This is a genomic window from Pseudomonas sp. JDS28PS106 (genome assembly GCF_036706555.1).
Taxonomy (GTDB): Bacteria; Pseudomonadota; Gammaproteobacteria; order Pseudomonadales; family Pseudomonadaceae; genus Aquipseudomonas.
On the sequence record NZ_JBAJGT010000006.1, the window covers coordinates 170,188 to 225,412 of the forward strand.

Here is a 55,225-nt window from a genome sequence, read left to right on the forward strand (position 1 = left end):
AGCATGCCCTTGAAGTCGTCGCTGGCGATCTCCAGCAGCACGCCCGGCTCGCCGGAGCCGACCAGCAGCAACGGCTCCTGCAACAGACGGTCGTCGTACAGGCAGGGTGAGCTGGTCAGCGCCGGCAGGCCCGGCAACTGTTGCAATTTGTGCTTGGCAAGCATGCGTACCAGACGGTCTTGGGGCACGGCCGCCAACTGCCGGCCAGTCAGTTCGGTGATTCGCTTCAGATCCAGCAACTGGTTCTGGGGAAAGAGAATCAGCAGCGCGCCGACGGCATCCTCGACCAGTACCGTCTGGACTTTGCGCCCAGCTGGCAGAGAGGGACTGTCCACGACTTCTCGGTAGCTGATGGACAATTTCTCAAGCAACTGTCGAATGACGGATGGCGCTTGATGCGAATCACTGACGTGAGCTACTTCTGTCATGGCTTTTGTCCAAATCCTACAATCGTGGAAGTATAACCAGCTTACTCATTTCCGTTCCTGCACGCTGTTCAAAGCGTAGCCTGCATCACACCTGTCCGTATTGCTGGCCGTGCCGCAGCCAGCGCTCCAGAAGCGGGCTGACGTGCTGCGGCCAGCGCTCCAGCAACGCCTGCGCAGCGTCGCGCACCGCCGGCAGCAGATCGGCGTCACGCATCAGGTCGGCGACCTTGAACTGCAACAGGCCGGTCTGGCGGGTGCCCAGCATCTCGCCCGGTCCACGCAGCTCCAGATCCTTCTCGGCAATCACGAAACCGTCGTTGGTTTCGCGCATGATTCCCAGCCGTTGACGACCGATTTGCGACAAGGGCGGATGGTAGAGCATCACGCAGTGGCTGACGGCACTGCCGCGCCCGACCCGGCCGCGCAGCTGGTGAAGCTGGGCTAGGCCCAGCCGCTCGGGGTTTTCGATGATCATCAGGCTGGCGTTCGGAACGTCAACGCCGACTTCGATCACGGTCGTCGCTACCAGCAATTGCAGCGCACCCTGCTTGAATTCGGCCATGATCGCGGCTTTCTCGACCGGTTTCATGCGCCCATGGATCAGCCCGACCCGCAGTTCACCCAGGGCGCTGCTGAGTTCTTCGAACGAGGTTTCGGCGGCCTTGCAGGTCAGTTCTTCCGACTCTTCGATCAGCGTACAGACCCAGTACGCCTGACGCCCCTCGGCGCACGCCGCGCGAACACGCTCGATAACTTCGATGCGGCGGCTGTCGGCCACGAGCACGGTATTGACCGGCGTCCGGCCCGGCGGCAGTTCGTCGAGAATCGAGGTATCCAGATCGGCGTAAGCGCTCATCGCCAGCGTCCGCGGGATCGGCGTGGCGGTCATGATCAGCTGATGCGGACACAGCATGCCGCCAACGCCTTTTTTACGCAGGGCCAGGCGCTGCTGAACGCCGAATCGATGCTGTTCGTCGATGATGACCAGCGCCAGGTTATGGAAGCGCACTTCTTCCTGGAACAGTGCATGGGTGCCGACGACCATGGGCGTGCCGCCGGCGATCTGTTCCAGAGAAGCGGTGCGCGCCTTGCCCTTGAGCTTGCCGGCCAGCCAGGCGACCTCGATACCCAGCGGTTCGAGCCAGCGGCGGAAGTTGATGTAGTGCTGCTCGGCAAGGATCTCGGTGGGCGCCATCAAGGCGACCTGATAACCGGCTTCAAGCGCCTGCAATGCCGCAAGGGCCGCGACGACGGTCTTGCCCGCGCCCACGTCGCCCTGAATGAGCCGCAGCATGGGTTCGGGCTGGCTGAGGTCATAGGCGACTTCATTGCCGACCCGCTGCTGAGCGCCGGTAGGTGGGAAACCGAGGTTGGCGAGAAACTGTTTAGGCAGCTTTTTGGCCAGTGGCAGCGCCGGCGCGTGCTGTGCGCGCAGGCTTTCACGCAAACGCTGTTGCGAAAGCTGGTGAGTCAGCAGCTCCTCGAACGCCAGACGATGCTGGGCCCAGTGGTGACCGAGCGCCAGTTCCTCGACGTCCGCATCGGCCGGCGGGTGATGTAGGTAACGTATTGCGTCGTCCAGCGGAGCCAGCTGGTAATCGCGCGCCAGCTCTTCCGGCAGCCAGTCGGGCAGACTTTTCGGCCCCAGCATGCCCAGCGCCTGCTGGCACAGTTGACGCAGGCGCTGCTGGGTCAGGCCTTCTGTGGTGGGATAAATCGGCGTGAGCGTCTGTTCGACCGGCGCGGGCTCGTCGCCGGTCAGCGCTTTGTACTCGGGATGGTAGATCTCCAGCCCCGATGCGCCCGGACGCGCTTCACCGAAGCAACGCAGCTGGGTGCCGCGCTTCATGCTGTCTTTCTGGGCATTGCTGAAATGGTAGAAACGCAGGCTGACCACGCCCGAGCCGTCGCCAAGACGGACCAACAGGCTGCGCCTTTTGCCCATCACCACGTCCGCGCCGCTCACCACGCCTTCGATCACTGCGTCCTGGCCGGGGCGCAATGCGCCTATGGGCACCACTCGCGTGCGGTCCTGGTAGCGCAGCGGCAGGTGAAACAGCACATCCTGCAGGTTTTCCAGACCGACCTTCGCCAGTTTTTCCGCCATGGCTTCGCCGACGCCCTTGAGCGCCGTGACCGAGACTTTGGAAAGCTCGCTCATTGTTTTCCTGCCTAGCTCGCTTCTGTTTTGGGACGAGCCACTGAACACAAACGCACGGAGTCAGCGAGGATCTCGATCGCCTTGGGCCTCGGAAAGCTGGCGCGCCAGGCGATGGCAACGGTGCGGAACGGGACCGGCGCGGTCAGCGGACGAACTTCGATCACCCCTGGAGCATAGTGGTGACTGTCGACGGCGGACAACGGCAGGATCGAAACGCCCAGTCCGGACGCCACCATGTGACGAATGGTTTCCAGTGAGCTGGATTCCACCGTGGTGTGCTTGGCACCTTCGCCGCCCTTGGTCAGGGTGGGGCAGGCTTCCAGTACCTGGTCACGGAAGCAGTGTCCTTCGCCAAGCAGCAACAGGCTCTTGTCGTTGAGCGCCGAGGCGTCGATGGTCTTTTTCTGTGTCCACGGATGGTCGGCCGGCATGAGCACCGAAAACGGCTCGTCGTACAGCGGCATGGTCAGTACATCGGCTTCGTTGAATGGCAAGGCGACGATGACCGCGTCCAGTTCACCATTGCGCAGCTTGTCGCGCAGTACATGAGTGAAGTTTTCCTCAATGTACAACGGCATTTGCGGCGCGACACGATGCAACTGCGGGATCAGGTGCGGAAACAGATACGGGCCGACCGTGTAGATGGCGCCGACTTTGAGCGGGGCGGTGAGCTGATTCTTGCCAGCCTGGGCCAGTTCGCGGATACCTTGTGCCTGCTCGAGCACTTTTTGAGCTTGGGCAACGATGCCTTCACCGACTGGCGTCAGGCGGACCGCGCTCTTGCTGCGCTCGAAAATCAGGACACCCAGTTCGTCCTCAAGCTTTTTCACACCAACGGACAAAGTCGGCTGGCTCACGTGGCAGCGCTCGGCTGCGTGGCCAAAGTGCTGCTCCTGGGCAAGCGTAACGATGTAGCGCAATTCTGTGAGAGTCATAACGTGCGTCCATTAAGTTGCGGACCAGCATAGCGGGTGCAATCGATAGACGCACGTTATCAGAAGCACTCTTGAGTAACAAAAATGCGACTCAGCGTTTATCCAGCGAATAAACGAACGGTGCAAGGATTTCGATAGTGCCGTTGTTGAGCGTCTCCGCCGGCGGTTTAGGCAATGGTTGAGCACGACGGATCATTTCCGTGGTGGCTCGGTCCAGCGCCGGGCTGCCGGAGCTGCTGGCAATCGAATAGGACAGGACATTGCCTTGCGCGTCGACCACGAAGCGCAAACGGGCTACGCCTTGCATTCCCCGACGACGAGCGTCTTCCGGATATTTCTTGTACTTGCTCAAGTGCCGTAGCAGATCACTCTGCCAGTTGGGCAGTGCGTTGCTGGGCGGTGCCGGTGGCGCGGACGGGGCCGGCTGGGCGGCAGGCTCTGTCTTGGCCGTGGTCGGCGGGGTGTCCACCGGTTTCTCGGCGGCAGGTTCCTCGCGCGGCGGCTCAGGCTTCTTCACAGGCTTGGGTGGCTGTGGTTTCGGCTTGGGCTTCGGCTTCTCGACCTTCTTGGGTACCACGATCTCCGGCTTGGGCGCTTCGGCCACTTCCGGAACCGGGACGACCTCTTCTTCCACCGGTGGCGGTGGCGGCTGTACGACCTGAGGCGGCGGTGGCGGAGCAGGCTCCGGCATCGGCGGCAGCTCGATCATCATCGCGGCGGGTGGCAGCTCGATAGCCTGGGAGGCCGGCCAGCGAAGCGCGACCACGATCGCGATGGCGTGCACGGCCAGCACCAACAACAGACTACCGCTATAGCGCGTCAGTTTTTGGCGCGTAGTGATCATTTTTTACCAGCCGTCTCAAGACCCACGAGACCGACCTTCAGGTAGCCGGAGCCGCGCAGCGTATTCATGACTTCCATGAGATCACCGTAATCCACGCCCTTGTCGGCCTGGAAAAAGATGGTCGTGTCCTTTTTGCCATTGGTCTTGCCGTCCAGCACCTGGCCGATCTGCTCGCGCGCAACCGGTTCTTCGCCCAGGTACAGGCTCTTGTCGGCTTTCACGCTGAGAAAGATCGGCTTTTCGGGTCTGGGCTGCGGCGTCGCGGTGGACGCCGGCAGGTCGACCTTGATGTCGACGGTTGCCAGGGGAGCGGCCACCATGAAAATGATCAGAAGTACCAACATGACGTCGATGAACGGCGTCACGTTGATTTCGTGGTTCTCGGCGAGATCGTCGCCACCCTCGTTAAGATGCAGGCCCACGTCTTAGCCCACCTTGACCATGTGCGGTTGCTGTTGGTTACGCTCGGTCGGCTCCGGGAGGTGGTCCAGGTCACGGCTGACCAGCAGCAGCACCTGCGCCGAGGCGTCGGAAACCTGCGCTTTGTAGCCGGCAATGGAGCGGGCGAAAACGTTGTAGATCACGACTGCGGGGATCGCCGCAACCAGACCCAGCGCGGTTGCCAGCAGGGCTTCGGCAATACCGGGCGCCACGACGGCCAGGTTGGTGGTCTGGGTTTTGGCGATGCCGATGAAGCTGTTCATGATGCCCCAAACGGTACCGAACAGACCCACGAACGGCGCGGTGGAACCGATGGTCGCCAGGACGCCGGTGCCGGTGCTCATGTTACGGCCACAGGCGGCGACCAGACGCTCCAGACGGAAGCTGACGCGCTCCTTGATGCCTTCACGCTCGCGGCTGTTGGCCGACAGACGCATTTCTTCCAGCGCATCGTGAACCAGCAGATGGGCCAGGGTGCCTTCCTTGTTGGCGCTCTGGCTGGCGTCGGACAGCGAGCGGGCCTTTTTCAGGTCGGCGATTTCGCTGCGCAGGCGACGCTTGGCGCCCATCAGTTCGAAGCCCTTGGCGATCCAGATGGTCCAGGTGATGATCGAGGCGATTGCCAGACCGATCATGACCGCTTTGACCACCACGTCGGCGTTCTGATACATGCCCCACGGCGACAGGTCGTGAGACATGCCCAGGCTGTTGTCCTCGACCACGGGCTCCGCGGCCGCGCCAGGCGCTTCGGCCAGCGGCTGGGCGGTGGCGCCGGCATCGGCCGCGACAGGTGTCGCCGGCGTGCTCACCGCGGGCTGAGCCGCAGGTGCCGCGCCGGGCGCTGCCTGATCGGCAACGGCCATGGGGGCGAACATCAGGCTCAGAACGAGGGCAGCGATACCGCGCCATGCGCGAGGCAGGCTGGATAGCTTGGTTGGCGAAGCGAGTGATTGAATACGTGTCATGCTGGCCGGACCTGGAAGAAAAAGAATTGAGCGTGGCGTCTATTGCGCGAGGCTATCAACGCGTTAAGAAAAACTGATCGACTGGCATTATTGCAAATCGTTCTTGTTAACAAAAGATATACTGTATCTTTTTTTAAAAATACTTGGACAGAATGAGTTTTAATGGCTTTTTTGGCTGATCCTGCCGTTGTCCGGAGACTTCCGATGCCCGCTCCCTCTCTTCTTATCGCCGGTTGTGGCGACATAGGCTCCAGGCTCGCCCGGCAAATGCTCGGCGAGTCATGGACCGTTCACGGTTTGCGTCGGGATGTTTCCCAACTGCCTGAAGGGGTACAGGACGTGGCGGGCGATCTGTTCGACTCGAGCCTCCCTGAGCAATGGCCGCGAGCCTGCATCGATTACCTGGTTTATTGCGCTACGCCCTCACAGCGCGACGAAACCGGCTATCGGCAGGCTTATGTCGAAGGACTGCGCCATGTGCTGGGCTGGCTGAAGGAGTGCGCCCAGCGCCCCAAGCGTATTTTCTTCGTGTCGAGCAGTGGCGTTTATGGGCAAACCGAGGGCGAGTGGGTAGACGAAACGTCCGAAACGCAGCCCCCCACCTTCACCGGGCGCATCATGCTGGACGCCGAGCGGACTGCACTCGACAGCGGGCTGCCTGCGACGGTCGTGCGCTTGACCGGCATCTATGGCCCTGGTCGCAATGACCTGTCGAACCGCGTACGGCAAGGGCACAGCGTGCGCATCGATCCCCCGGTGTATGCCAATCGAATTCATGCCGACGATGCGGCCGGGTTGCTGGCGCATTTGCTGCTGGCCGATGCCCGGGGCGTTGCGCTGGAGACGTGTTATCTGGGCGTCGACAACGATCCCGCGCCGCTTGCCGATGTGGTGAACTGGATTCGCGAGTATCTGGGCGTTACCCAATGGTCGGCCGAGGCCAGCGTTCAGCGCGCCGGCAGCAAGCGTTGCAGCAATGCGCGAGCGCGGGCGCTGGGCTGGGAGCCGAAGTATCCGGATTACCGGGCGGGATATGCGGCGTTGCTGGAGCGGATTGACGCTGGCCCTCACGAACGCCAGTGAACCCAATGTGGGAGGGAGCTTGCTCGCGACCGGGCGTTCCGCGATTTTCCTGATATATCGCGTCGCTTTCATCGCCAGCAAGCTGGCTCCTACAGGTACCTCATTAAACTGTAGGAGCCAGCTTGCTGGCGATGAGCTGGGTTACTGCTTTTCCAGCAACCAGCGGCGCGGGCCGGGACGAAGTTCGGGCATTTGATCGGCGCCAGCGTTATTCAAGGCCTGGAAGATTTCCAGCTGCTTGCCGTTGCGGGCAAAGATCCACGGCGCGCCTTGCTCGGCCTTTTCCAGCCACATGCTGTCGTACTCGCCGCTCATGGCCGCGCAATCGCCTGCCAGGCACAGCGCGTAGCGATCATTCTCCGCAAGGCCCTGAACGCTGCCGTCCGGCATGAACTGCACGGTGTTGCCTTGGCCGTCGCCGCTGACGATGGTCCACTTACCGCCCATGTAAGCGTCGTAAAGCGCCTTCTCGAAGCTGCTGCCTGCTGGCGCGCCTTCGGGCGCAGCGATTTCAGGCTTCTCGAAGTGCTGTTCCGGACCCGATTCGCTTGCCGCCTGGACTAGCTCGTCACCCTTTAAGCTCAAGTCTTCAAAGAAGTTGCCATAGAAATCGATGTGCAATTTTCCGTCGCCGGCGCTGGCGATCTTGCCCTCACCGACTTCGAAACCATTCGAATACACGACCTGATTGGTTTTCGTGTCGATCTGCCATTCCAGGTTGGGGCCGTTGGCGAGCAGCGCCTGGCGCAGGTTGCCACCTTCGACCGCGGCATCAATGGCGGTCTGATTGATCCAGGTCCCGTCGGGGTTCAGGTCGGCATGGCTGGCACAGCCGACCAGAGTTGCGGCCAACAGCGAAATGGCGAGCGCGGAACGCATAACAGATTCCTTCCTTTACAACAGAGAGCGGAGCCTGAGCGCTCCGCCCAAGGGATTTAGTCGATGACCAGAATGGCGTCCATCTCGACCTGCGCGCCTTTCGGCAGAGCCGCGACGCCAATGGCAGCGCGTGCCGGATAGGGCTGCTCGAAGTACTTGCCCATGATCTCGTTGACCTTGGCGAAATGGCCCAGGTCAGTCAGAAAAATATTCAGTTTGACGATGTCCTTGAACGTACCGCCTGCAGCTTCGGCAACCGACTTGAGGTTTTCGAAGACTTGCACGACCTGGGCTTCGAAGCCTTCGACCAGTTCCATGGTCTTGGGGTCGAGGGGGATCTGACCTGACATGTAGACGGTATTGCCAGCCTTGATCGCTTGGGAGTAAGTGCCGATGGCCGCAGGTGCCTTGTCGCTGGTGATGACAGTCTTGGACATGAAAAACTCCTGATAGTGGTGGCTACGCGCGCATGCGGGTGATGCGAGTGACCCCGGTCAAGGCACGCAGTTTTTTGATCACGCGGGCAAGGTGCACGCGGTCATGCACGCTGACGACCAGCTGGACCACGCTGATGCGACCGTCGCGCTCGTCCATGCCGATTTTCTCGATGTTGCCGTCGGCGGCGTTGACGCTGCTGGCCAGCAAGGCGATCAAGCCGCGCTGGTGCTCAAGCTCGACGCGCAGCTCGACGTTGAATTCGCCGGTGACATCCTTGGCCCAGGAGAGCTGGATGCATTTTTCCGGGTTGTGGCGGATCTCGGTGATGTTGCGACAGTTGTCCAGGTGCACGACCATGCCTTTGCCGGCAGACAGATGGCCGACGATCGGATCCCCCGGAATCGGCGTACAGCATTTGGCGTAACTGAGCACCAGGCCTTCGGTCCCGCGAATCGCCAGCGGACCTTCCGGGCTTGGCAACTGGTCGCCTTCGCCCAGCAGGCGTCGGGCCACGACATAGGCCATGCGATTGCCCAGGCCGATGTCTTCGAGCAGGTCTTCCAGCACTTCGACGCGGTATTCGGACAGCGCCTGCTGGATACGCTCGGGGGCGATCTTCTCCAGGCTCGACTCGAAACCGTTGAGCACCTTGTTCAGCAGGCGCTCGCCCAGGCTGATGGACTCGGAGCGGCGTTGAAGCTTCAGGGCGTGGCGAATATGCGTGCGTGCCTTGCCGGTCACCACGAAATTGAGCCAGGCCGGGTTGGGTCGGGCGCCGGGCGCGCTGACGATTTCCACGGTCGAGCCGCTTTGCAAAGGTTCGGAAAGCGGTGCGAGACGTCGATTGATCCGGCAAGCGATGCAGCTGTTGCCCACGTCTGTATGGACTGCGTACGCGAAATCCACTGCCGTGGAGCCTTTCGGCAGCTCCATGATGCGGCCCTTGGGCGTAAAGACGTAGACCTCGTCCGGGAACAGGTCGATCTTGACGCTTTCAATGAACTCCAGGGAGTTGCCGGCGCGTTGCTGCATTTCCAGCACGCCTTTGACCCACTGGCGGGCGCGGGCATGGGTGCCCTTGGGCTGTTCGTCGCCACTGGATTTGTACAGCCAGTGCGCCGCGATCCCGTTGTTCGCCATCTCTTCCATTTCGCGGGTACGAATCTGGATTTCGATGGGAACGCCATGCATGCCGAACAGCGTGGTATGCAGCGACTGATAGCCGTTGGCCTTGGGAATGGCGATGTAATCCTTGAAGCGGCCGGGCAGCGGCTTGTACAGATTGTGCACAGCGCCGAGCACGCGATAGCAGGTGTCTACCTTGTCGACCACGATACGGAATGCATAGACATCCATGATCTCGTTGAAGGCCCGGCGCTTGCCGCGCATCTTCTTGTAGATGCCATAGAGATGCTTCTGCCTGCCGCTGACGTCGCCTTCGATCTCGTCCACCGCCAGACAGTGACTGAGCGATTCCTCGATCTTGTTGACCAGTTCCTTGCGATTGCCCCGGGCACGCTTGACGGCCTGGTGGATTCGCGCCGAACGCATCGGGTACATGGCCTTGAAGCCCAGATCCTCGAACTCGATACGCACGTTGTGCATGCCCAGCCGGTTGGCGATGGGGGCGTAGATTTCGAGGGTTTCCTTGGCGATCCGGCGGCGTTTTTCACCGGACAGGACTTCCAGCGTGCGCATGTTGTGCAGGCGGTCGGCCAGCTTGACCAGGATCACGCGAATATCGCGGGCCATGGCCATTGCCATCTTCTGGAAGTTCTCGGCCTGGGCCTCGGCCTTGGTTTCGAAGTTCATCTGGGTCAGTTTGCTGACCCCGTCGACCAGTTCGGCGACGGTTTCGCCGAACTGCGCACACAACGCTTCCTTGGCGATACCGGTATCTTCGATGACATCGTGCAGCATGGCGGCCATCAGGCTCTGATGGTCCATGTGCATGTCGGCCAGGATGTTCGCAACCGCCAGCGGGTGCGTTACATAGGCTTCGCCGCTACGGCGGCGCTGGCCGTCGTGGGCTTGTTCGGCGTAGAAATACGCTCGGCGGACCAGATTGACCTGGTCCTGACCAAGGTAGGCCGACAGACGGTCGGCGAGGGCATCTATGCTCGGCAAGGCGCTACCCCCTGCCAATGGCTTGAACCCTGCGCCGTACTACGTCGACCCGGCATAGGCTTAGACGGCCTCGTTGGACTCGTCCTCGAAAGCTGCGAACAATGGTTCATCTTCAACGATTTCGGCTTCTGCGATGACTGCATAATCCATCAGGCCGGCCGCGATTTCACGCAGGGCAACGACGGTAGGCTTGTCGTTTTCCCACGCCAGCTTGGGTTCTTTGCCGCCAGTGGCGAGTTGACGCGAACGCTTGGTTGCGAGCATGACCAGCTCGAAGCGGTTATCGACGTGTTCTAGGCAGTCTTCAACGGTCACGCGGGCCATGGGTATTCCTCGTAGCAAATGCGTATGCGCGGTGCCCGGATGGGCGAGCGGACTCGGTAGTTTACAAGCGGACAGCCGGAACCTTCAAGGGTCAGCCCGTCGCACAGGCGCGTTCGGGCTCCAGTCTGCCGCTTGTAAAAGCCGCGATCAAGCCAAAAGTTGCTCGAAAAGCTGGCTGTACTGTTGCTGCTGAAGCGTCTGGGACAGGCGATTGGCGCGGAATATCGCCTTGAGGTCATCCAGCGCGGTGGCAAAATCGTCGTTGACCACGACATAGTCGTATTCGACGTAATGACTCATCTCGCTCACCGCCTCGCGCATGCGCGCTTCGATGATGTCGTCGCTGTCCTGACCGCGGTTGGTCAGGCGCTGGCGCAAGGCCTGCTGGGTGGGCGGCAGAATGAAAATGGAGCGAGCCGCCGGCATCAGTTGGCGAACCTGTTGAGCGCCTTGCCAGTCGATCTCGAGAATCAGGTCATGACCTTCGTCCAGCGTCTGCTGCAGATGGCTCTGGGAAGTGCCGTACAGGTTGCCGAATACTTCCGCCTGTTCCAGGAAGTCTCCGTGCTCGATCATGCGCACGAACTCGGCACGGTCGACGAAGTGGTAATTCACACCGTCCGTTTCGCCAGGGCGCATGGCGCGCGTGGTGTGCGAGACGGAAACCCGAATCTCCGGCCGGGCATCCATCAGGGCCTTCACCAGGCTGGTCTTGCCCGCGCCGGACGGGGCGGAAATGATGTACAGGGTTCCGGTACTGTGGGTCATGTCAGGTTCAGCCTTACTCAATATTCTGCACTTGTTCACGCATCTGCTCGATCAACACTTTGAGGTTGACGGCAGTCTGCGTACTGCGCGGGTCAAAGGCCTTGGAGCCCAGTGTGTTCGCTTCGCGATTCAGTTCCTGCATCAGGAAATCCAGGCGCCGGCCTGCCTGACCGCCGGCCTTGAGTACCCGACGCACTTCGGTGACGTGGGTGCTAAGGCGGTCCAGTTCTTCGGCGACGTCGCTCTTCTGCGCCAGCAGGACCATTTCCTGTTCGAGCCGCTGGGGATCCAGCTCGGCTTTCATGTCGGCAAACCGGTCCAGGACTTTCTGTCGTTGAGCGGCAAGCATCTGCGGCACCAGCGTGCGCAACGTGGCGACTTCCTGGGTGATGGAAGTCAACCGTTCGTCGAGAAGTGCCGCCAGATCCGCACCTTCCCGGCCGCGACCGCTTTTCAGCTCGGCCAGTGCTTCGTTGAACAGGCTCAGCGCCTCGCTGTTCAGCGCCTGCGGATCGCTGGCATCGGCCACCAGCACGCCGGGCCAGGCCAATACTTCGAGCGGATTCAGGGCAGCAGGCTGTTTGATCAGGCTGGCAACGGTTTCGGCAGCGGTCACCAGCTGACTGGCGCGCTCGCGGTCGACCTGCAGCGGTTTGCCGGCGGTTTCCTCGACGAAGCGCAGCGTGCACTCCACCTTGCCGCGCGAAAGACCCTGACGCAGAGCCTCACGAATCGCGCCTTCCAGGTCACGGAAGGATTCGGGCAGGCGCAGGTGCGGCTCCAGGTAACGATGGTTGACCGAACGCAGTTCCCAGCTCAGCGTGCCTTGGGCGCTGGCCCGCTCGACACGGGCGAAGGCAGTCATGCTATGCACCATGGGGTGATACCTCTTGGGTCGTTCCGGGAGCGCGATCGGACAAGGCGGTCCTGGATTCGTGATAGCCGACAGGCTGCAAAGGCGCAGGATTGTAGCGCAGTGCGGCGCTTGCTCCCAATCCGGCGTTTCGGCGCTTGTGACTTTAAAGATGCCCTGGCAAGGCTGTGACCTTTATACTGCTTGGCAGTTTTCCGTCCCAGTACAGGTATTCCCAGATGAAACGTCCAAGTGGTCGCGCCGCCGATCAGCTTCGCTCGATCCGCATCACCCGCAACTACACCAAACACGCCGAGGGGTCTGTGCTGGTCGAGTTCGGCGATACCAAGGTGATCTGCACCGTCAGCGTCGAGAACGGCGTTCCTCGCTTCCTCAAGGGGCAGGGACAAGGCTGGCTGACCGCCGAGTACGGCATGCTGCCGCGCGCCACCGGTGAGCGGAACCAGCGCGAAGCCAGCCGTGGCAAGCAGGGCGGCCGCACCCTGGAAATTCAGCGTCTGATCGGCCGCTCGCTGCGAGCCGCGCTGGACATGTCCAAGCTGGGTGACGTGACTCTGTACATCGATTGCGATGTCATCCAGGCTGACGGCGGCACGCGCACTGCGTCCATCACTGGCGCGATGGTCGCGCTGGTCGATGCCTTGAAAGTGATCAAGAAGCGTGGCGGCCTGAAAGGTGGCGACCCGCTCAAGCAGATGATCGCGGCAGTGTCGGTCGGCATGTATCAGGGCGAGCCGGTGCTCGATCTGGACTATCTGGAAGATTCGGCCGCCGAGACCGACCTCAATGTGGTCATGACCAGTCAGGGCGGTTTCATCGAAGTCCAGGGCACGGCGGAAGGCGCGCCGTTCCAGCCTGAAGAACTGAACGCGATGCTGGCGTTGGCTCAGAAGGGCATGAACGAATTGTTCGTATTGCAGCAGGCCGCATTGGCAGACTGATCAAATCAGGGAGTAGGACGATGAGTGACAGCCAGCAACCCTTGAACAAACCGGCCCAGAGTGCCCGTCAATGGGCGATGTTCTGTCACTTGTCGGCGTTTCTGGGCGTGGTCTTCCCGTTTGGCAACCTGCTCGGACCGCTGATCCTGTGGCAGCTCAAGCGTGAAAGCGACCCGTTCATCGACGCGCAAGGCAAGGAAGCGCTGAATTTTCAGATCACGGTGGCTATCGCGGCCGTGATCAGCTTCTTCCTGATGGTTGTCGTCATCGGCTTTCCGCTGTTGCTGCTGGTAGGCATAGGCGCGCTGGTGCTGACGATCATCGCCGGCATCAAGGCCAACGAAGGCCGGGATTACCGGTATCCGTTTACCTGGCGGGTGTTGAAGTAACGACCCATCGCCAGCAAGACGGATCGCCGCCCGCTGGCTCCTACAGCGACCCGTAGGAGCCAGCTTGCTGGCGATCTGCATCAGATCGTCAGCGTCCAGTCGTAATCCACGATCAGCGGCGCGTGCTGCGAGAAACGCGGCTGGCGTGGCAGGCGTGCGCTACGCACGAAGCGGCGCAGACCCGGCGTCAGGATCTGATAGTCGAAGCGCCAGCCCAGATTCAGCATTTCGGCCTGTTCGCTGTCCGGCCACCAGCTGTACTGGTCGCCTTCGCGGCTGACTTCACGCAGCGCGTCGACATAACCCATGGTGCCGACCAGCTCATCCATCCAGGCGCGTTCCGGCGCCAGGAAGCCAGGCGACTGCTGGCTGTCGCGCCAGTTCTTGATATCGAGCTTCTGCTGCGCGACGTAGAGCGATCCGCAGTAGATGTATTCGCGGCGCTTGCGGCGCTGCTTGTCCATGTACCGGCCGAAATCGTCCATGAGCTTGAATTTCTGATTCAAGTCTTCGTCCCCGTTCATCCCGGACGGGAATAGCAGGGTAGCAATACTGACTTTGTCGAAATCTGCTTGCAGGTAACGCCCGTAGCGGTCGGCTGTCTCGAAGCCGAGGCCGCTGATTACCGCCTTCGGTTGCAACCGCGAATATAGCGCCACGCCACCCTGGGCTGGCACTTCTGCTTCGCAGGCATAGAGGAAATAGCCATCCAGTTGGAAGGCTGGATCATCCAGTTCAAAGGTGGAGGCGCGGGTGTCCTGTAGGCAGATGACGTCGGCATTCTGAGCTTGCAGCCAGCTGAGCAACCCTCGCTCGACCGCAGCCTGAATGCCATTCACGTTCACACTGATGATCCGCATAAATGGCCCCAAAAATCACGTGCGTGTATGATACCCGAGCTCCACTCAATTAGCTAAAGCCGTGGTATTCGGGACTTTTTTTCATGCAGGCGTATCAACGCGATTTCATTCGTTTCGCCATCGATCGCGGTGTATTGCGCTTCGGTGAGTTCACCCTCAAGTCCGGGCGTACCAGCCCGTATTTCTTCAACGCCGGCCTGTTCAACAGCGGATCGGCCCTGGCACAGCTGGGTCGTTTCTACGCGGCGGCCGTGGTTGAAAGCGGCATTTCCTTCGACGTTCTGTTCGGCCCCGCCTATAAAGGTATTCCCCTGGCAGCCGCGACAGCCGTGGCGCTGGCCGAGCATCACGACCGCGATCTGCCATGGTGCTTCAACCGCAAGGAAGCCAAGGCGCATGGCGAAGGCGGCAGCCTGGTCGGCGCACCGCTGGCCGGTAACGTGCTGATCATCGATGACGTGATCACCGCCGGCACCGCGATCCGTGAGGTGATGCAGATCATTCAGGCCCAGAACGCGACCGCGGCCGGCGTCCTGATCGCGCTGAACCGACAGGAGCGTGGCAACGGCGAGCTTTCCGCGATTCAGGAAGTCGAGCGTGATTTCGGCATTCCGGTGGTCAGCATCGTTTCCTTGAATCAGGTTCTGGAGTTTCTCGCCGACGACCCGCAGCTCAAGCAGCATTTGCCCGCTGTCGAGGCGTACAGGGCGCAATACGGGATCTAGGGAGAGCGATGGCTTTGGGGACAGGTAGCGGACGCGCAAGGATCCGGACGTCGGTATCGGCGGTCGCCGGTTTTTGCCTGTCCCTGAGCGCATTGACATCCACCGTGATCCAGGCCGCCGACTCGCCGGGCGTGCAGTTCTATCGCTACGTCGATAGCCGTGGCGTCACCGTGCTTGACCGGCAGGGCGTGCCGCCCGAGTACGCCGGCAAAGGCTATGAGGTGCTCAACGGCCAGGGACGGGTGATAAAGACCGTTCCCCCTGCGCCGACAGCCGAGCAAGCGCGGCAGGCCCGGGTCGATCAGGCCCAGGCCGACGCGGATTCGCAGCTGCTGAACCTGTACAGCAGCCCGGAAGACGTGGATCGGGCTCTGGCGCGCAAGCTGGCCGAGGTGGACGCATTGATCGGTATGGCCCAGGGAAACGTTCAGAGCCTTGCCGTGCAACAACGCAACCTCCAGGGTCAGGCTGCCGATCATGAGAGGGCTGGTCATCCAGTGCCCCAGGCTCTCCTCGATCAGCTCGATGATTTGCGCAGTCAACAGCAGGGTTTGAGCCTTCAGGTCCAGCGCTATCAGGAGGCTCGCCGCCATGCCGAAGCCGACTTCGCTCAGGACCGGGCTCGACTGGTCAAGTTGCTCAAGTGATCTGTTCCCGGTCAGAGTGCGCTTATCGAGGTTCCGAAGTTTGTAACAGGGTGGCTGGGGCAGCTTGAGGAAGCGGAAAGAAAAAGGCCCCGTCGCAACCGACAGGGCCTCTGGAACCGCCGCAGCGATCAGTGACGCTTGCGGTTGGTGATCTGCGTGCCGACGCCGCTGTCGGTGAAAATCTCCAGCAGTACGGCGTTGGGCACGCGACCGTCGATGATGTGCGAGCTGTGCACGCCGCCTTGAACCGCTTCGAGCGCGCAACGGATCTTCGGCAGCATGCCGCCGTAGATGGTGCCGTCGGCGATCAGGCCGTCGACCTGTTCGGTCGTTAGTCCGGTCAGCACTTCGCCCTGTTTGTTCATCAGGCCGGCGATGTTGGTCAGCAGGATCAGCTTCTCGGCCTTGAGGGCCTCGGCCACCTTGCCTGCCACCAGATCGGCGTTGATGTTGTAGGACTCGCCATCCGGGCCGACGCCGATAGGCGCGATGACCGGAATGAAATCACCCTTCACCAGCATGTTCAGCAGGTCGGTGTTGACGCCAACCACCTCGCCGACCTGGCCGATGTCGATGATTTCAGGTTTGGTCATCTCCGGCGTCTGGCGGGTGACAGTGAGCTTCTTCGCACGAATCAGCTCGGCGTCCTTGCCGGTCAGGCCGATGGCGCTGCCGCCATGACGGTTGATCAGGTTGACGATGTCCTTGTTGACCTGCCCGCCCAACACCATCTCCACCACGTCCATGGTCTGCGCATCGGTAACGCGCATGCCATCGATGAAGCGGCTTTCGATGGAAAGGCGGGTCAGCAGATCACCGATCTGAGGCCCTCCGCCATGGACCACCACCGGGTTGATGCCTACAGCCTTCATCAACACTATGTCGCGAGCGAAGCCGGTTTTCAGCTCTTCGCTCTCCATGGCGTTACCGCCGTACTTGATTACCAGCGTCTTGCCGACGAATCGGCGAATGTAAGGCAGCGCTTCGGACAAGACCTTGGCTACATTAGAGGCGGCATCACGTTCGAGGGTCATTCAGGGCTCCAGTCAAAAGGAAAAATCAAAACGGCAGGTCGAGATCCGGCGCAACTTTCTTGAGCTCGGCGTGGAACACGTCCTGGATGCGCTTCAGCTCGGCTTCGGTTTCAGCTTCGAAGCGTAATACCAGTACCGGCGTGGTATTGGAAGCGCGCACCAGGCCCCAGCCCTTCGGATAGTCTACGCGCACACCGTCGATGCTGGTCAGTTTGGCGTCGCCCCACTGCGCGTCTTTTTCAAGAGCCTCGATGATGCTGAACTTGGTGACGTCCGTCACCTTGATGTTGATTTCCGGCGTAGAGATGTCGTTCGGGAAAGTCTCGAACAACTCTTCGGCGGAGGCCGACTCCTGGCTGAGGATCTCCAGCAGGCGCGCCGCGCTGTAGATGCCGTCGTCGAAACCGAACCAGCGCTCCTTGAAGAAGATGTGGCCGCTCATCTCGCCGGCCAGCAGCGCGCCGCTCTTTTTCATTTCCTTCTTGATCAGCGAGTGGCCGGTTTTCCACATGACCGGGCGGCCACCGTGCTGGCTGATCAGCGGCGTCAAGCGGCGGGTGCATTTCACGTCGAACAGGATGTCGGCGCCCGGATTGCGCTTGAGCACGTCCAGAGCGAACAGCATGAGCAGGCGGTCTGGATAGACTACGTTGCCCTTGTCAGTCACGACGCCGACGCGGTCGCCATCGCCGTCGAACGCCAGGCCCAGATCGGCACCGGTTTCCTTGACCTTAGCGATCAAGTCCTGAAGGTTTTCCAGTTTGCCCGGATCCGGGTGGTGGTTGGGGAAGTTGCCGTCCACTTCGGCGTACAGCGAAATCACTTCACAACCCAGCGCTTCGATCAGCTGAGGCGCGATCACTCCGGCAGCGCCGTTGCCACAGTCGACCACGACCTTGAGCTTGCGGGCCAGGGCGATGTCGTCCTTGATCTGCTTGAAATAGCGATCGAGGATGTTGACCTGGGTGATGCTGCCTTTCTGCCAGGTCAGGTCGTTATTGCGAATGCGCTCGTGCAGCGCCTGGATCTGCTCGTTGGCGAGGGTATCGCCGGCGATCACGATCTTGAAGCCGTTGTAGTCCTTGGGGTTATGGCTGCCGGTGAGCATCACGCCGGTCTTGCCGGCCAGGACGTTGGCGGCGTAGTACAGTGCTGGAGTAGGGACCAGGCCGACGTCGCTGACATGGCAGCCGCTGTCGTGGAGGCCTTGAATCAGTTGTTGCACCAGCTCCGGGCCGGACAGGCGACCATCCCGGCCAACGCTGACGTTGGGTTCGTTCTGGGCCAGGCTTTCCGAGCCGATGGCACGACCGATCCAGTAAGCGGTTTCAGCGCTGAGGGTATCCCCGACCACGCCCCGGATGTCGTAGGCGCGGAAAATGGTTTCGGGAAGTTTGGGTGCCACTGATGCTTGGCTGTTCATAACGATGGGATGCTCCGATCTCAGGAAGTCCTGGTTTTCGTCGAGAAGTTCGATAATGGGGATATCGGTATCTTGAAACAGCGGATCTTTCCAATCGGCGCCCAATGCGGCGGATGAAGGCCGAACGCCGGTTTTCGTGATGCTGGGTGTTGCACCGGGCTGCGGGTTCGCTGCCGGAGTCGATACATCCGGGCCGCGAAGCGAAACTCGGGCGAGCGCCTGGGCCAGACCGTTGAGGGGGCCAAGGCTCAAACCGAAGGCTTTGACGGTTTTTCCGGCCGAGAGTTCTTGAAGCAACTGACTCAATTGTCGTGCATCGTCCTCAATACGCCGCTCAAGCGCGCGGTGATTGAGGTATAGCCCAAGAATTACGCCAGCCAGCGCAATGAGGCCGGCCAGTGCCAAAAAGGTCAGTGGAGGCGACGCCTGCAGCGCATGCCCCGGTGTGAACTCGATCTTCCATCCGGCAAATCCGGTGTCGAAGCTCACGGCTTTGCCGGTCGCCTGTCCGCGTTCAAGAAAGATCTGCACCGGTCCGTTGCGGAACTGTTGGCTGAGAACGACTTTGCCAGCGTTTTCCGGCAGAGGAGGCAAGGCATCGAGTACGCGCTGCATGTCGAACGCCAGCAGCAGCGTTGCGCCGATGGGCTGGTCAGCGCCCGCGCGTACTGGCGTGGCGGTGAGAATCACCCAGCGATCGCCGAGCTTGCGCGCTTCCGGGGGCACTTGCTGGCCTTGCCCGGCCTTGTTGAGCATGTCCAGCGTGGCGTAGCTCACCGGCAAGGGGCCTTGCGGGTCGACGTCCGCCATTCCGGCAGGGTTCAGTCGAGCGCCCAGCAGACCGTCGCGGTTACCCAGCGCGTCCCGCGTCGCGCCGGGGTCAGAGAGTTGCAATGTGCTGAGCAGCCGTTCGCTGGACGCCGCCGCACGGGTATCGGCGTTCAGTTGCTTGAGCGCCAGATTGACGGCCGAAGCCTGGTTGCCGCCCCATGCCTGGACGAGCCGGGTCTCCTGCTGCGGGTCGCTCAGCGAGGCGAACCCGATCAGGACCGCTGCGATCAGCAAACCGATCAGGGCCGGGATCAGACCCGGGGAAAGTGTTTTCAGCTTCGCTACGAGCGGGCCGGCAGCGTGGACTGTTTGCGACGCGGAACGCTGATTGCCTTTCACCCGTCCTCTCCCTGAGTTGGTCCTGAAACCGGATTATCTTCTGCTGCGGATCAGTGGCTTCCGGAATGACCGAAACCGCCAGCGCCGCGCTGGCTCTCGTCGAACGTCTCGACCAGTTCGAAGCGGGCTTGAACAACCGGCACCAGCACCAGTTGGGCGATGCGTTCACCGATCGAGATCGTGAACGGGGTCTGGCCACGGTTCCAGCAGGACACCATCAGCTCGCCCTGGTAGTCCGAGTCGATCAGACCCACGAGGTTGCCCAGCACGATGCCGTGTTTGTGACCCAGCCCGGAACGCGGCAGGATCATGGCGGCGAGGCCGGGATCGCCGATGTAGATCGAAAGACCCGTGGGGATCAGCAGCGTCTGTCCCGGTTCGAGAACGGTGTCTTCCTTGAGCATGGCGCGCAGGTCCAGCCCCGCGGAGCCGGTCGTGGCGTAGGCAGGCAGGGGAAATTGCTCGCCGATGCGAGGGTCGAGGATCTTGGCTTGTAGAGCGTGCATTCGTAGTTAAACCTGATTCATGCGTTCAGCGATAAAAGTGATCAGCTGGCGGGCGATCTTGCCCTTGCTGGTCTGGGCGAAAAGCGTTGCGTGCAACGCTCGGTCGATCACGCTGCATGCATTCTCTTCGCTGTTGAAACCAATGCTGGGGTTGGCCACGTCATTGGCGACGATCAGGTCGAGATTCTTGTCCTTGAGCTTGCGGGCGGCGTAATCGAGCAGGTGTTCGGTTTCGGCGGCGAAGCCTACGCTGAACGGGCGATCCGGACGGGTTGCGATGGTCGCGAGAATGTCCGGGTTGCGGACCATCTGCAGCAGAAGACCGTCGCCGCTCGTAGGATCTTTCTTCAATTTATGGGGTGCGATGACCTCGGGCCGGTAATCCGCCACCGCAGCCGAGGCGATGAACAGGTCGCACGGGATGGCGGCTTCGCAGGCCGCGAGCATGTCGCGAGCGCTCACCACATCAATGCGGGTCACCCGGTCCGGCGTCTGCAGGTTGACCGGGCCGGTGATCAGGGTCACCCGGGCGCCGGCTTCGACGGCTGCTTCGGCGAGGGCGAACCCCATCTTGCCGGAGCTGTGGTTGGTGATGTAACGGACCGGGTCGATGTTTTCCTGGGTCGGGCCGGCGGTGATCAGCACATGCTTGCCGGTCAGGGTCAGGCGCTGGAAACAATCGGCGGCGCATTGCGCAAGCTCGCCCGGCTCCAGCATCCGGCCAAAACCCACGTCGCCGCAGGCCTGGCTGCCGGACGCCGGGCCGAACACGCGAAAGCCGCGGTCTTCCAGCGCCCGGGTGTTGGCCTGTACGGAAGGATCTCGCCACATCGCCTGATTCATTGCCGGGGCAATGGCGACGGTCGCGTCAGTCGCCAGCACAACGGTGGTCAGCAGGTCGTTGGCGATGCCCTGCGTGAGACGAGCGATCAGGTCGGCGGTGGCCGGGGCGATCAGGATCAGATCGGCCCACTTCGCCAGTTCGATATGGCCCATCGCGGCTTCGGCGGCCGGGTCCAGCAGGTCCAGGTGCACCGGATGGCCGGAAAGAGCCTGCATGGTCAGAGGCGTAATGAATTCGGCGCCGCCGCGGGTCATGACGACGCGCACCTCTGCACCCTGGTCGCGCAGCCGGCGAACCAGCTCGGCGCTCTTGTAGGCCGCGATACCGCCGCCGACGCCCAGAACGATGCGTTTTCGATAAAGCCGCTGCATAGGCCTGCCTTTTTGTCGAGTGAATGCGCGACGGCGATGACGCTTCCCCAGGCCGGATCGCCGCGCAAAATGATGGGCTAAGATAGCACAGCGACCGCACTGGAACAGCGGCGTACCCACACATGGAGGTGCTATGAGTATTCGCAACTGGCCTGCGTCAGAACGCCCGCGTGAACGTTTGCTGGAACTGGGTGCCGAGACCCTTTCCGATGCGGAATTGCTGGCGATCTTCCTGCGCACTGGCGTGTCCGGCAAAAGCGCCGTCGACCTGGCACGTCATCTGTTGAATCAATTCGGCGGGATCAGACCGTTACTGGATGCGGATCTGTCGCTGTTCAGTTCACAACAGGGACTGGGGCCGGCCAAATTCGCGCAATTGCAGGCGGTGATGGAAATGGCCCGCAGGCACATGGCCGAAACCCTGCAACGCGGCTCGGCGCTGGAGAGCCCCAGGCAGGTCAGGCTTTACCTCAAGGCGCTGCTGCGCCATGAGCCGCATGAAGTGTTCGGCTGCCTGTTTCTCGACAACAAGCACCGGGTGCTGATCTTCGAAATCCTGTTTCACGGCACGATCAACTCGGCCTACGTGCACCCTCGGCAAGTGGTCAAGCGCGCGATGAGCCACAACGCCGCCAGCGTGATCCTGTGCCACAACCATCCTTCCGGCGTTACCGAGCCGAGCCAGTCCGACATCGACCTGACCGAGCGCCTGAAACAGGCGCTGGCGCTGATCGATGTGCAGGTGCTGGATCATGTGATCGTCGGCGACGGCGAGCCGCTGTCCATGGTGGAGCGGGGGTTGATGTAGCGCGATTTCGTTGCAGGCTCCTGCAAAATTGGCCGTAGGAGCCAGCTTGCTGGCGATGCAGGCAACGCGGTATGTCAGGCAGACCGCGTCAGGGTTTATCGCCAGCAAGCTGGCTCCTACGGTGCGGGGCGGCGTTACTTCCCGGTCACCTTGAAGAAGTCCTGCCGTCCGAAGGGACTGACCTGATAACCCTCGACATCCTTGCGTACCAGCGCGGCAGCGGTCGGATGGGCGAGGGGAATCCACAGGGCCTGTTGCTGGATCTGCGCCTGGGCCTGGTGGTACAGCTTGCTGCGTTCGGTCTGTTCGCTGGTGGATTTGCCATTCGTGATCAGCTTGTCCAGCGTCTTGTCGCAATACCGGGCGAAGTTGGTCCCGGACTGCACCGCCGCGCAGGAAAACTGCGGGGTGAGGAAGTTGTCCGGATCGCCGTTGTCACCGGCCCAGCCCATGAACAGCAGGTCATGCTCGCCGGCCTTGGCGCGACGAATGAGTTCGCCCCATTCGATGACCCGGATCTCGGCGTCGATGCCGATCTGCTTGAGGTCAGCTTGCAGCAGCTGCGCACCCAGGCTCGGGTTCGGGTTGAGCAGGCTGCCAGATGGCCGGGTCCAGATCGTGGTTTTGAAACCGTCTTTCAGGCCGGCCTTGGCCAGCAGTTGCCGGGCTTTCTCCAGGTCCTGGGCATAACCGGGCAGATCCTTGGCATAGCTCCAGGTATTGGGCGGATAAGGACCGCTCGCGGCTTCGGCGGTGTCCTCGAACACAGCCTTGAGGTAGTTGGCCTTGTCGAACGCCAGATTCACCGCCTGACGCACTTCCGGTTTGTCGAAAGGCGGATGCTGGCTGTTGATCGCTACAAAGGCAGTCATGAAGGCTTCGGTTTTCTCGACCTTCAGCGCCGGTTCCTGGTTGGCGACTTCGATATCCACCGGTTTGGGCGACAGAGCGATCTGGCACTCGTTCTGCTTGACCTTCAGCAGGCGGACGTTGGCATCCGGCGTGATCGCGTAGATCAGCGTATCGACCTTCGGCTTGCCGGCGAAATAGTCGTCGAAGGCCTGATAGCGCACGACGGCATCTTTCTGGAAGCGCTTGAACACGAACGGGCCGGTGCCGATGGGCTGGTTGTTGAGCTTGTCAGGCGTGCCGGCTTTCATCAGCTGGTCGGTGTATTCAGCGGAAAAGATCGAAGCGAAACCCATGCTCAACGTGGCGAGGAAGGTCGAGTCCGCGTGAGTCAGGGTGAATCGCACGGTATGCGCGTCCGGCGTCTCGATGTTCTTGATCAGCGTCGGCAGCTGCATCGATTGCGCGTGAGGGAAACCGCTCTGGGCGACCTTGTGCCACGGATTCTGCGGATCGAGCATGCGCTTGAAGCTGAACAACACGTCGTCGGCCGTCAGCTCGCGGGTCGGTTTGAAGTATTCGGTGGTGTGGAATTTCACGCCGCCGCGCAGTTTGAAATCGTAAGTCCGGCCGTCGGGCGAAACGGTCCAGCTTTCCGCCAGGCTGGGTACCAGCTTGCCACTCGCCGTGTCGAAATCGACGAGCCGGTTCATCAATACGTCGGCCGATGCGTTGGTGGTGGTCAGGGAGTTGTACTGGACCACGTCGAAGCCTTCCGGACTGGCTTCGGTGCAGACGACCAGCGACGCTGCCTGGGCCAGGCCGCAAGACAGTAACGGGGCAAGCAAAAAGGGAATAGCGGCGAGACGCATGGCGTGATTCCTGTCGACAAGGGGCTCCATCTGCCGGTGCAGTCTGGTGAGGTTCCTACCCTAGACTATGTGCCAGGGCAGGACAATTGTAAGTGTTGAGCACCCACCCGCTAGTCCGCGGATGGGTGGCGCTTGGCTCGCAGGAGTACCACGACCCCTAGAATGGCGGAGAGAACAGAGCCCACCAGCACTCCGACCTTGACCTCGTCGACCAGATGCGGGTTGCCCGGGAATGCCAGCGCGCCGATGAAAAGGCTCATTGTGAACCCGATACCGCACAAGAGTGCCACGCCGTAGAGTTGGAGCCAGTCGCACTGTTCAGGCAGTTTCGCCAGCCCTGTGCGAATCGCCAGTGCCGCGAGACCGAAGACACCGATCTGCTTGCCCAGCAGCAACCCCAGAGTCACGCCCAGCGGCACCGGTTCGAGCAGATTGCCAGGGGAAAGCCCGACGAGGGAGACCCCGGCATTGGCAAAGCCGAAGATCGGCACGACGGCAAAAGCGACCCATGGGTGCAGTTTTTCTTCCAGGAACAGAAGCGGTGACTTGCTGGCAGTCTCTGCGTCGCCGAGCGGAACGCACAGAGCGAGAATCACTCCCGCCAGCGTCGCATGGATGCCGGACTGGAGCATGAAAAACCACAACAGTCCGCCAGCGATCAGATAAGGGAGGAGCCTGGTTACGCCACACCGGTTGAGTACGACCAGAAAAATGATCACAGCCAGCGAAGCCAGAAGCATCGTGACGGACAAACCGCTGGTGTAGAACAGGGCGATGATGAGCACCGCTCCAAGATCGTCCAGGATGGCCAGAGCGGACAGAAAGATTTTCAGGGAGATCGGGACACGTTTGCCCAGCAGCGATAATACGCCCAGCGCAAAGGCGATATCGGTGGCGGCGGGAATGGCCCAGCCGCCGAGGGTTTCGCTGTCGCTCCAGTTGACGGCGATGTAGATCAAGGCTGGCGCCAGCATACCACCCAGCGCGGCGAAACCTGGCAGCGCACGCTGACTCCAGTTCGACAACTGGCCGACCAGCATTTCTCGCTTGATCTCCAGGCCGACCAGCATGAAAAAGATAGCCATCAGCCCGTCATTGATCCAGTGCTCGATCGAGAGGCCGACGATTTTCGTGTGCAATGTCGCGAAGTAGATATCCGCCCAGGGCGAGTTGGCCACCAACAGAGCCGTCAGGGCTGCAGCCATGAGTATCAGACCGCCCGCCGATTCAGCGGCAAAGAAACGGGAAAGAAAGGCAAGAGCGGAAGGTGAGGCGCGGTATGCGGAATTATCTTCCAGGCGTGAAGGGTCCAGGCTCATAGGCACGGCAACTCCGCGCGGCGGCCCGACCTGCGCTGAATTGAACCTGCCCTCCCGCGTTTTTGCGGTGACACCCGGGCGCTATTCTACACAGCAATAAACCAATTCCGATGCCTGTTATGCGATTGCACGGGCGCACAGTATCTCCTGCCCGTCAGCGTCGATATCGAGAGATGACTGCCGCAGGCAGACAGGAGTCGTTGCCATGGACCGACGAGCGGTCGGTTTGTGTCGATGCCCGCAGCTGCTGACCAGCGCGCCGGCGGGCGCGGAGCTGAATCGTTTAAAACGCTTTGCTTGTTGTTGCCTGCGAGGCTTTCTGGTATAAAGCAGCGCTCTTTTCTAGGGGCCCGGTTCCTTCACTGTAGGTGTAGCCGGTAAGACCCTTAAAGAAACGCGGCGCCTGGCGCCAAATGACTGAGAGATTAAGCGGCCAACCCATGCCGGGTTGGGCATGTGGTTTTAGAGGGCTGAGGCATGTCGAGAGTCTGTCAAGTTACCGGTAAGGGTCCGGTAACCGGGAATAACATTTCCCACGCAAACAACAAAACCCGTCGTCGTTTCCTGCCAAACCTGCAGCATCACCGCTTCTGGGTTGAAGGCGAGAAGCGTTTTGTTCGTCTGCGCGTATCTGCTAAAGGCATGCGTATCATCGACAAGCGCGGCATCGAAGCTGTGCTGGCCGATCTGCGCCGCGACGGCAAAATCTAAGGAGATAATCATGCGTGAATTGATTCGTTTGATCTCGAGCGCCGGTACTGGTCACTTCTACACTACCGACAAGAACAAACGTACTACTCCGGATAAGATCGAAATCAAAAAATTCGATCCGGTCGTACGCAAGCACGTGATCTACAAGGAAGGCAAAATCAAGTAATTGATTTTGTCTGCTGCAAAAAAGCCCGCCTTGCTGCGGGCTTTTTTGTGTCTGTAAATCCGGCCGTCCGAAAAGCAAAACGCCCGGCGCCAAGGCGCCAGGCGTTTCAGCAGTAGCGGAATCCGGGATGCAAGCTTTCGGAATACCGGCTTGTGCTGGAGTCCGGATCAGCCGAAGCTGAAGTGCGAAACCAGACCGGCCTGATCGGCATGTACGGTCAGACGGTTCGTATCGAATTCCTTGGTTGTGATCTCACCTGGGCCGACGACACGCTTGCGATCAGTCAGTTCGCTGATGTAGGCCTTGACGGTAGGCACGTAGCGGCTGCCGATGAGGTACTGCAGGTTCTGTACGATCTGTTCATTGGTCATTTTCATAGTCCTTTATGAATGATGATGTCCGTAGTGGACGCCCCCATGATTGACGTCCAGATACCTTCAAGTGCGGTACATATTTATATCCTTCGCCTCGAACACCACATAAATCTTGCGGCATGTTTCGAGAACCTCCCAGGTGCCCTTGAACCCCGCCGGAATCACGAACCTGTCGCCTGCGCGCAACGTCTTCGCCTGGTTCTGCTCGTCGCGCAGCACCGATACGCCCTGAACGATCTCGCAGTATTCATGCTCGGTGTAATGAACGCGCCACTGGCCCGGCTCGCCTTCCCAGACGCCTGCGTTCATCTGTCCGCATGGGCTGTTGTAGTGGTTGTAGACCCGCTGCACAGGATCGCCCTTGAAGATCTTTTCCTGGGCGGGACGGTATTGTTCGGCTGCCGTGGCAGCTTCGCTGAAGTCGACGACGCTCTGAATATCCATGCTTGTCCTCTGGAAGCGGGCAAGTCCGCCAGCTTTGAGTCGTTTAATAAAATCAACATTGACGCCGGAAATGGGTAGTTTCTGTCAAATATATTGGCATCATCCGACCGCTGGTTTAGGGTGGCGAGCACCTTTGGCAGAACTGGCTGCTAATGTCCTACAGCCGCGCCAATATCATCAAGAGGAGGAATTCCCATGACTACCCTGACTCGTGCCGACTGGGAACAACGCGCCCAGGATTTGAAGATCGAAGGCCGTGCCTTCATCGAAGGCGAATACACCGCCGCAACCTCCGGTGAGACCTTTGACTGCCTGAGCCCGGTCGATGGCCGCATGCTCGCCAAGGTCGCCAGTTGCGGCCCTGATGACGCTCAGCGCGCGGTGGAGAGCGCGCGCCACGCCTTCGACTCCGGCGCCTGGTCGCGAATCGCTCCGGCCAAGCGCAAGGCCACCATGATCCGCTTCGCCAATCTGCTGCGCCAGAACGCTGAAGAACTGGCGCTGCTGGAAACCCTGGACATGGGCAAGCCGATCAGTGACTCGTTCAACATCGATGTGCCTGGCGCGGCCGGTGCCTTGAGCTGGAGCGGCGAGGCCATCGACAAGCTTTATGACGAAGTGGCGGCCACGCCGCATGATCAGCTCGGTCTGGTGACCCGCGAGCCGGTCGGTGTGGTCGCGGCCATCGTGCCCTGGAACTTCCCGTTGATGATGGCGTGCTGGAAGCTGGGTCCTGCGCTGTCCACCGGTAACTCGGTCATTCTCAAGCCTTCGGAAAAGTCCCCGCTGACCGCTGTCCGCATCGCTCAACTGGCGATCGAGGCGGGCATCCCCGCCGGCGTGCTCAACGTATTGCCGGGCTACGGACATACCGTCGGCAAGGCTCTGGCTCTGCACATGGACGTGGACACCGTGGTGTTCACCGGCTCGACGAAGATCGCCAAGCAACTGATGGTCTATGCCGGCGAATCCAACATGAAGCGGGTGTGGCTGGAAGCGGGCGGCAAAAGCCCGAATATCGTGTTCGCCGACGCTCCGGATCTGCAGGCTGCCGCTGAATCCGCTGCCAGCGCGATTGCGTTCAACCAGGGCGAAGTCTGCACCGCCGGTTCGCGTTTGCTGGTCGAACGCTCCGTCAAAGAGCGCTTCCTGCCGATGGTGGTCGAAGCGCTCAAGGGCTGGAAACCCGGCAATCCGCTGGACCCGCAAACCAATGTCGGTGCGCTGGTGGACACGCAGCAGATGGACACTGTGTTGTCGTACATCAAGGCAGGCCACGAGGGCGGCGCCACGCTGGTGACCGGCGGCAAGCGTGTACTGGAGGAAACCGGTGGCACCTACGTCGAGCCGACCATTTTCGACGGCGTCAGCAACGCCATGAAGATTGCCCAGGAAGAAATTTTCGGGCCGGTACTTTCGGTGATCACCTTCGATGACGCTGAAGAAGCCGTTCGTATTGCCAACGACACCCAGTACGGCCTGGCGGCCGCGGTCTGGACCGCCGACCTGTCCAAGGCACATCGCACCGCCAAGGCCTTGCGCGCGGGTAGCGTCTGGGTCAACCAGTACGACGGCGGCGACATGACCGCGCCGTTCGGCGGCTTCAAACAGTCCGGGAACGGCCGCGACAAATCGCTGCATGCGTTCGACAAGTACACCGAACTGAAGGCGACCTGGATCAAAATCTGAGCGTCATTTCGGTGCTATCCGTAGGAGCCAGCTTGCTGGCGATGAGATCAACGCGGTCCATCAGGTAAACCGCGTGATCGTTCCATCGCCAGCAAGGCGGAACGCCGCCCCGGTGGCTCCCATCCAGTGGGAGCCAGCTTGCTGGCGATGAAGGCAGCGCGGTGTATCAGATAGATCACGTAACGCCCGGTCGCGAGCAAGCTCCCTCCCACAAAGCCGGTGTGCGCCGGAAATCCGTGGTGCCTCCGGCGCGGCCCACTATTCAATCACTTCGCCCACAGGAGTCGCGCATGCGTTGGGGGACTTATTTTGCCGTGCTGGCGTCGATCCTCAGTGTCGGTCTGGCGCTGGGCGTCAGCATGCCGCTGGTTTCCCTGCGTCTGGAAGGCTGGGGCTACGACGCGTTCGCCATTGGCGTCATGGCCGCCATGCCGGCCGTTGGCGTGCTGGTGGGCGCGGGCGTGGCAAGCCGGCTGGCGGCGCGCTTCGGTACGGCCAATCTAATGCGACTGTGTCTGTGGGCCGGCGGGTTTTCCGTGGGCCTGCTTGCCCTGCTGCCGCATTACCCGGTGTGGCTGGTGCTGCGACTGATGCTGGGGGTGATTCTGACCATCGTCTTCGTCCTCGGTGAAAGCTGGATCAACCAATTGGTCATCGAGCGACTGCGCGGCAGGCTGGTCGCTTTGTACGGCAGTACTTACGCCTTGAGCCAGTTGTCCGGACCGTTGCTGCTGGGCGCGGTGGGCACTGAAGCCGACTACGGTTTCTGGATCGGCGTAGGGCTGCTCACGGTTTCACCGCTTTTGTTGCTGGGTCGCACCGGGGCGCCGTCCGCTGACGCGTGCAGGGTCACGCTGCGCGATCTGCTCGGTTTCTGCCGCACCACTCCTGCTATCGCCTGGGCGGTTGCTCTGTTCGCGGCGTTCGAGGCGTTGATTCTTACACTGCTGCCAATCTACAGCCTGCGTCAGGGCTTCAGCCCGGAAATTGCTCTGTTCATGGTCAGCACGGTGGTGATGGGCGACGCTTGCCTGCAATTGCCGATCGGCATGCTCGCGGACCGGATTTCACGGCGCAGATTGTTCTCCGGCTGTGCGCTGGCGTTGCTGGTGTCCAGCCTGCTGGTGCCGTTGCTGATGCATACGGTGTTGATCTGGCCGCTCTGGGTGCTGTTCGGAGCCAGCGCGGGCGGCTTGTTTACGTTGTCGCTGATCCTGATTGGCGAACGCTACCGTGATGACTCTCTGGTGCGCGCCAATGCCCACGTCGCTCAGCTATGGGGCTTTGGCTGTCTGCTGGGTCCGCTGGCAGCCGGGGCCGGCAGCCAATGGATCAGCGGGCACGCCTTGCCGCTGCTGATGGCGGCAGGCGCGTTCGGGCTGGTCTTACTGACGTTGCGGCGCGGGGCGTTCGGATTGAAGGTCGCGCAGGCCTAGAGCATGCGCTCCAGCCCGACCGCCTTGCTGAACCAGGCATTGATCCGTCGCCACCAGTCGCCCGGTTCGGTATGCAGGGTGTGGATGCGACCGTTGTCCTCGGTCACCCAGACTACCTTGCCGTCTTCCAGCCTGGCTTCGTAACTCAGCGCCGGGCTCATGCCCTGCAAACTCAACTCGCGGAGTTGCTCGGCCAATTGCGGGCTGTCGACCAGTACGCCGACTTCGGTGTTCCACAACACCGAGCGTGGATCGAAGTTGAACGAGCCGACGAAAATCTTGCGCCGGTCGAAAACCATGGTCTTGCTGTGCAGGCTCGAATCGGAGCTGGCGATGGAATGGCTTTCGCGGAACAGACGCGGTCCGTTCTCCCGGAATGTTTCCACGTCGCCTGGCTGGCGCCGCAGCTCGAACAGGCGCACGCCATGTTCCAGCAGCGCCTTGCGGTAAGGCGTGTAGCCGCCATGCACGGCCGGCACGTCAGTGGCTTCCAGCGAGTTGGTGAGCAGGCTCACGTCCACGCCGGCGTCCGCCCGACCGGTCAGATACAGCAGGCCGGCCTCGCCCGGCACGAAATACGCGGAAACCAGCATCAGTTCTTCACGGGTGTCGAGCAGCTCAGGCGCGAGCTGGGTGGTCATCAGCAGATGCGGATCGGGATCGCCCTGTGCCAGGACCTTGGTCGGCGCGTCCCACAGGGCCTGGTTGTGGGCCCAGACCAACTCGTTGAGCCACACTTTCATTCGCGGCTCGGTCTTGTAGGCCATCAGCCGTTCGTAGAGCGCCTTGTGTTGCTGATGTGCCTCTTCCAGTGATGCTTCCAGCTTGCGACGCGCCTGAGCCAGGTCCTTCACGGTTGGCAGGAAGTACATGAAATCAGCGATAGGCTTGCTCAGCGCGCTGTTCCAGTACTGATCGAAACTCTGTCCGAGCTGTTCGGCGACCGGACCTGCGCCCAGCATGTCGATGTCGGTGAAGTTCAGGTTGGGTTCGGCATCGAAGTATTCGTCGCCCAGATTGCGCCCGCCGACAATCGCGACGCTGTTATCGGCCAGCCACAACTTGTTGTGCATGCGCCGATGCTGGCGTGACAGGTTCAGCAGCCGTCCCAGGCTGCGGGTCACCCCGGTTTCACGACCCAGATTTTGCGGGTTGAACAGGCGGATTTCGATTTGCGGATGCGCGGCAAGAGTGGCAATGGCATGGTCCAGGCCATCGCTGGTGGTGTCGTCCAGCAGAATGCGAATGCGCACGCCGCGGTCCGCCGCCTTGAGCAGTTCATCGATCAGCGCGCGTGTGCTCAAGCCGTCATGAACGATGTAGTACTGCAGGTCCAGACTGGTTCTCGCGTTGCGGATCAGCTCGGCCCGCGCCTTGAATGCATCGCTGCTGTCGGGCAGCAGGCGAAAACCGGAGCGGCCTTCATGGGGGCGCGCCATCGCCTGAATCGAGCGGCCGAATGCGGAAGTCGAGGCGGGAATAACCTGGCTGGGGGCATCGGTGCCATCGGTATCGAGATGAGCACAGCCGGTAACGCTCAGGGCGATCAGCAGGAAAAAGGGCAAGGCCCAAGCGTTCTTCAAGGGAGTCCGTGTCCGGGCGGTTGGCTTGGCGATAGGACACTGGAAAACAGGAAAAATTTTCCGTGCTCAGAGGGTTTCGGCTATCAACCGCGTGATCGCGGCGCCTACCTTGCGTACTGCGTCTTCGATTTCCGCAGTCGGCTTGGCAGCGTAGTTCATGCGCAGGCAATTACGGTACTTGCCCGAAGCAGAAAAAATACTGCCCACCGCTACCTGCACGCCCTGGCCGAGCAAGGCGCGGTTCAGACGCAGGGTGTCGAACCCCTCGGCCAGCTCGATCCACAGCAGAAATCCGCCTTGCGGCCGGCTGGCCCGCGTGCCTTCCGGAAAATAGCGCATCACCCAGTCGATCATCTGGTCACGACCACGCTGGTACTGGGTACGCATGCGGCGCACATGCGGCTGATAGTGACCGCCGGCGAGGAAATCAGCGATTGCCAGCTGCGGCTGGGGAGCGGTCGAGCCGGTGCCGATGTACTTCATGTGCAACACCTGCTCCAGATAGCGCCCCGGCGCGACCCAGCCGACCCGCAAGCCTGGTGCCAGCGTTTTGGAGAATGAACTGCACAGCAGGACCCGGCCGTCTTCGTCGAATGACTTGATGGTGCGCGGGCGAGGGTAGGTGTAGGCCAGATCGCCATACACATCGTCCTCAATGATCGGTACATCGAAGCGCTGCGCCAGCGTCAACAGGGCACGTTTGCGTGCTTCGGGCATGACATAGCCGAGCGGATTGTTGCAACTGGGGGTCAGCTGAATCGCCTTGATCGGCCATTGTTCAAGTGCCAGCTCCAGGGCTTCGAGACTGATGCCGGTCAGCGGGTCGGTCGGGATTTCCAGCGCCTTCATGCCCAGGCCCTTGAGCGTCTGCATGGCGCCGAAGAAGCTGGGCGAGTCCACCGCAACGATATCTCCGGGCGAGCACAGCGCGCGGACACTCGCTGACAGCGCTTCGTGGCAGCCGCTGGTGATCAGCAGGTCGTTGGCGGACAGGTTGCAGCCCGAGTCGATCATCATCCGGGCGATCTGTTCGCGAAGTGTATGGGCGCCACTGATGTTGTCGTAATACAGACCGGGCATGTCCTGATGGCGACTCAGTAGACTGAGCGAGCGCATCAGCGGGCGCAGCGTCGGACTGGTCACGTCAGGCATGCCGCGTCCCAGCTGGATGACTGCTTCGGCGGGTGACACCCGGATCAGATCCAGCACCTGATCCCACTGCGAGATATCCACAGGCCTCTGCATCGGCCGGCCAACGACTGGAAGCGCCGGTGCCTGGCGGCTGGCGGATACAAAATAGCCGGATTTGGGTTTCGGCGTTGCCAGCCCGCTGTCCTCCAGGACCCGATAGGCCTGCTGCACGGTGCTCAGACTCACCCCATGTTCGACGCTCAACGCCCGCACGGAGGGCAAACGATCGCCGGGCCGATAGAAGCCGTTTTCAATGCGCGAGCCAAGCAGTTCAGCGAGGTTGACGTAGAGGGTCATGGCGTACTCTTTGGATTTTGTTGGCGGCGAGCAATACAGATGGTCCGAAAATATAGCATTCAGAGGGATTTACAAAGGATCTGTATGGAAAATTAACAGGAAGTTTGAATCTGTAATGCTTCTCCAGCCCGCGTCATCATGAATTCTCGCAAACAGGATGGAGATCGGGTCATGAACGGGCTGGTAGATGTGCGGTTAGAGCTTTTGAACACGGACTGCCAGGACGGCGCATCGATCAAGCAGCGGACCCAGGCTCCCGCTGGCATGAGCCGCTGGGCACTGTACCGTCATCGCATTAATTCCCGACGAGCCCTGCTGGAACTGACCGAAGAGCAACTGCGCGACATCGGCTTGGACTTTCGTCAGGCGCGACTCGAAGCCATGAAGCCTTTCTGGCGGGAATGAGGTGTTGGATCGGACACGATTCCTGTGGGAGGGACCTCAGTCGCGACCGGCGCGACGCGGTGCGGCTGAACCACCGCGTTATCGTTCGTCGCCAGCAAGCTGCCTCCCACGCGAACTGCAGTGTCTGAACTTTCCTCGCTACCAACCTGCAATGCGACCCCTGTGGGAGGGACCTTGGTCGCGACCGGCGCGACGCGGTGCCGCTGAACCACCGCGTTGTCGGCCATCGCCAGCAAGCTGGCTCCCACGGGAACTGCGGTGTCTGAACTTTCCTCGCTACCAACCTGCAATGCGACCCCTGTGGGAGGGACCTTGGTCGCGACCGGCGCGACGCGGTGCGGCTGAACCACCGCGTTGTCGGCCATCGCCAGCAAGCTGGCTCCCACGGGAACTGCGGTGTCTGAGCTTTCCGCGCTACCAACCTGCAATGCGATCCCTGTGGGAGGGACCTAGGTCGCGACCTGCACGACGCGGTGCGGCTGAACCACCGCGTTATCGTTCGTCGCCAGCAAGCTGCCTCCCACGCGAACTGCGGTGTCTGAACTTTCCTCGCTACCAACCTGCAATGCGACCCCTGTGGGAGGAACCTTGGTCGCGACCGGCGCGACGCGGTGCCGCTGAACCACCGCGTTGTCGGCCATCGCCAGCAAGCTGGCTCCTACACGAGCGCATGATCTGCGCCCCAAATGATGGATGGGTGCCCAACATTTGGGGCGCAGATCAACGCAATTTGTAGGAGCCAGCTTGCTGGCGATCAGCGCAGCTCTTTGAGCCGGTGCCAGAGCATGCCCAACGCCAGCAGCGGGGACCGGAGATGCTTGCCGCCAGGGAAGGTCATGTGTGGGACCTTGGCGAACAACTCGAAACCATCGCTGCGCTGACCCGCGATGGCTTCGCCCAGCAGCCGCCCGGCCAGGTGTGTGGCGTTCAAGCCGTGACCTGAATAGGCCTGGGCATAGAAAACATTGGGCTGATGTTTGAGGCGACCGATCTGCGGCAGGCGGTTGGCGCCGATGCCGATCATGCCTCCCCACTGATAGTCGATGCGTGCGCCGGACAGCTGGGGAAACACCTCAAGCATTTTCGGACGCATGTAGGCGGCAATATCCTTGGGGTCACGCCCCGAGTAATGACAGGCACCGCCGAACAATAGCCGACGGTCGCTGGACAGTCGGTAATAGTCCACCGTTACCCGCTGGTCGCAGACTGCCATGTCCTGTGGCAACAATTGACGTGCCCGCTCTTCGCTCAAAGGTTCGGTCGCGATGATGTAACTGCCGGCTGGCAGCACCTTGCCGCCGAGTTCGGTGTTCAGGCCGTTGAGGTATGCGTTGCAACCCAATACCAGCGTCTGCGCCCGTACTGTCCCCTGTGCTGTGTGCACTTTGACCTCAAGACCGTAATCGATGCGCGTGACCGCGGAGCGCTCGAATACCCTGACGCCAAGCGACTGGGCCACCGCGGCCTCGCCTAGCGCCAGATTCAAGGGGTGCAGGTGGCCGGACCCCATGTCGATCAAACCTCCGGCATAACGGTCCGATCCGACGACGCTGTGCATGTCCTGGGGCTGCACCAGCTTGAGTTCGTGGCGATAGCCCAGTGCTTGCAGCTCTTCGGCATCTTCGATGAAACCTTCCAGTTCCCGCGGTTTGTTGGCCAGATCGCAGTAACCCCATTTCAGGTCGCAGTCGATGCCGTAGCGCTCGACACGCTGGCGGACGATCTCGACCGCTTCGAGGCCCATCAACTTGAGCTGACGCACGCCTTCCTGGCCGACTACGGAAGCAAACCGCTCGACCCCATGACCGACGCCGCGAATCAATTGGCCGCCATTGCGCCCGCTGGCGCCCCAGCCGACCTTGCGCGCTTCCAGCAGGGCAACGCTCATGCCGCGCTCGGCCAGTTCGATTGCGGTGTTGAGGCCCGAGAATCCGCCGCCAACGATACAAACGTCTACCTTCAGATCGCCTTGCAGAGCGGGATAGTCCGGTTGCGGATGACTGCTGGCGGCGTACCAGGAGGCGGCATGCTGGTCGGGCGTGCGGGCGTTCATGAGAAGTCCTGTGGGCGACGAGTGACAAACGAGGGAGGATAAGCCGCTGTCACGGGCCTGCCAACTCAGGCAGAATCGCCGCCAAGCGTCAGAATGGTCGAATCGATGGGTTGCAACAGTCAGAAAATCCGCGATCTGCGCAGGCAGATTCCTTCCTTCGAGTGCGTGCCCGGTTGCCACGATTGTTGTGGGCCAGTCACGACCTCCTCGGAGGAAATGTCCCGCTTGCCGCGCAAGACAGCTGCCGAGCAGGCCGCCGCCCTCGAAGAACTCAATTGCGTGCACCTGGGGCCGAATGGTTGCACGGTGTACGAGGAGCGACCGCTGATCTGCCGGCTGTTCGGCACCACCGCAAGTCTGCCATGCCCCAACGGACGCCGGCCCGTGGAGCTGATTCATCCCCGCGTCGAGAAGCAGGTGCATGCGTTCATCGCCTCGACCCGGCAGGTATTGGTCTGACAGCGCCTAGTCGGCAATCGGCAGGTTCAGGCTTTCCTTCACTTCTTCCATGACGATGTAGCTCTTGGACTCTCGCACGTGCGGCAGCTTGAGCAGGATGTCGCCCAGCAGTTTGCGATAGGACGCCATCTCCGAGATGCGTGCCTTCACCAGGTAGTCGAAGTCTCCCGAGACCAGATGACATTCCAGGACGTGGGGCAGTTTGAGTACGGCCCGCCGGAATTCTTCGAAGGTATCGCCGGACTTGTAATCCAGGCTGATTTCCACGAATACCAGCAAGCTCGCCTTGAGACTTTGCGGATTGAGGCGGGCGTTGTAGCCCATGATGATGCCTTCGCGCTCCAGCCGGCGTACCCGCTCTGTACAGGGCGTGGTAGAGAGACCGACCCGTTCTCCCAGCTCGGTGAACGAGATACGCCCGTCCGCCTGGAGGATGCGCAAAATACTGCGGTCGATCTTGTCCAGTTCGCGTTTCGACTGGTGTTGGGTACGCACGTTCGAAATCCTCGCTGCCAAAGCAATCTTTGCCAAGAACAAGCCCTGAATATACGCAGTTATATGGTGAGAATCACTGCTCGATGCTTCATATACTGCGCACATCCTTGCTTGAAAACCCAAAATATCAGCGGATATCCGCGATGAGGTCTTGTCGATGCGCGTTCTGGTCCTTGGCAGTGGTGTGATCGGTACAACGAGTGCCTATTATCTGGCCCGGGCGGGTTTCGAGGTGACGGTAGTCGACCGGCAACCGGCTGCGGCGATGGAAACCAGCTTCGCCAACGCCGGCCAGGTATCCCCAGGCTATGCATCGCCATGGGCCGCCCCTGGCGTCCCGCTCAAGGCCATCAAATGGCTGCTTGAGCGCCACGCCCCTCTGGCGATCAAGGCCACCACCAGTGTGGATCAATACCTTTGGATGGCGCAGATGCTGCGCAACTGCACCGCCAGCCGATATGCGGTGAACAAGGAGCGCATGGTGCGTCTGTCGGAATACAGCCGTGACTGCCTCGACGAGCTGCGCGCTGAAACCGGCATCGCCTACGAAGGTCGCAAACTCGGCACTACCCAGTTGTTCCGTACTCAGGCCCAGTTGGATAACGCTGCCAAGGACATTGCGGTACTGGAACAGTCCGGCGTGCCTTATGAGCTGTTGGATCGCGAGGGCATTGCCCGCGTCGAACCCGCTCTGGCGGGCGTGACCGATATCCTCAGCGGCGCCCTGCGGCTGCCGAACGACCAGACCGGCGACTGCCAGCTGTTCACCACGCGCCTGGCGGAAATGGCCGTCAAGCTGGGCGTCGAATTTCGTTTCGGGCAGAACATCGAGCGTCTAGATCATGCAGGCGACCGCATCAACGGCGTCTGGATCGACGGCAAGCTGGAAACCGCCGACCGTTACGTTCTCGCGCTCGGCAGTTATTCGTCGATGCTGCTCAAGCCGCTGGGCGTCAAGGCGCCGGTCTACCCGCTCAAGGGCTACTCGCTGACAGTGCCGATCACCAACGGCGACATGGCGCCGACGTCCACGATTCTCGACGAGACCTACAAGGTCGCCATTACCCGTTTTGACAACCGCATCCGGGTGGGCGGCATGGCGGAAATCGCCGGTTTCGATCTGTCGCTCAATCCGCGCCGGCGAGAAACACTGGAGATGATCGTCAACGATCTCTATCCTCACGGCGGCGACCTGGCCCAGGCCAGTTTCTGGACAGGACTGCGGCCGACCACGCCGGACGGTACACCGATCGTGGGCGCTACCCCATTCCGCAATCTGTTCCTCAACACCGGCCACGGCACGCTGGGCTGGACGATGGCATGCGGCTCCGGTCGTCTGCTGGCGGACCTGATGGCGCGGCGCAAGCCGCAGATCAGCGCCGAGGGTCTCGATATCTCGCGCTACGGCGGCAAAGTCGAGAACTTCAAGCATGTAAGTCCCGAGCCCGCGCATCAGTAACAGCGCGGTCAGGCATGCCACTCAACGATTTCCTTGCCCCGGCGACCTCCCTCGGCGTCGGGCTTTTTTTCACCATAAGGCAAGATCATTCCCATGCGTCCAGCCCGCGCCGTCATCGACCTGCAAGCCTTGCGTCACAACTATCGACTGGCCCGCGAAAGCACCGGTGCCAAGGCGCTTGCGGTCGTCAAGGCGGACGCCTACGGGCACGGCGCGGTGCGTGTCGCCCAGGCGCTGGAGGCCGAGGCGGACGGCTTTGCGGTGGCCTGCATCGAAGAGGCGCTGGAGCTGCGCGCCGCCGGCATTCGTGCACCCGTGCTGTTGCTGGAAGGGTTTTTCGAGGCGGCCGAACTGGCGCTGATCGTCGAGCACGATTTCTGGTTCGTGGTGCATTCGGCCTGGCAGCTGGAGGCTATCGAGCAGGCCGCTATCGCCCGGCCGCTCACGGCGTGGCTCAAGCTCGATAGCGGCATGCACCGGGTCGGTTTTCTGCCAAACGAATACCGCGCGGCCTACCAGCGCCTCCAGGCGAGCGGCAAGGTGGACAAGGTCGTGCTGATGAGCCATTTCGCCCGCGCCGACGAGCTGGACAGTCCCCGCAGCAACGAACAGCTCGCCGTCTTCAACAGTGCGAGTGAAGGGCTGGCGGGCGAGATCAGCCTGCGCAATTCGCCGGCCGTGCTTGGCTGGCCGAATATTCCCAGCGACTGGGTGCGTCCCGGCATCATGCTGTACGGCGCCACGCCTTTCGACCGGTCGCAGCCGCTGGCCGACCAGTTGCAGCCAGTGATGACGCTGGAATCGAAGATCATCAGCGTGCGCGAGCTGCCGGCGGGTGAGCCGGTCGGTTACGGCGCCACGTTCGTGACCCGGCAGACGACCCGCGTCGGCGTTGTCGCCATGGGTTATGCGGACGGCTATCCACGCCAGGCGCCGACCGGTACGCCGGTCTGGATCGACGGGCAGCCCAGCCAATTGCTCGGACGCGTGTCCATGGACATGCTGGGCGTGGACCTGACCCATCTGCCGCAGGCCGGGCTGGGCAGCCGGGTAGAGCTGTGGGGACGCAACGTGCTGGCAAGCGAAGTCGCCGAGCGGGCTGGAACCATTCCCTACCAGATCTTCTGCAATCTGCGCCGGGTCCCACGCAGCTATACCGGCGGCTGATCCCCGGAGTGTCCGGCGGCGAGTCGAAGTGTTGTAAATACTGAACGCTGTTGCCATGATGGCGTCAGTTCGACTAGACCTACCAACACTCGATCCCAGGAACAAGGGGGAATGCCGCATTGGACGTCGGTGGCCGACTGCAATCGATCCGTAAGCTCAAGGGCCTGTCCCAGCGCGAGCTCGCCAAACGCGCGGGCGTGACCAACAGCACCATTTCCATGATCGAGAAGAACAGCGTCAGCCCCTCGATCAGCTCTCTGCGCAAGGTACTGAGCGGCATTCCGATGTCCATGGTGGAGTTCTTTTCCGAAGAGCTGGAAACCGAAAACCCCACTCAGGTGGTTTACAAGGCCAGCGAGCTGATCGACATCTCGGACGGCGCGGTCACCATGAAACTGGTCGGCAAGTCTCATCCGGGGCGCGCCATCGCCTTTCTGACTGAAATCTACCCGCCGGGCGCGGATACCGGCCAGGAGATGCTCGCCCACGAGGGCGAGGAAACCGGGATTCTCGTCGAAGGACGCCTGGAGCTGGTCGTCGGTCAGGAGAGTTACATCCTCGAAGCTGGCGACAGCTACTATTTTGAAAGCACCAGGCCGCATCGCTTCCGCAATCCGTTCGACGTACCGGCGCGACTAATCAGCGCAGCCACGCCGGCCAATTTCTGATCAGAAGCGCGCAAACGCCTGTATCCACGGGGCGGCAAGCCAGGCACTTCAAGTGTCGATCAAGGGGCCAATAACCCTTCGCAATATAGGGGTGTTCCGGCCCCAAAGGCTTGTCGCTATAATTCGCCCGCCTGGCAAACCGTGGCCGGGAGGCGTGATTAGCCACCATGAGGGTGTGAGCGTGAACCTGATAAACAAGATTCTGGCAGTGACGGCTGTGCTGGCATTCGGCGTGTTCAGTGCCCAGGCGGCAACCAGCGATGCCATTGCCAAGCGGCTTGAGCCCGTAGGACAGGTCTGCGTGCAGGGCAAGGAATGTCCGGGCATGGAGGTCACTGCATCCGCCAGCGCGGGTGGCGCCAAATCTCCGGATGACGTCATTGCCAAACATTGCACCGCCTGTCACAGCGCAGGTCTGCTGGGCGCGCCGAAGATTGGTGACGCAGCGGCCTGGAACGAGCGCGCCCAGAAGGAAGGCGGCATCGACGGACTGCTCGCCAAGGCCATCACCGGCATCAATGCCATGCCGCCCAAGGGCACATGCGGGGACTGCTCCGACAGCGACCTCAAAGGCGCCATCGAGAAAATGTCGGGAATCAAGTAGGAGCCAGCTTGCTGGCGATAAAGGCAACGCGGTGCATCGGGTAGACCGCATAACGCCTGTCGCGACCAAGGTCCCTCCCACAAGGATCGCATTCCAGATGGGTAGCGAGGAAAGCTCAGACGCCACAGTTCGCGTAGGAGCCAGCTCGCTGGCGATAAAGGCAACGCGGTGCATCGGGTAGACCGCATAACGCCTGTCGCGACCAAGGTCCCTCCCACAAGCGTTTTATGTACAGGCGGGATGCAACACTTTCGCGCCGCATCGGGTCCAAGCTCCATTCAATAAAAGAATCGGAGAGCCGGGATGCCGCAATCCTGTTCCATCGAGCAAGCCGTCGATCATGTTCTCGCGCACCTGCCCGAGCATATTCATCTGGGCATGCCCCTGGGGCTGGGCAAACCCAACCGCTTCGTCAATGCCCTGTACGAGCGCATTCGCCAGTTACCCGAAAGACGCCTGACGATCTACACCGGCCTGAGCCTGGGGCGGCCGACGTCCGGCGAGGGCTTGCAGAGCCGGTTCATCGAACCCTTCCTGGAACGGGTATTCAGCGACTACCCGGAGCTGGACTACCTGGCCGCGCTGCGTCGCGACAAGCTACCACCCAATATCAGTGTCCAGCACTTCTTCATGCAGCCGGGCAGCCTGCTCGGCAGTCATACCGCTCAGCAGGATTACGTCAGCAGCAACTACAGCCACGCGGCCAGGGACATCAATGCCGGCGGGCTCAATCTGATCGCGCAGCTGGTCGCCCATGACGAGGCGCACCCCGACAAGCTGAGCCTGAGCTGCAACCCCGACGTGACCCTCGACCTGCTGCCCATGATCGCCAAACGCCGTGCTGCGGGCGAAACCATCCTGGTTCTCGGCCAGGTCCACGCCGACCTGCCTTACATGCCGGGCGATTCGGAACTGGACGTCGAAGATTTCGACCTGCTGATCGACGAAGCGGAGCGCACTGCGTTGTTTTCCACGCCCAACATGCCGGTCGGCTATCAGGACCACCTGATCGGCCTGCATGCCAGCACCCTGGTCCGCGACGGCGGGACCCTGCAAATCGGCATCGGCTCCATGGGCGACGCACTGACAGCGGCACTGCTGGCGCGCCAGGCCAACAACGAGACGTACCGCGCCCTGCTTGGCGACCTGAACATGAGCAATTGGCAGGTGCTGATTGATCGTGAGGGCGGTATGCAGCCGTTTGCGTCCGGGCTCTACGGCTGCAGCGAAATGTTCGTCAACGGTCTGCTGGTGCTGGCGGACGCCGGAATCCTGCGCCGCAAGGTGTACGCCGATGCAGAACTGCAACGTCTGGCGAATCTTGGCACGCTGGATGAGGACGCTCATCCGCAAGGCGTCGTCGTGCATGGCGGGTTCTTCCTCGGCCCGCTGAGTTTCTATGAGCGGCTGCGTGAACTCCCTGCTGAGCGTCGGGCGCAGTTGAACATGACCGCCATCAGTTACATCAACGAGCTGTACGGAGACGAAGCGCTCAAGCGCCTGCAACGGCGTGACGCACGGTTCATCAACAGCGCGTTCAAGCTGACCCTGATGGGCGCGGCAGCGGCCGATCAGCTTGAAGACGGACAGGTACTCAGCGGCGTCGGCGGACAATACAACTTCGTTGCCCAGGCCCACGCGCTGGAAGACGCGCGCTCGATCCTCATGGTGCGCAGCTGGCGGGAGTCCGGCGGCGAATTCAGCTCCAATATCGTGTGGAACTACGGACATACGACGATTCCGCGGCATCTGCGCGATATCGTCGTCACCGAATACGGCATCGCCGATCTGCGTGGTCAGACTGATGCCACGGTGATCGAGCGCATCCTGAATATTACCGACTCACGCTTTCAACCTGGCCTGATCGAGCAGGCACAGAAGGCGGGCAAGCTGCCCCGGGACTTTCAACTGGACCCACGCTTCCTGCACAACACGCCGGATCGCTTGAAGGACATCGCGTCGCGACACCCCTCGCTGTTCACCGAATACCCGCTGGGAAGCGACTTCACGCCACAGGAGCGCGACTTGCTGCGTGCGCTCAACTGGCTCAAGAGCAAGCTCAAGCTCACCGAGATCCTGGAGCTGGGCAAGGCCACGCTGGATGCGCCTGAGCCGGATGCCTATCTGGAGCATCTACAGCGCATGGGGCTGGACAAGCCCCAGGGGCTGCGCGAGGAGCTGTATCAGCGGCTGCTGCTGGCTGGGCTGCATAATGCGTCGGGGCTTTCCGGCTGACGCTTACGGCATGAGCTGTCGCAATGCCGCCTGGCGCGCATCGGCGGGCTTTTCACCCAGCGCCTGCACGCGCTGGTAAAACGTCTGCCAGTCTCCGTCTGTCTGCCGATACAAGGCCTCGAACGCCGGTACCCATTGATCGTAGAGGCCGAAAGGCAACAGTTTGGCATTGTTCATGGGGCCGTTGACCCATGCGTCGAAGCGCTTGTCTCCCGCCCATTGCTCGTCGCGCATCTGCCGGTATTCACGACGCATGCGCTCGAATTCGGCGGCTTTGCGCAGGCGCATTTCGTCGCTGCTCAATGGCTGGCGATACAGCGCCTGCAAGCGTTCGCGTGTTCGCAGGACCAGGGCGATGAACTGATCTCGCCGAACGGATTGCGATACGGTCTGCGCCGTCAGACCCTGTGCCGCTCGCCATTGGCGTGTACCTTCCTGCTCCACGAAGCTGGCGTAGGATTCGTTGAATGCCGTGTCGTCCTTTACATACACGCGCTGATGAGCCAACTCATGGAAAATCAGCGTCGCCAAACGCTCGTTGCCCCAGTGCAGCATCGAGCTGAGGATCGGGTCATCGAACCAGCCGAGCGTCGAATAGGCTTCGACCCCGCTCACATAGACGTCCTGGCCCGCCAGACGCTGTACTGCGGCTTCTCCACGGGCGGCGCCTTGGCTGTAGTAACCGCGGTAGGCCACGCAACCGGCAATCGGAAAGCAGTGGGTGACCGGTTCCAGACTGAACTCGCCCGTGGCAAAAACGTTCCACACCACGTATGGACGACCAAGATCGGCGTAAAGCCGATAACTGTCGTTGTCCGGCAGGCGTAAATGCTCGCTGGCAAAGCGTCGGGCGGTCTGCGCCTGTTCAAGACGAGCCCGCAATTCGGCGTCAGAGGTGGGGTCGGCAATGACCTCGGCGACCGGCCGACGGGCCTGGAGCAGTTCAACCTGGCCGGCCGCAAGCTGGCCATAGTAGGAGGCGCTGGAGCAGCCGCTCAGCAGAACAAGCGTCATCCAGAGCAAAGCGCGCCAGCGTGATGAAACAGTGAGTCGGGGCATACAAAACCTTTGCAAGCGAGTCGAAGGCTTTTATGCAGGACAGTCGGGGGCGCGCGCAACTATCATCGCCCGGATCAGTATGGAGTTTGCCAATGCGTCGGACATCGCTGTGCATCATGCTCGCTACGCTAGCGGGCTGCGCTACACCCCTGCCTCCCGTTGACCCGAACATGGCCTGGGTCGACATGCATACCTTTACCGGGCGGCTGGTCATGAGCGACAAGATCGATGGCGTGAACACGCCGGACGGTCGCTATTTTCAGGTAACTCCGGGCAGCCACGAACTGACGGTCCGCTATGACTATGAATACCGCTCAGGTGGCATCGGCATCATGAGCGATGATCTGCGCGAGCTGACCTGCTTTATCGAGCTGCAATACAAGGATTTCACGGCCGGTCAGCGCTACCGGCTGGAAGTGCGTTCGATCGCCAATAGCGTGGACGCGATGCTTTACGACGCGCAGCGCAAACTGGTGGCCGAGGAAGAGGACGTGCGTTGCCTCTGATCAGCGATCATTGCGCTGATAGATGATTTTCTTCGTACCGTTCTCGCAGCTGCCCACCACCATGTTCGGATCCTGCACCTCGTCGTTGTCGACGATCTCCAGAGTATAGGCGGTGACGTTGTTGGCCTGGATCTTGGCCTCGATTTCGTCCTTGAGCTCTTCACAGGATTTGGGGGCTGCCAGAACGCTGCTTGCCAGCAGGGTGCAGGTCACGGCGACAGCTAAACGTTTCATGCTCGATTCTCTCGGTAACAGGGAGCCGGCGCTCCGTCGCTCTGTGGTCCAGGCGCGTCCGGCCGGGCGCTCACTACTGAGACCTGGCAGCGGCGATGGGGTTCTGTACGGGTTGCAAGACCCGGAAAGCGGAGCTTTCCGGGTGAACAGCGAGGAACGATCAGCTGAGCAGTGTGGCGTCCAGGGTGATCTTGGCGTTCAGCACCTTGGAAACCGGGCAGCCTTCTTTAGCCTGCTTGGTCAGTTCATCGAACTGCTGCTGACTGGCGCCTGGAACCTTGGCCTTGAGGATCAGATGAACAGCAGAGATGGAGAAGCCACCTTCGACCTGATCAAGGCTGACTTCAGCCTGGGTATCGATGCTCTCGGCAGTGAACCCGGCGTTGCCGAGAATCATCGACAGGGCCATCGAGAAGCAGCCTGCATGGGCGGCACCGATCAGTTCTTCGGGGTTGGTGCCCTTGCCGCCTTCGAAGCGAGCCTTGAAACCATAAGGCGCTTCGCGCAATACGCCGGTCTCGGTGGAGATGCTGCCGATGCCGCTTTTCAGATCGCCTTCCCAATGCGCCGACGCTTTCTTGATGATGCTCATGGTGCCTCCTGACGGATTTTTTGAATGCCTAGCGATGACTAGGGTTCTGAGGATAGACCGCTGTGAAAAGTTCAAAAGGTAGAATGTCCTAGTTTTTTAGTAGGTTTTTCGCTTTCTGCCGTTGAAAAATGCCACTTGCGCCCCGACTGCATGGTCATCCTGCGCTCGACATTCGAGCCTGCTCACCTGATTCAAGGAGCTTTCGCGGCCTATGAAACGTCTTGAAGATATAAAGATTTCCATACTCGACCTCGTGCCTGTGCGCGATGACAAAGGGCCTGCGGATTCACTGCGCAATTCCCTGAATCTGGCTCAACACGCCGAAAAGCTGGGCTACAACCGTTTCTGGGTGGCCGAGCATCACAACATGGACGGCATCGCCAGCTCTGCCACCTCCGTGTTGCTTGCCTATCTGGCGGGCGGTACGTCGACCATTCGGGTCGGTGCCGGTGGCGTCATGTTGCCCAACCACGCGCCTTTGGTGATCGCCGAACAGTTCGGCACACTGGCGAGCCTGTACCCCGGCCGTATCGACCTGGGGCTGGGGCGCGCGCCCGGTTCGGACCAGATGACCGCTCGCGCTTTGCGCCGGGAGCGTTCCGGAAGCGCCGATGATTTCCCGGACGACGTCGAGGAACTGATGGCCTACCTGGGGCCGCGTACCCCTGATCAGAAAGTGATCGCCGTTCCCGGTTCAGGAACCAACGTGCCGATCTGGTTGCTGGGCTCCAGCCTGTTCAGTGCGCAACTGGCCGGTATGCGCGGTCTGCCTTATGCCTTCGCTTCGCATTTCGCGCCGCGGTACATGCACGAGGCGATCCGGGTCTACCGCAATCATTTCAAGCCTTCCGACGTGCTCGACAAGCCTTATGTGATGCTGGGTGTTCCGCTGGCCGCAGCCGAAACCGACGAGCGCGCGGAATATCTGGCGACCTCGGTGTATCAACGAATCCTGGCCCTGATGCGCGGGCACAGCCTGATGCAGCGCCCACCGGTGGAGTCCATGGACGGCTTGTGGCTGCCCCATGAGCGTGAGGCGGTAGCGAGCTTCCTGGGACTGGCGATGGTGGGTGGCCCGGAAAAGATCCGCGCGCGACTTGATGTGCTTCTGGAGCAGACACAGGCGGATGAATTGATCTTCACTTGTGACATGTACGGGCACGAAGACCGACTGCGCTCCTACGAGATTCTGGCCCAGGTGGCGAAGGGCTGAAGCGGATCGCTGCCCGGCCGGCTCAACAGTCGGAGGAGCCAGCGGGCGGCGATCCGTCTTGCTGGCGATGAACGATAACGTGGTGGGACCGATGTGCCGCGGCGGCCCTATCGCCAGCAAGCTGGCTCCTACAAGAATCTGTGCCGCCATCCGTTTACCGCGTAACGGCAGTCGCGACCAAGGTCCCTCCCACAAAAGCCCGCGTGTACACCGTCCGTGGGAGCCAGCTTGCTGTGGGCGGCAATCCGACGATGAACGATAACGTGAGAACGATCGGGGTAAATCGCCAGCAAGACGGATCGCCGCCCGCTGGCTCCTACGACGGCAGGGATCGCGGAGCAGCTTCGCAGGTCAGGTTTTCAGCGCGGCTAGCCGCGCTGATAAACGATTTCCTTGGCGCCGGCTTCGCAGGTGCCTACGACTTGCTTGTCTGACACGCTGCCTTTGTCGACCACTTCCAGGGTGTAGGACGCTATGCCCTTTTCCTGAAGTTTGGCCTCGATTTCTGCCTTCAACTCTTCGCACGGCTTACCCGCCGCGAGCGCAGTTCCGGCGATGCTCAACAGACCCACCGCCAACATGAATTTTTTCATGAGCCTAACTCCTTGTTCAGCCAGATACGGGCGCCTGCAGCAGGCCAGGCGCATCAAGAGACACAGCGTAAAACGGCGGCAGCCTCAAAGGATGTCGCGAAGCATATGGCACTCAGCCATTTGGAAGGTTCAGCGGATCAGCTGTTGGCGATGCGGAAACCGACTTTCAGCGTGACCTGATAGTGCGCGACGCGGCCGTTTTCGATATGACCACGAGTTTCAGCGACCTCGAACCACTCCAGGTGCTGAATGCTCTTGCTGGCCTCGGCCAGAGCGTTCTGAATCGCGTCTTCGATGGTGGTGGTAGACGAGCCGACCAGCTCGACTTTCTTGTACGTGTGGTGATCACTCATGGCAATTCTCCTGTAGGTACGGTCAAAGCGTAGCAACGACGACGCTCTCTGCATCTGTCAGGGGAAGGCGCGCAAAAGTTCAGCAGATTGCAAATCGCAATCGCACTTTCGCAAGGCGTCGTAGTCGGAAACAACACACGTCACCCCACATCCTCAGGAGAAATACCATGGCTAGTACTTCACTTCGCAAAGCCTCGTTGCAAAGCATGGAAGCGGAGATCGAAAGTCTCCTCAAGTCGCTGGAAAGCCTGAAAGCCGATGCTTCCGACGAATCGAACCGGACTCTGAAAAGCCTCAAGGCCAACGCTGAGAACGTACTTAGCCATTCCCGCAGTCTGCTGAACGACGTCTACGCCGACGTTAAAGTCCGCACTCGCGAACACGCTGTCGCGACCCGCGACTACGCCCAGGAGCATCCATGGACGACCGCCGGTGTCGCGGTTGGCGCGGTCGGTTTGCTGGCTGCCTACCTGCTGTGCAAGCGCGGTAACTGATCATTCAGGATTCCCGGAGCGGCCGAGTTCGGTTTTCAACCATCGAGCCAGTTGTCGCGCGCGGTTATCCACCGCCCGCCTGGGAATCCATAGCGCCAGTCGCGCCGGGGTTTCGCTGAAACCCCATGGTGCGACGAGCCGCCCGGCGCGCAAGTCGTCCGCCACCAGAGGCTCCGGCGCAATGGCGATGCCCAGCCCGGCCATCGCTGCCTCCAGCAGATAATACAGATGCTCGAACCCCTGGCCGAAGCGCAGCTGTCGCGGATCGATTCCGTTATGTCGCGCCCAGCTCGGCCACGCCTGGGGCCGGGATGCGGTATGCAGCAAAGGTTGAGCAAGCAGTGCGCTCGCTGGCGCATGCTCCAGCGCTTCGAATTGTGCGAAGCGAGGACTCAGCACCGGGCCTATTCGCTCGCCGGCTAGCTCGAACACTTCCATATCGGCGGGCCAGGGCGGCTCGGCGAACATCAGTAGCGCGTCCAGCCCCGGACGGCGTGGATCCAGATCGCCTTCGCCCGCCGAAAGATGCAGGCGCAAATCCGGCAGATCTGCATTAAGACGCCCAAGCCGGGGAATGAACCAGCGCGCCAACAGACTTCCCGAACAGCCCAATACGAAGGGCGCATCGCTTGCGCTTTGACTCAACTCAGCGCAGGCATCGCGCAGCCGGTCAAATGCATCGCCGGTCGCATCGCGCAGACGACTTCCGGCATCTGTGAGTTTAAGGCCGCGCCCGTCCTTGCTGAACAGGCTGATTCCCAATTCCTGTTCGAGAACCTTGATCTGCCTGCTGATCGCACCATGCGTGACGTTCAGTTGTTCCGCGGCCTGACTGACACTCCCGGTCCGGGCTGTCGCTTCGAAGGCGCGCAGTGCATTGAGCGAAGGAAGTTTACGCGTCATGGGATGTGTGAGATTTCCTGACAGGTTATGGCGATCTTATCGGTTTTCAGCATGCAGCGCGCTGGTTAAAGTGGTCCCAATGCCAACCTGGCTTAACTGTTTTGCACGTCATCGCAACCGGAGCGCTCATGACCCAGACCAACTTTCGCAACGGCCCCGACGCCAACGGCCTGTTCGGCTCATTCGGCGGCCGCTACGTGGCTGAGACCCTCATGCCGCTGGTGCTCGACCTGAACCGTGAATATGAAGCCGCGAAAGCCGACCCGGAGTTCGCGCGGCAAATGGCGTACTTCCAAAGCGATTACGTCGGCCGTCCAAACCCTCTTTATTTCGCCGAACGTCTGACCGAGTTCTGCGGCGGCGCGAAAATCTACTTCAAGCGTGAAGAGCTGAATCACACCGGCGCGCACAAGATCAACAACTGCATCGGCCAGGTGCTGCTGGCCAAGCGCATGGGCAAGAAGCGCCTGATCGCGGAAACTGGCGCGGGCATGCACGGCGTGGCAACGGCCACGGTCGCGGCCCGCTTCGGGTTGCCTTGCGTGATCTACATGGGCGCCACCGATATCGAGCGCCAGCAGGCCAACGTGTTCCGCATGAAGCTGCTGGGCGCCGAAATCGTGCCTGTCACTTCCGGTACCGGCACGCTGAAAGACGCCATGAACGAGGCGCTACGTGACTGGGTCACCAACGTCGACGACACCTTTTACCTCATCGGCACGGTCGCCGGCCCGCATCCTTACCCGGCAATGGTCCGTGACTTCCAGTCCGTCATTGGCCGTGAAGCCAAGGCCCAGATGCAGGAGAAGGAAGGTCGCCTGCCGGATAGCGTAGTCGCCTGCGTAGGCGGCGGCTCCAACGCAATGGGCCTGTTCCACCCGTTCCTGGACGATGCCAGCGTGCAGATCATCGGTGTCGAAGCGGGCGGTCATGGCGTGGAGACCGACAAGCATGCCGCCAGCCTGAATGGCGGCGTCCCGGGCGTGCTGCATGGCAACCGTACGTATCTGCTGCAGGATGACGACGGGCAGATTGCCGATGCGCATTCGATCTCGGCCGGCCTGGACTATCCCGGCATCGGCCCCGAGCACGCCTGGCTTCATGAAGTGAAGCGCGCCGAATACGTCAGCATTACCGATGACGAAGCGCTCAACGCCTTTCATCAATGCTGCCTGCTCGAAGGCATCATCCCGGCGCTGGAAACGTCCCATGCGCTGGCTGAAGCCATGAAGCGCGCGCCGAACCTGCCTGCCGATCACCTGATGGTGATCTGCCTTTCCGGACGCGGCGACAAGGACATGCAAACCGTCATGAATCACATGGCCGCGGCCGAAACTACTCAGGAGAAATCGGTATGAGCCGCCTCGAACAGCGTTTCGCCCAGCTGAACACCGAAGGCCGCGCCGCGCTGGTGACCTTCATCACCGCAGGCGATCCGGGCTATGACACCTCGCTGGAGATTCTCAAAGGTTTGCCGGCTGCTGGCGCAGATGTCATCGAGCTAGGCATGCCGTTTACTGACCCGATGGCAGACGGCGTTGCCATCCAGCTCGCCACGCTGCGCGCTCTGGAGGCCGGCCAGACCCTGGCGAAAACCTTGCAGATGGTGCGTGAGTTCCGTACCGGCGACCAGAACACGCCTATCGTTCTGATGGGCTACTACAACCCGATTCATCGCTTTGGCGTCGATGCATTCGTGGCTCAGGCAAAAGAGGCGGGCGTGGACGGTCTTATCATCGTCGACCTGCCGCCCGAGCACGACGCGGAACTGGCAACCCCGGCCCAGGCGTCGGATATCGACTTCATTCGCCTGACCACGCCAACGACCGACGATGCGCGGCTGCCGCGCGTGCTGGAGCGCAGCTCCGGCTTCGTGTACTACGTGTCGGTCGCTGGCGTGACCGGTGCCGGCTCGGCGACAACCGAGCATGTGACCGAGGCCATCGCCCGTCTGCGTCGTCATACCCAGCTGCCGATCAGCGTCGGTTTCGGCATTCGCACTCCTGAGCAAGCGGCTGCGATCGCGCGGCTGGCCGATGGCGTGGTCGTGGGTTCGGCGCTGGTGGACAAGATCGCCCATGCCGATTCGCCCCGGCAGGCCGTGGATGGCGTCCTGAGCCTGTGCTCCGCGTTGGCCGAAGGCGTACGTAGCGCGCGTGTAAGCTGAGGGTAAAGTTCCTGATACAGAGGAATTCGGACTCGTTTCGGCGTTCTATGCTGCAAGAGACAAGGGGTTCATGACCAAGTCATGAACCCCTTTTTGTTGAACGGATGTCGAGGAGTACACATGAAACTGCCCAATACCCTGCTGACAGGTCTAAGTGTCCTGATGCTTGCGGCCAGTCCGCTATTGCAAGCCGCGCCCCCGGACCAGCGTGGTCCGCAAGACGACCGCGGCGGTCAGCAGCATGGCCCGCAAAATAACGGCGCGGGCCATGGCAAGGGCAATGGCAATGGTCAAGGGCATCAAGGCAAGCCTGGAAACGAAGGACGTCATGACAACCGTGGCGGCAATCGCCCGCCGGAGGATTTCAGTCAGGTGCGCCAGACGTTCCAGCAGCATCGCGACGTGATCGGGCGCGGCCAGCCGTTGCCACCGGGTATCCATATCGCCAAGGGCAAGCCGCTGCCGCCGGGCTACGGCAAGCGCCTGGATCGCCAGGCCCTGCAACATCTCCCGCATTACGATGGCTATGAGTGGCGCCGCCTGGGCACCGATGTGGTGCTGATCGCGGTGGGTACGGGAATTGTCTATGCGATTCTGGATGGTGTACTGAACTGAGAGCACCGCGCGAATCTCTTTGTGTAGGAGCCAGCTGGCTCCTACGGGCGAGGGTTTCAATCCTGCTCTTGCGTCAGCTCCAGAACCCGGTCAACCAGCTTGTTGATGCCGGCCGCCGCTTCGCTGATGCTCTTGGCAACCATGTAGGCCGGGGTGGTCACTAGCTTGCGGGCGGTGTCTTCGACGATTTCGGTCACTTCGCACTCTTCGTGCAGTCCGCCCATTTTGGTGATGGCGGCAGCGGTGTCGGGGTCGTTGCCGATAGTGCAAGTGACACCAGGGCCATAGATCTTGGCGGCCAGCGCTGGCGATATGCAGATCAGGCCTACCGGCTTGCCAGCGACCGCGAACGCTTCGGCCAGCGTCAATAACTGACTTTCCACGCGGCAGGCCGCGCCCTGGCTGGCGAGATCGGACAGGTTTTTGGCCGCGCCGAATCCGCCCGGCACGATCAATGCGTCGAATTCGTTGACGTCGGCTTCACGGATATCCTTGATGGCCCCGCGGGCGATACGCGCCGATTCGATCAGCACGTTGCGGGTTTCCGGCATTTCTCCACCCGTCAGGTGGTTCACAACATGGTGCTGGGGAATGTCCGGTGCGAAACATTGCACCTCGGCTCCGCGCTGGTCCAGGCGCAGCAGAGTAAGGACGCTCTCGTGGATTTCCGCGCCATCGTAGACGCCGCAGCCGGACAGGATCACCGCCACTTTCTTGTGCATGCCTCAACTCCTTATCGTCGTCGGCCAATCGCGCGGCCGCTCGTTTTCAATCAGTGCTGGATTATGGATCGTAACGAGCGCGTTGTGTTCACTGCGCGTTCGCGCTTGAGGCGGCATAGGGCACAGGTCGGGCGAGACCGGACGCGCGAGGCGTCCGGCGAGGATCAGTCGTCGTTCTTTTTCGGCGGGGCGTCGGCGGGGACCTCGACAGCGAGATCGGATGCGGCGCCTGAGGCGCAAAGGCGTTTTTCTTCGCGGGCAATGCGGGCATTCTTGATGCGGCGACGCAGCCAGAGCGCCAGGCCAAGCAGCAACAGGCCGCCCAGAACCCACAACTCGTATTTCTTGATGTTGCCCAGCAGGCCTTCCATGACGGCGCCGAAATGGTAGGCCGCCGAGCCCAGCGCCGCGGCCCAGACCGCCGCGCCGATACCGTTGAGCAACAGATAGCGCCCGGGCGGATAACCCGACATCCCGATGGCGACCGGCATGACCGTGCGCAGCCCGTAGACGAAGCGGAAGCTCAGGACCCAGATGTCCGGATGCTTGCGCACCAGGCGCAGTGCTTTGTCTCCCATGAGTTGCCAGCGCGGCTTGCGGGCCAGCAGCTTGCGACCGTGCTTGCGCCCCATGAAGTACCACAGCTGGTCGCCCGCGTAGCTGCCGCAGAACGCGACCAGGATGACCATGTTGAGGTCCATGTAGTTGCGGAACGCCAGAAATCCGGCAAGAACCAGGATGGTCTCGCCTTCAAAGAAGGTTCCGAGAAACAAGGCGAAGTAGCCAAACTCGTTCAAGAAATTCTGGAGCATGGTCTGGATGCTGGCGAAATGAACGCGCAGCCTAACCCGCCCAAGGCAATCATGAAAGTGTCCATATGTGTCTCAACGTTAAAGATTGATACAGGTTAAAAGGGTTACCCTAGAGGCAGCCATGCTGCGACCCCCGGTCGCAGTCACACTATGACTGTCACACTTTGGTCATAATGTCGGCTTATAAATGTCGCGCTAGCCCGCGTACGCGGGCCCAGGAGTCTCGCCGTGAGCTTTACCCCCGCAAACCGCCTGTTTCCTCTCACCCGCCTGCGTCGCAACCGCCGTGACGACTTTTCCCGCCGTCTGGTTCGTGAAAATGTATTGACCGTCGACGACCTGATCCTTCCCGTATTCGTGCTCGATGGCGAAAACCGCCGCGAAACCGTTGCCTCGATGCCGGGTGTCGAACGTTTGAGCATCGACTTGTTGCTCAAGGAAGCCGAGAGCTGGGTAGCGCTGGGTATTCCCGCGCTTGCGCTGTTTCCCGTCACGCCGGCCGAGAAGAAATCCCTGGACGGCGCGGAAGCCTGGAATCCGGAGGGCATTGCCCAGCGCGCGACCCGCGCCCTGCGTGACCGTTTCCCGGAGCTGGGCGTCATCACTGACGTGGCGCTGGACCCGTTCACCACTCACGGTCAGGACGGCATTCTCGACGAAGAAGGCTATGTGCAGAACGACATCACCGTCGATGCGCTGGTCAAGCAGGCGCTGTCCCATGCCGAAGCAGGCGCGCAGGTCGTCGCCCCGTCGGACATGATGGACGGACGAATTCAGGCGATTCGCGAAGCGCTGGAACTGGCCGGGCACATCAACGTGCGGATCATGGCCTATTCGGCCAAGTATGCGAGCGCCTACTACGGTCCGTTCCGTGATGCGGTCGGCTCGTCGCTGAACCTGGGCAAGGCCAACAAGGCGTCCTATCAGATGGACCCGGCCAACAGCGACGAAGCGCTGCACGAAGTCGCCGCCGACCTCGCCGAAGGCGCGGACATGGTGATGGTCAAGCCGGGCATGCCTTATCTGGACATCCTTCACCGGGTCAAGGATGAGTTCAAGGTGCCGACTTTCGTTTATCAGGTCAGCGGCGAGTATGCGATGCATATGGCCGCGATTCAGAATGGCTGGCTGAGTGAGGGTGTGATCCTCGAATCCCTCACCGCCTTCAAACGCGCTGGTGCGGACGGCGTTCTCACTTACTTCGCCGTTCGCGCCGCCCAATTGTTGAAAGGGCAATAGCCTCACAGGAACGTACATGAATACCGAAGGACTCATCGAAGCTCCCGCTCAGGTCGACGTTCAGCAGCCGGCACCCGCGGTCGAGCCTGAAATCGAAGTGATTCCGGCCGTGGAGACGCCTGTCGCGCCTCCGCCCGCCGTGACCGTGAACCTGGATGACAGCAGTTTGTACATCCACCGCGAACTGTCCCAGCTGCAGTTCAATATCCGGGTTCTGGAGCAGGCGCTGGATGAGTCTTATCCGTTGCTGGAGCGGCTGAAGTTTCTGCTGATTTTCTCCAGCAACCTCGATGAGTTCTTCGAGATTCGTGTAGCCGGGCTCAAGAAACAGATCACCTTCGCCCGCGAGCAGGCCGGTGCCGACGGCCTGCAGCCGCATCAGGCGCTGGCCCGGATCAGCGAACTGGTACACGGCCATGTGGACCGCCAGTACGCCATTCTCAACGACATTCTGCTGCCGGAGCTGGAAAAGCATCAGGTCCGGTTCATTCGCCGTCGTCACTGGACGGTCAAGCTCAAGACCTGGGTGCGTCGCTATTTCCGCGACGAGATCGCGCCCATCATCACGCCGATCGGCCTGGACCCTACGCATCCGTTTCCGCTGCTGGTCAACAAGAGCCTGAACTTCATCGTCGAACTGGAAGGTATCGACGCGTTCGGTCGCGATTCGGGTCTGGCGATCATTCCAGCGCCGCGGCTGCTGCCGCGCATCATCAAGGTGCCGGAGGATGTGGGCGGGCCTGGCGACAACTTCGTCTTCCTGTCATCGATGATTCACGCCCACGCCGACGATCTGTTCCAGGGCATGAAGGTCAAGGGCTGCTATCAGTTCCGCCTGACGCGCAACGCCGACCTGGCGCTGGACTCCGAGGACGTGGAAGACCTGGCACGCGCCCTGCGCGGCGAGCTGTTCTCGCGTCGCTATGGTGACGCGGTGCGCCTGGAAGTCGCCGACACCTGTCCCAAACATTTGTCGGACTACCTGCTCAAGCAGTTCAACCTGAGCGAGTCGGAGCTGTATCAGGTCAACGGACCGGTCAACCTGACGCGCCTGTTCAGTATCACCGGTCTGGACAGCCATCCTGAGCTGCAGCATCCGCCGTTCACTCCGGCAATTCCCAAGCTGCTACAGAACAGCGAAAACATTTTCAGCGTGATCAGCAAGCAGGACATTCTCCTGCTGCACCCTTTCGAGTCGTTTACGCCGGTCGTCGACCTGCTGCGCCAGGCCGCCAAGGACCCGAACGTGCTGGCGGTGCGCC

59 protein-coding genes (2 of these 59 running past the window's edge) are annotated in these 55,225 nt (G+C 61.3%); 25 read left to right on the plus strand and 34 right to left on the minus strand.

Going from position 1 to position 55,225, the window contains the following annotated elements; all coding sequences use genetic code 11:
* The 6 genes from TRP66_RS12160 to exbB form a co-directional block, all read right to left on the minus strand.
* A protein-coding gene (locus TRP66_RS12160; protein WP_333402475.1) for an aminoacyl-tRNA deacylase and HDOD domain-containing protein crosses the window boundary here: on the minus strand, positions 1-428 show its 5' portion. It extends 970 nt beyond the left edge of the window; 428 of the gene's 1,398 nt are visible here — the first part of the coding sequence; it begins with the start codon at positions 426-428; its stop codon lies off the left edge, out of view.
* An 85-nt stretch (positions 429-513) separates the two neighbouring features.
* Positions 514-2,589, minus strand: a complete 2,076-nt coding sequence (gene recG / locus TRP66_RS12165) for an ATP-dependent DNA helicase RecG (protein WP_333402478.1) — start codon at positions 2,587-2,589, stop codon at positions 514-516.
* An 11-nt stretch (positions 2,590-2,600) separates the two neighbouring features.
* Positions 2,601-3,524 (minus strand): hydrogen peroxide-inducible genes activator, encoded by a 924-nt coding sequence (locus tag TRP66_RS12170; protein WP_333402480.1) that lies wholly within the window; start codon positions 3,522-3,524, stop codon positions 2,601-2,603.
* A 91-nt stretch (positions 3,525-3,615) separates the two neighbouring features.
* A complete protein-coding gene (locus TRP66_RS12175; protein ID WP_333402482.1) occupies positions 3,616-4,368 on the minus strand; it encodes an energy transducer TonB in 753 nt (250 codons plus the stop codon).
* The gene (gene exbD, locus TRP66_RS12180; protein WP_333402484.1) at positions 4,365-4,790 is read right to left on the minus strand and encodes a TonB system transport protein ExbD; all 426 of its coding nucleotides are present in this window, start codon (positions 4,788-4,790) and stop codon (positions 4,365-4,367) included. Before exbD ends, TRP66_RS12175 begins: the two co-directional genes overlap by 4 nt.
* A gap of 3 nt (positions 4,791-4,793) precedes the next feature.
* Complete coding sequence (exbB, locus tag TRP66_RS12185) at positions 4,794-5,774, minus strand: tonB-system energizer ExbB (protein WP_333402487.1); 981 nt, start codon at positions 5,772-5,774, stop codon at positions 4,794-4,796.
* A gap of 204 nt (positions 5,775-5,978) precedes the next feature.
* On the opposite strand from exbB, the gene TRP66_RS12190 reads away from it, so the two are divergent.
* Entirely contained in the window at positions 5,979-6,857 is an 879-nt protein-coding gene (locus TRP66_RS12190) for an NAD-dependent epimerase/dehydratase family protein (RefSeq protein WP_333402489.1), read from the plus strand.
* A gap of 141 nt (positions 6,858-6,998) precedes the next feature.
* Here TRP66_RS12190 and TRP66_RS12195 read toward each other — a convergent pair whose 3' ends face one another.
* The 6 genes from TRP66_RS12195 to TRP66_RS12220 form a co-directional block, all read right to left on the minus strand.
* On the minus strand, positions 6,999-7,736 hold the full coding sequence (locus TRP66_RS12195) for a hypothetical protein (protein WP_333402491.1): 738 nt from the start codon (positions 7,734-7,736) through the stop codon (positions 6,999-7,001).
* A 56-nt stretch (positions 7,737-7,792) separates the two neighbouring features.
* The gene (locus TRP66_RS12200) at positions 7,793-8,173 is read right to left on the minus strand and encodes a RidA family protein (RefSeq protein WP_333402493.1); all 381 of its coding nucleotides are present in this window, start codon (positions 8,171-8,173) and stop codon (positions 7,793-7,795) included.
* Positions 8,174-8,195: 22 nt separating this feature from the next.
* Positions 8,196-10,301: a bifunctional GTP diphosphokinase/guanosine-3',5'-bis pyrophosphate 3'-pyrophosphohydrolase gene (gene spoT / locus TRP66_RS12205; protein WP_333402495.1), complete on the minus strand. Its 2,106-nt coding sequence runs from the start codon at positions 10,299-10,301 to the stop codon at positions 8,196-8,198.
* A 60-nt stretch (positions 10,302-10,361) separates the two neighbouring features.
* Positions 10,362-10,625, minus strand: a complete 264-nt coding sequence (rpoZ, locus tag TRP66_RS12210) for a DNA-directed RNA polymerase subunit omega (RefSeq protein ID WP_004887180.1) — start codon at positions 10,623-10,625, stop codon at positions 10,362-10,364.
* A gap of 147 nt (positions 10,626-10,772) precedes the next feature.
* On the minus strand, positions 10,773-11,393 hold the full coding sequence (gene gmk, locus TRP66_RS12215) for a guanylate kinase (RefSeq protein WP_333402500.1): 621 nt from the start codon (positions 11,391-11,393) through the stop codon (positions 10,773-10,775).
* Between the two features lie 13 nt (positions 11,394-11,406).
* Positions 11,407-12,270 (minus strand): YicC/YloC family endoribonuclease, encoded by an 864-nt coding sequence (locus TRP66_RS12220; protein WP_333402502.1) that lies wholly within the window; start codon positions 12,268-12,270, stop codon positions 11,407-11,409.
* Between the two features lie 215 nt (positions 12,271-12,485).
* Between TRP66_RS12220 and rph the strand changes: the two genes are divergently transcribed.
* Both rph and TRP66_RS12230 read left to right on the plus strand, forming a co-directional pair.
* Entirely contained in the window at positions 12,486-13,208 is a 723-nt protein-coding gene (gene rph, locus TRP66_RS12225; RefSeq protein ID WP_333402503.1) for a ribonuclease PH, read from the plus strand.
* Positions 13,209-13,228: 20 nt separating this feature from the next.
* Entirely contained in the window at positions 13,229-13,597 is a 369-nt protein-coding gene (locus TRP66_RS12230) for a DUF4870 domain-containing protein (protein WP_333402505.1), read from the plus strand.
* A gap of 80 nt (positions 13,598-13,677) precedes the next feature.
* Here the strand turns inward: TRP66_RS12230 and TRP66_RS12235 are convergent, their stop codons facing one another.
* Positions 13,678-14,457 (minus strand): exodeoxyribonuclease III, encoded by a 780-nt coding sequence (locus TRP66_RS12235; RefSeq protein WP_333402507.1) that lies wholly within the window; start codon positions 14,455-14,457, stop codon positions 13,678-13,680.
* 83 nt (positions 14,458-14,540) lie between these two features.
* Here TRP66_RS12235 and pyrE point away from each other — a divergent pair, with 83 nt between their 5' ends.
* Both pyrE and TRP66_RS12245 read left to right on the plus strand, forming a co-directional pair.
* The gene (gene pyrE, locus TRP66_RS12240; protein WP_333402509.1) at positions 14,541-15,182 is read left to right on the plus strand and encodes an orotate phosphoribosyltransferase; all 642 of its coding nucleotides are present in this window, start codon (positions 14,541-14,543) and stop codon (positions 15,180-15,182) included.
* An 8-nt stretch (positions 15,183-15,190) separates the two neighbouring features.
* Positions 15,191-15,829, plus strand: a complete 639-nt coding sequence (locus tag TRP66_RS12245) for a DUF4124 domain-containing protein (RefSeq protein WP_333402511.1) — start codon at positions 15,191-15,193, stop codon at positions 15,827-15,829.
* A 128-nt stretch (positions 15,830-15,957) separates the two neighbouring features.
* Here TRP66_RS12245 and argB read toward each other — a convergent pair whose 3' ends face one another.
* The 4 genes from argB to coaBC are packed head-to-tail and all read right to left on the minus strand — an operon-like array spanning position 15,958 to position 21,177.
* Positions 15,958-16,863, minus strand: a complete 906-nt coding sequence (gene argB / locus TRP66_RS12250) for an acetylglutamate kinase (protein ID WP_333402513.1) — start codon at positions 16,861-16,863, stop codon at positions 15,958-15,960.
* A 25-nt stretch (positions 16,864-16,888) separates the two neighbouring features.
* Positions 16,889-19,456, minus strand: coding sequence for a phosphomannomutase/phosphoglucomutase (locus TRP66_RS12255; protein WP_333402515.1), 2,568 nt, complete (start codon positions 19,454-19,456; stop codon positions 16,889-16,891).
* A 50-nt stretch (positions 19,457-19,506) separates the two neighbouring features.
* Positions 19,507-19,962, minus strand: a complete 456-nt coding sequence (dut, locus tag TRP66_RS12260) for a dUTP diphosphatase (protein WP_333402517.1) — start codon at positions 19,960-19,962, stop codon at positions 19,507-19,509.
* Between the two features lie 6 nt (positions 19,963-19,968).
* A complete protein-coding gene (coaBC, locus tag TRP66_RS12265) occupies positions 19,969-21,177 on the minus strand; it encodes a bifunctional phosphopantothenoylcysteine decarboxylase/phosphopantothenate--cysteine ligase CoaBC (protein ID WP_333402518.1) in 1,209 nt (402 codons plus the stop codon).
* A 133-nt stretch (positions 21,178-21,310) separates the two neighbouring features.
* Here coaBC and radC point away from each other — a divergent pair, with 133 nt between their 5' ends.
* A complete protein-coding gene (gene radC / locus TRP66_RS12270) occupies positions 21,311-21,985 on the plus strand; it encodes a RadC family protein (RefSeq protein WP_333402520.1) in 675 nt (224 codons plus the stop codon).
* A gap of 134 nt (positions 21,986-22,119) precedes the next feature.
* Here radC and TRP66_RS12275 read toward each other — a convergent pair whose 3' ends face one another.
* Positions 22,120-23,706, minus strand: a complete 1,587-nt coding sequence (locus TRP66_RS12275) for an ABC transporter substrate-binding protein (protein ID WP_333402521.1) — start codon at positions 23,704-23,706, stop codon at positions 22,120-22,122.
* A 110-nt stretch (positions 23,707-23,816) separates the two neighbouring features.
* Complete coding sequence (gene nhaA, locus TRP66_RS12280) at positions 23,817-25,025, minus strand: Na+/H+ antiporter NhaA (RefSeq protein WP_333402523.1); 1,209 nt, start codon at positions 25,023-25,025, stop codon at positions 23,817-23,819.
* 477 nt (positions 25,026-25,502) lie between these two features.
* On the opposite strand from nhaA, the gene rpmB reads away from it, so the two are divergent.
* The gene (gene rpmB, locus TRP66_RS12285; protein ID WP_025257921.1) at positions 25,503-25,736 is read left to right on the plus strand and encodes a 50S ribosomal protein L28; all 234 of its coding nucleotides are present in this window, start codon (positions 25,503-25,505) and stop codon (positions 25,734-25,736) included.
* Positions 25,737-25,746: 10 nt separating this feature from the next.
* Positions 25,747-25,902: a 50S ribosomal protein L33 gene (gene rpmG / locus TRP66_RS12290; RefSeq protein ID WP_007894709.1), complete on the plus strand. Its 156-nt coding sequence runs from the start codon at positions 25,747-25,749 to the stop codon at positions 25,900-25,902.
* A gap of 167 nt (positions 25,903-26,069) precedes the next feature.
* Here rpmG and TRP66_RS12295 read toward each other — a convergent pair whose 3' ends face one another.
* Together TRP66_RS12295 and TRP66_RS12300 are read right to left on the minus strand one after the other, a co-directional pair.
* A complete protein-coding gene (locus TRP66_RS12295; protein ID WP_333402533.1) occupies positions 26,070-26,273 on the minus strand; it encodes an I78 family peptidase inhibitor in 204 nt (67 codons plus the stop codon).
* 66 nt (positions 26,274-26,339) lie between these two features.
* Entirely contained in the window at positions 26,340-26,720 is a 381-nt protein-coding gene (locus TRP66_RS12300) for a cupin domain-containing protein (protein ID WP_333402535.1), read from the minus strand.
* A 195-nt stretch (positions 26,721-26,915) separates the two neighbouring features.
* On the opposite strand from TRP66_RS12300, the gene TRP66_RS12305 reads away from it, so the two are divergent.
* Positions 26,916-28,409 (plus strand): aldehyde dehydrogenase, encoded by a 1,494-nt coding sequence (locus TRP66_RS12305; RefSeq protein ID WP_333402537.1) that lies wholly within the window; start codon positions 26,916-26,918, stop codon positions 28,407-28,409.
* A gap of 290 nt (positions 28,410-28,699) precedes the next feature.
* Entirely contained in the window at positions 28,700-29,845 is a 1,146-nt protein-coding gene (locus tag TRP66_RS12310; RefSeq protein WP_333402539.1) for an MFS transporter, read from the plus strand.
* Here TRP66_RS12310 and TRP66_RS12315 read toward each other — a convergent pair.
* Together TRP66_RS12315 and TRP66_RS12320 are read right to left on the minus strand one after the other, a co-directional pair.
* Positions 29,842-31,428, minus strand: a complete 1,587-nt coding sequence (locus TRP66_RS12315; protein WP_333402540.1) for a phospholipase D family protein — start codon at positions 31,426-31,428, stop codon at positions 29,842-29,844. The genes TRP66_RS12310 and TRP66_RS12315 overlap by 4 nt on opposite strands.
* A 66-nt stretch (positions 31,429-31,494) precedes the next feature.
* Positions 31,495-32,916 carry an aminotransferase-like domain-containing protein gene (locus TRP66_RS12320; protein WP_333402542.1) on the minus strand — a complete coding sequence of 474 codons (1,422 nt, stop codon included), beginning with the start codon at positions 32,914-32,916 and terminating at the stop codon, positions 31,495-31,497.
* A 171-nt stretch (positions 32,917-33,087) separates the two neighbouring features.
* Here TRP66_RS12320 and TRP66_RS12325 point away from each other — a divergent pair, with 171 nt between their 5' ends.
* Entirely contained in the window at positions 33,088-33,321 is a 234-nt protein-coding gene (locus TRP66_RS12325) for a DUF1127 domain-containing protein (RefSeq protein WP_333402544.1), read from the plus strand.
* A 449-nt stretch (positions 33,322-33,770) separates the two neighbouring features.
* On the opposite strand, the gene TRP66_RS12330 is transcribed toward TRP66_RS12325, so the two are convergent.
* Both TRP66_RS12330 and TRP66_RS12335 read right to left on the minus strand, forming a co-directional pair.
* Positions 33,771-33,971 (minus strand): hypothetical protein, encoded by a 201-nt coding sequence (locus TRP66_RS12330; protein WP_333402546.1) that lies wholly within the window; start codon positions 33,969-33,971, stop codon positions 33,771-33,773.
* 104 nt (positions 33,972-34,075) lie between these two features.
* The gene (locus tag TRP66_RS12335) at positions 34,076-35,374 is read right to left on the minus strand and encodes an NAD(P)/FAD-dependent oxidoreductase (protein WP_333402548.1); all 1,299 of its coding nucleotides are present in this window, start codon (positions 35,372-35,374) and stop codon (positions 34,076-34,078) included.
* Positions 35,375-35,479: 105 nt separating this feature from the next.
* Here TRP66_RS12335 and TRP66_RS12340 point away from each other — a divergent pair, with 105 nt between their 5' ends.
* Complete coding sequence (locus TRP66_RS12340; RefSeq protein ID WP_333402551.1) at positions 35,480-35,833, plus strand: YkgJ family cysteine cluster protein; 354 nt, start codon at positions 35,480-35,482, stop codon at positions 35,831-35,833.
* A gap of 6 nt (positions 35,834-35,839) precedes the next feature.
* Here TRP66_RS12340 and TRP66_RS12345 read toward each other — a convergent pair whose 3' ends face one another.
* Positions 35,840-36,328, minus strand: a complete 489-nt coding sequence (locus tag TRP66_RS12345; RefSeq protein ID WP_333402553.1) for an Lrp/AsnC ligand binding domain-containing protein — start codon at positions 36,326-36,328, stop codon at positions 35,840-35,842.
* 157 nt (positions 36,329-36,485) lie between these two features.
* On the opposite strand from TRP66_RS12345, the gene dadA reads away from it, so the two are divergent.
* From dadA to TRP66_RS12370, 5 genes are all read left to right on the plus strand, one after another.
* Positions 36,486-37,787: a D-amino acid dehydrogenase gene (gene dadA, locus TRP66_RS12350; protein ID WP_333402555.1), complete on the plus strand. Its 1,302-nt coding sequence runs from the start codon at positions 36,486-36,488 to the stop codon at positions 37,785-37,787.
* Between the two features lie 93 nt (positions 37,788-37,880).
* Complete coding sequence (alr, locus tag TRP66_RS12355; protein ID WP_333402557.1) at positions 37,881-38,954, plus strand: alanine racemase; 1,074 nt, start codon at positions 37,881-37,883, stop codon at positions 38,952-38,954.
* Between the two features lie 119 nt (positions 38,955-39,073).
* Entirely contained in the window at positions 39,074-39,622 is a 549-nt protein-coding gene (locus TRP66_RS12360) for a cupin domain-containing protein (protein WP_333402559.1), read from the plus strand.
* Between the two features lie 181 nt (positions 39,623-39,803).
* Positions 39,804-40,226, plus strand: a complete 423-nt coding sequence (locus TRP66_RS12365) for a c-type cytochrome (RefSeq protein WP_333402561.1) — start codon at positions 39,804-39,806, stop codon at positions 40,224-40,226.
* A gap of 303 nt (positions 40,227-40,529) precedes the next feature.
* The gene (locus TRP66_RS12370) at positions 40,530-42,461 is read left to right on the plus strand and encodes an acetyl-CoA hydrolase/transferase C-terminal domain-containing protein (RefSeq protein WP_333402563.1); all 1,932 of its coding nucleotides are present in this window, start codon (positions 40,530-40,532) and stop codon (positions 42,459-42,461) included.
* 3 nt (positions 42,462-42,464) lie between these two features.
* Here the strand turns inward: TRP66_RS12370 and TRP66_RS12375 are convergent, their stop codons facing one another.
* Positions 42,465-43,520, minus strand: coding sequence for an aminopeptidase (locus tag TRP66_RS12375; RefSeq protein WP_333402565.1), 1,056 nt, complete (start codon positions 43,518-43,520; stop codon positions 42,465-42,467).
* 92 nt (positions 43,521-43,612) lie between these two features.
* Between TRP66_RS12375 and TRP66_RS12380 the strand changes: the two genes are divergently transcribed.
* The gene (locus tag TRP66_RS12380; protein WP_333402567.1) at positions 43,613-44,026 is read left to right on the plus strand and encodes a PA0061/PA0062 family lipoprotein; all 414 of its coding nucleotides are present in this window, start codon (positions 43,613-43,615) and stop codon (positions 44,024-44,026) included.
* Here the strand turns inward: TRP66_RS12380 and TRP66_RS12385 are convergent, their stop codons facing one another.
* Together TRP66_RS12385 and TRP66_RS12390 are read right to left on the minus strand one after the other, a co-directional pair.
* Entirely contained in the window at positions 44,027-44,260 is a 234-nt protein-coding gene (locus TRP66_RS12385) for a DUF1161 domain-containing protein (protein ID WP_333402569.1), read from the minus strand.
* Positions 44,261-44,420: 160 nt separating this feature from the next.
* Entirely contained in the window at positions 44,421-44,852 is a 432-nt protein-coding gene (locus TRP66_RS12390) for an OsmC family protein (RefSeq protein WP_333402571.1), read from the minus strand.
* A 211-nt stretch (positions 44,853-45,063) separates the two neighbouring features.
* On the opposite strand from TRP66_RS12390, the gene TRP66_RS12395 reads away from it, so the two are divergent.
* Positions 45,064-46,065 carry an LLM class flavin-dependent oxidoreductase gene (locus TRP66_RS12395; protein ID WP_333402574.1) on the plus strand — a complete coding sequence of 334 codons (1,002 nt, stop codon included), beginning with the start codon at positions 45,064-45,066 and terminating at the stop codon, positions 46,063-46,065.
* A 368-nt stretch (positions 46,066-46,433) separates the two neighbouring features.
* Here TRP66_RS12395 and TRP66_RS12400 read toward each other — a convergent pair whose 3' ends face one another.
* Together TRP66_RS12400 and TRP66_RS12405 are read right to left on the minus strand one after the other, a co-directional pair.
* Positions 46,434-46,658, minus strand: a complete 225-nt coding sequence (locus TRP66_RS12400) for a DUF1161 domain-containing protein (protein WP_333402575.1) — start codon at positions 46,656-46,658, stop codon at positions 46,434-46,436.
* Between the two features lie 137 nt (positions 46,659-46,795).
* Positions 46,796-47,011 (minus strand): dodecin, encoded by a 216-nt coding sequence (locus TRP66_RS12405; protein WP_333402577.1) that lies wholly within the window; start codon positions 47,009-47,011, stop codon positions 46,796-46,798.
* Between the two features lie 167 nt (positions 47,012-47,178).
* Between TRP66_RS12405 and TRP66_RS12410 the strand changes: the two genes are divergently transcribed.
* A complete protein-coding gene (locus TRP66_RS12410; RefSeq protein ID WP_333402579.1) occupies positions 47,179-47,505 on the plus strand; it encodes a DUF883 family protein in 327 nt (108 codons plus the stop codon).
* Here TRP66_RS12410 and TRP66_RS12415 read toward each other — a convergent pair whose 3' ends face one another.
* The gene (locus TRP66_RS12415) at positions 47,506-48,408 is read right to left on the minus strand and encodes a LysR family transcriptional regulator (protein ID WP_333402581.1); all 903 of its coding nucleotides are present in this window, start codon (positions 48,406-48,408) and stop codon (positions 47,506-47,508) included.
* A 128-nt stretch (positions 48,409-48,536) separates the two neighbouring features.
* On the opposite strand from TRP66_RS12415, the gene trpB reads away from it, so the two are divergent.
* The 3 genes from trpB (at position 48,537) to TRP66_RS12430 (ending at position 51,190) form a co-directional block, all read left to right on the plus strand.
* Positions 48,537-49,766 carry a tryptophan synthase subunit beta gene (trpB, locus tag TRP66_RS12420; RefSeq protein WP_333402583.1) on the plus strand — a complete coding sequence of 410 codons (1,230 nt, stop codon included), beginning with the start codon at positions 48,537-48,539 and terminating at the stop codon, positions 49,764-49,766.
* Positions 49,763-50,575 (plus strand): tryptophan synthase subunit alpha, encoded by an 813-nt coding sequence (gene trpA, locus TRP66_RS12425; RefSeq protein ID WP_333402585.1) that lies wholly within the window; start codon positions 49,763-49,765, stop codon positions 50,573-50,575. The genes trpB and trpA overlap by 4 nt, the downstream gene beginning before the upstream one ends.
* A 120-nt stretch (positions 50,576-50,695) precedes the next feature.
* Entirely contained in the window at positions 50,696-51,190 is a 495-nt protein-coding gene (locus TRP66_RS12430) for an anti-virulence regulator CigR family protein (RefSeq protein WP_333402588.1), read from the plus strand.
* 56 nt (positions 51,191-51,246) lie between these two features.
* Here TRP66_RS12430 and elbB read toward each other — a convergent pair whose 3' ends face one another.
* Positions 51,247-51,912 (minus strand): isoprenoid biosynthesis glyoxalase ElbB, encoded by a 666-nt coding sequence (elbB, locus tag TRP66_RS12435; protein ID WP_333402590.1) that lies wholly within the window; start codon positions 51,910-51,912, stop codon positions 51,247-51,249.
* Between the two features lie 164 nt (positions 51,913-52,076).
* Positions 52,077-52,724, minus strand: coding sequence for a DedA family protein (locus tag TRP66_RS12440; RefSeq protein ID WP_333402592.1), 648 nt, complete (start codon positions 52,722-52,724; stop codon positions 52,077-52,079).
* A gap of 228 nt (positions 52,725-52,952) precedes the next feature.
* On the opposite strand from TRP66_RS12440, the gene hemB reads away from it, so the two are divergent.
* Together hemB and ppk1 are read left to right on the plus strand one after the other, a co-directional pair.
* Positions 52,953-53,963 carry a porphobilinogen synthase gene (hemB, locus tag TRP66_RS12445; RefSeq protein WP_333402594.1) on the plus strand — a complete coding sequence of 337 codons (1,011 nt, stop codon included), beginning with the start codon at positions 52,953-52,955 and terminating at the stop codon, positions 53,961-53,963.
* 16 nt (positions 53,964-53,979) lie between these two features.
* Positions 53,980-55,225 carry the 5' portion of a polyphosphate kinase 1 gene (gene ppk1 / locus TRP66_RS12450; RefSeq protein ID WP_333402596.1) on the plus strand. It continues 962 nt past the right edge of the window, so only the first 1,246 of its 2,208 coding nucleotides appear in the window; it begins with the start codon at positions 53,980-53,982; its stop codon lies off the right edge, out of view.

Bases quoted from the DNA above. Each gene is read 5' to 3' on its own strand.
- recG (WP_333402478.1), bottom strand. From the start codon at position 2,589: ATGAGCGAGCTTTCCAAAGTCTCGGTCACGGCGCTCAAGGGCGTCGGC.
- TRP66_RS12170 (WP_333402480.1), bottom strand. From the start codon at position 3,524: ATGACTCTCACAGAATTGCGCTACATCGTTACGCTTGCCCAGGAGCAG.
- TRP66_RS12175 (WP_333402482.1), bottom strand. From the start codon at position 4,368: ATGATCACTACGCGCCAAAAACTGACGCGCTATAGCGGTAGTCTGTTG.
- exbB (WP_333402487.1), bottom strand. From the start codon at position 5,774: ATGACACGTATTCAATCACTCGCTTCGCCAACCAAGCTATCCAGCCTG.
- TRP66_RS12190 (WP_333402489.1), top strand. From the start codon at position 5,979: ATGCCCGCTCCCTCTCTTCTTATCGCCGGTTGTGGCGACATAGGCTCC.
- TRP66_RS12195 (WP_333402491.1), bottom strand. From the start codon at position 7,736: ATGCGTTCCGCGCTCGCCATTTCGCTGTTGGCCGCAACTCTGGTCGGC.
- TRP66_RS12200 (WP_333402493.1), bottom strand. From the start codon at position 8,173: ATGTCCAAGACTGTCATCACCAGCGACAAGGCACCTGCGGCCATCGGC.
- rpoZ (WP_004887180.1), bottom strand. From the start codon at position 10,625: ATGGCCCGCGTGACCGTTGAAGACTGCCTAGAACACGTCGATAACCGC.
- gmk (WP_333402500.1), bottom strand. From the start codon at position 11,393: ATGACCCACAGTACCGGAACCCTGTACATCATTTCCGCCCCGTCCGGC.
- TRP66_RS12220 (WP_333402502.1), bottom strand. From the start codon at position 12,270: ATGGTGCATAGCATGACTGCCTTCGCCCGTGTCGAGCGGGCCAGCGCC.
- rph (WP_333402503.1), top strand. From the start codon at position 12,486: ATGAAACGTCCAAGTGGTCGCGCCGCCGATCAGCTTCGCTCGATCCGC.
- TRP66_RS12230 (WP_333402505.1), top strand. From the start codon at position 13,229: ATGAGTGACAGCCAGCAACCCTTGAACAAACCGGCCCAGAGTGCCCGT.
- TRP66_RS12235 (WP_333402507.1), bottom strand. From the start codon at position 14,457: ATGCGGATCATCAGTGTGAACGTGAATGGCATTCAGGCTGCGGTCGAG.
- pyrE (WP_333402509.1), top strand. From the start codon at position 14,541: ATGCAGGCGTATCAACGCGATTTCATTCGTTTCGCCATCGATCGCGGT.
- TRP66_RS12245 (WP_333402511.1), top strand. From the start codon at position 15,191: ATGGCTTTGGGGACAGGTAGCGGACGCGCAAGGATCCGGACGTCGGTA.
- argB (WP_333402513.1), bottom strand. From the start codon at position 16,863: ATGACCCTCGAACGTGATGCCGCCTCTAATGTAGCCAAGGTCTTGTCC.
- dut (WP_333402517.1), bottom strand. From the start codon at position 19,962: ATGCACGCTCTACAAGCCAAGATCCTCGACCCTCGCATCGGCGAGCAA.
- coaBC (WP_333402518.1), bottom strand. From the start codon at position 21,177: ATGCAGCGGCTTTATCGAAAACGCATCGTTCTGGGCGTCGGCGGCGGT.
- radC (WP_333402520.1), top strand. From the start codon at position 21,311: ATGAGTATTCGCAACTGGCCTGCGTCAGAACGCCCGCGTGAACGTTTG.
- TRP66_RS12275 (WP_333402521.1), bottom strand. From the start codon at position 23,706: ATGCGTCTCGCCGCTATTCCCTTTTTGCTTGCCCCGTTACTGTCTTGC.
- nhaA (WP_333402523.1), bottom strand. From the start codon at position 25,025: ATGAGCCTGGACCCTTCACGCCTGGAAGATAATTCCGCATACCGCGCC.
- rpmB (WP_025257921.1), top strand. From the start codon at position 25,503: ATGTCGAGAGTCTGTCAAGTTACCGGTAAGGGTCCGGTAACCGGGAAT.
- rpmG (WP_007894709.1), top strand. From the start codon at position 25,747: ATGCGTGAATTGATTCGTTTGATCTCGAGCGCCGGTACTGGTCACTTC.
- TRP66_RS12295 (WP_333402533.1), bottom strand. From the start codon at position 26,273: ATGACCAATGAACAGATCGTACAGAACCTGCAGTACCTCATCGGCAGC.
- TRP66_RS12300 (WP_333402535.1), bottom strand. From the start codon at position 26,720: ATGGATATTCAGAGCGTCGTCGACTTCAGCGAAGCTGCCACGGCAGCC.
- TRP66_RS12305 (WP_333402537.1), top strand. From the start codon at position 26,916: ATGACTACCCTGACTCGTGCCGACTGGGAACAACGCGCCCAGGATTTG.
- TRP66_RS12310 (WP_333402539.1), top strand. From the start codon at position 28,700: ATGCGTTGGGGGACTTATTTTGCCGTGCTGGCGTCGATCCTCAGTGTC.
- TRP66_RS12320 (WP_333402542.1), bottom strand. From the start codon at position 32,916: ATGACCCTCTACGTCAACCTCGCTGAACTGCTTGGCTCGCGCATTGAA.
- TRP66_RS12325 (WP_333402544.1), top strand. From the start codon at position 33,088: ATGAACGGGCTGGTAGATGTGCGGTTAGAGCTTTTGAACACGGACTGC.
- TRP66_RS12335 (WP_333402548.1), bottom strand. From the start codon at position 35,374: ATGAACGCCCGCACGCCCGACCAGCATGCCGCCTCCTGGTACGCCGCC.
- TRP66_RS12340 (WP_333402551.1), top strand. From the start codon at position 35,480: ATGGGTTGCAACAGTCAGAAAATCCGCGATCTGCGCAGGCAGATTCCT.
- dadA (WP_333402555.1), top strand. From the start codon at position 36,486: ATGCGCGTTCTGGTCCTTGGCAGTGGTGTGATCGGTACAACGAGTGCC.
- alr (WP_333402557.1), top strand. From the start codon at position 37,881: ATGCGTCCAGCCCGCGCCGTCATCGACCTGCAAGCCTTGCGTCACAAC.
- TRP66_RS12370 (WP_333402563.1), top strand. From the start codon at position 40,530: ATGCCGCAATCCTGTTCCATCGAGCAAGCCGTCGATCATGTTCTCGCG.
- TRP66_RS12375 (WP_333402565.1), bottom strand. From the start codon at position 43,520: ATGCCCCGACTCACTGTTTCATCACGCTGGCGCGCTTTGCTCTGGATG.
- TRP66_RS12380 (WP_333402567.1), top strand. From the start codon at position 43,613: ATGCGTCGGACATCGCTGTGCATCATGCTCGCTACGCTAGCGGGCTGC.
- TRP66_RS12385 (WP_333402569.1), bottom strand. From the start codon at position 44,260: ATGAAACGTTTAGCTGTCGCCGTGACCTGCACCCTGCTGGCAAGCAGC.
- TRP66_RS12390 (WP_333402571.1), bottom strand. From the start codon at position 44,852: ATGAGCATCATCAAGAAAGCGTCGGCGCATTGGGAAGGCGATCTGAAA.
- TRP66_RS12395 (WP_333402574.1), top strand. From the start codon at position 45,064: ATGAAACGTCTTGAAGATATAAAGATTTCCATACTCGACCTCGTGCCT.
- TRP66_RS12400 (WP_333402575.1), bottom strand. From the start codon at position 46,658: ATGAAAAAATTCATGTTGGCGGTGGGTCTGTTGAGCATCGCCGGAACT.
- TRP66_RS12405 (WP_333402577.1), bottom strand. From the start codon at position 47,011: ATGAGTGATCACCACACGTACAAGAAAGTCGAGCTGGTCGGCTCGTCT.
- TRP66_RS12410 (WP_333402579.1), top strand. From the start codon at position 47,179: ATGGCTAGTACTTCACTTCGCAAAGCCTCGTTGCAAAGCATGGAAGCG.
- TRP66_RS12415 (WP_333402581.1), bottom strand. From the start codon at position 48,408: ATGACGCGTAAACTTCCTTCGCTCAATGCACTGCGCGCCTTCGAAGCG.
- trpB (WP_333402583.1), top strand. From the start codon at position 48,537: ATGACCCAGACCAACTTTCGCAACGGCCCCGACGCCAACGGCCTGTTC.
- trpA (WP_333402585.1), top strand. From the start codon at position 49,763: ATGAGCCGCCTCGAACAGCGTTTCGCCCAGCTGAACACCGAAGGCCGC.
- TRP66_RS12430 (WP_333402588.1), top strand. From the start codon at position 50,696: ATGAAACTGCCCAATACCCTGCTGACAGGTCTAAGTGTCCTGATGCTT.
- elbB (WP_333402590.1), bottom strand. From the start codon at position 51,912: ATGCACAAGAAAGTGGCGGTGATCCTGTCCGGCTGCGGCGTCTACGAT.
- TRP66_RS12440 (WP_333402592.1), bottom strand. From the start codon at position 52,724: ATGCTCCAGAATTTCTTGAACGAGTTTGGCTACTTCGCCTTGTTTCTC.